56 protein-coding genes and 1 pseudogene (1 of these 57 only partly in view) are annotated in these 54201 nt (G+C 66.0%); 21 read left to right on the top strand and 36 right to left on the bottom strand.

All coding sequences use genetic code 11. The features are described from left to right. A protein-coding gene (locus HBJ55_RS07100) for a LysR family transcriptional regulator (RefSeq protein ID WP_167112502.1) crosses the window boundary here: on the bottom strand, positions 1-726 show its 5' portion. Its footprint begins 201 nt before the window's first position; 726 of the gene's 927 nt are visible here — the first part of the coding sequence; its start codon is at positions 724-726; its stop codon lies beyond the left edge, outside the window. A 146-nt stretch (positions 727-872) separates the two neighbouring features. On the opposite strand from HBJ55_RS07100, the gene HBJ55_RS07095 reads away from it, so the two are divergent. Beyond that, positions 873-1649: a ferredoxin--NADP reductase gene (locus tag HBJ55_RS07095; protein WP_167112500.1), complete on the top strand. Its 777-nt coding sequence runs from the start codon at positions 873-875 to the stop codon at positions 1647-1649. Positions 1650-1735: 86 nt separating this feature from the next. Here HBJ55_RS07095 and glnK read toward each other — a convergent pair whose 3' ends face one another. The 3 genes from glnK to HBJ55_RS07080 form a co-directional block, all read right to left on the bottom strand. Continuing rightward, entirely contained in the window at positions 1736-2074 is a 339-nt protein-coding gene (gene glnK, locus HBJ55_RS07090) for a P-II family nitrogen regulator (RefSeq protein ID WP_086509163.1), read from the bottom strand. A gap of 133 nt (positions 2075-2207) precedes the next feature. Continuing rightward, on the bottom strand, positions 2208-3533 hold the full coding sequence (locus HBJ55_RS07085) for an ammonium transporter (protein WP_167112498.1): 1326 nt from the start codon (positions 3531-3533) through the stop codon (positions 2208-2210). Between the two features lie 37 nt (positions 3534-3570). Further along, positions 3571-3909: a P-II family nitrogen regulator gene (locus HBJ55_RS07080; protein WP_163559241.1), complete on the bottom strand. Its 339-nt coding sequence runs from the start codon at positions 3907-3909 to the stop codon at positions 3571-3573. A 290-nt stretch (positions 3910-4199) separates the two neighbouring features. On the opposite strand from HBJ55_RS07080, the gene HBJ55_RS07075 reads away from it, so the two are divergent. From HBJ55_RS07075 to HBJ55_RS07065, 3 genes are all read left to right on the top strand, one after another. Continuing rightward, positions 4200-4529: an accessory factor UbiK family protein gene (locus HBJ55_RS07075; RefSeq protein WP_167112496.1), complete on the top strand. Its 330-nt coding sequence runs from the start codon at positions 4200-4202 to the stop codon at positions 4527-4529. A gap of 221 nt (positions 4530-4750) precedes the next feature. Beyond that, positions 4751-6256 (top strand): YifB family Mg chelatase-like AAA ATPase, encoded by a 1506-nt coding sequence (locus HBJ55_RS07070; RefSeq protein ID WP_167112494.1) that lies wholly within the window; start codon positions 4751-4753, stop codon positions 6254-6256. A 133-nt stretch (positions 6257-6389) separates the two neighbouring features. Then, on the top strand, positions 6390-7445 hold the full coding sequence (locus HBJ55_RS07065; RefSeq protein WP_167112492.1) for a sodium:calcium antiporter: 1056 nt from the start codon (positions 6390-6392) through the stop codon (positions 7443-7445). Positions 7446-7453: 8 nt separating this feature from the next. Here the strand turns inward: HBJ55_RS07065 and HBJ55_RS07060 are convergent, their stop codons facing one another. Both HBJ55_RS07060 and HBJ55_RS07055 read right to left on the bottom strand, forming a co-directional pair. Continuing rightward, the gene (locus tag HBJ55_RS07060; protein ID WP_167112490.1) at positions 7454-7933 is read right to left on the bottom strand and encodes a hypothetical protein; all 480 of its coding nucleotides are present in this window, start codon (positions 7931-7933) and stop codon (positions 7454-7456) included. Beyond that, a complete protein-coding gene (locus tag HBJ55_RS07055; RefSeq protein ID WP_167112488.1) occupies positions 7927-8910 on the bottom strand; it encodes an alpha/beta hydrolase in 984 nt (327 codons plus the stop codon). Before HBJ55_RS07055 ends, HBJ55_RS07060 begins: the two co-directional genes overlap by 7 nt. A gap of 305 nt (positions 8911-9215) precedes the next feature. Between HBJ55_RS07055 and HBJ55_RS07050 the strand changes: the two genes are divergently transcribed. After that, positions 9216-11390, top strand: a complete 2175-nt coding sequence (locus tag HBJ55_RS07050) for a malate synthase G (protein ID WP_167112486.1) — start codon at positions 9216-9218, stop codon at positions 11388-11390. Between the two features lie 209 nt (positions 11391-11599). Beyond that, positions 11600-12013: a PaaI family thioesterase gene (locus HBJ55_RS07045; RefSeq protein WP_167112484.1), complete on the top strand. Its 414-nt coding sequence runs from the start codon at positions 11600-11602 to the stop codon at positions 12011-12013. Here the strand turns inward: HBJ55_RS07045 and HBJ55_RS07040 are convergent. Then, positions 11989-12393: a DUF423 domain-containing protein gene (locus HBJ55_RS07040; RefSeq protein WP_167112482.1), complete on the bottom strand. Its 405-nt coding sequence runs from the start codon at positions 12391-12393 to the stop codon at positions 11989-11991. The two genes, HBJ55_RS07045 and HBJ55_RS07040, sit on opposite strands and share 25 nt — an antisense overlap. Positions 12394-12495: 102 nt before the next feature. Between HBJ55_RS07040 and thiS the strand changes: the two genes are divergently transcribed. The 3 genes from thiS to trmB are packed head-to-tail and all read left to right on the top strand — an operon-like array spanning position 12496 to position 14320. After that, entirely contained in the window at positions 12496-12696 is a 201-nt protein-coding gene (gene thiS / locus HBJ55_RS22245) for a sulfur carrier protein ThiS (RefSeq protein WP_206022300.1), read from the top strand. Between the two features lie 60 nt (positions 12697-12756). Next, the gene (locus tag HBJ55_RS07035; RefSeq protein WP_206022298.1) at positions 12757-13554 is read left to right on the top strand and encodes a thiazole synthase; all 798 of its coding nucleotides are present in this window, start codon (positions 12757-12759) and stop codon (positions 13552-13554) included. 25 nt (positions 13555-13579) lie between these two features. Continuing rightward, complete coding sequence (trmB, locus tag HBJ55_RS22375) at positions 13580-14320, top strand: tRNA (guanosine(46)-N7)-methyltransferase TrmB (RefSeq protein ID WP_240936015.1); 741 nt, start codon at positions 13580-13582, stop codon at positions 14318-14320. Between the two features lie 13 nt (positions 14321-14333). On the opposite strand, the pseudogene HBJ55_RS07030 reads toward trmB, so the two are convergent. After that, positions 14334-15185 (bottom strand): annotated as a pseudogene (locus HBJ55_RS07030) (DMT family transporter); the annotation flags it as partial. Positions 15186-15273: 88 nt separating this feature from the next. On the opposite strand from HBJ55_RS07030, the gene HBJ55_RS07025 reads away from it, so the two are divergent. Continuing rightward, entirely contained in the window at positions 15274-16182 is a 909-nt protein-coding gene (locus HBJ55_RS07025; protein ID WP_167112478.1) for a LysR substrate-binding domain-containing protein, read from the top strand. 222 nt (positions 16183-16404) lie between these two features. Here the strand turns inward: HBJ55_RS07025 and HBJ55_RS07020 are convergent, their stop codons facing one another. Next, positions 16405-17322, bottom strand: coding sequence for an AEC family transporter (locus tag HBJ55_RS07020; RefSeq protein ID WP_167112476.1), 918 nt, complete (start codon positions 17320-17322; stop codon positions 16405-16407). A 185-nt stretch (positions 17323-17507) separates the two neighbouring features. On the opposite strand from HBJ55_RS07020, the gene HBJ55_RS07015 reads away from it, so the two are divergent. Both HBJ55_RS07015 and HBJ55_RS07010 read left to right on the top strand, forming a co-directional pair. Then, positions 17508-17963 (top strand): hypothetical protein, encoded by a 456-nt coding sequence (locus HBJ55_RS07015; RefSeq protein WP_240936014.1) that lies wholly within the window; start codon positions 17508-17510, stop codon positions 17961-17963. Beyond that, the gene (locus HBJ55_RS07010; RefSeq protein ID WP_167112471.1) at positions 17960-18550 is read left to right on the top strand and encodes an SCO family protein; all 591 of its coding nucleotides are present in this window, start codon (positions 17960-17962) and stop codon (positions 18548-18550) included. The genes HBJ55_RS07015 and HBJ55_RS07010 overlap by 4 nt, the downstream gene beginning before the upstream one ends. Positions 18551-18591: 41 nt before the next feature. Here HBJ55_RS07010 and HBJ55_RS07005 read toward each other — a convergent pair whose 3' ends face one another. The 7 genes from HBJ55_RS07005 to HBJ55_RS06975 form a co-directional block, all read right to left on the bottom strand. Further along, positions 18592-19650 carry a poly(3-hydroxybutyrate) depolymerase gene (locus HBJ55_RS07005; RefSeq protein WP_240936013.1) on the bottom strand — a complete coding sequence of 353 codons (1059 nt, stop codon included), beginning with the start codon at positions 19648-19650 and terminating at the stop codon, positions 18592-18594. Next, the gene (gene bamJ, locus HBJ55_RS07000) at positions 19637-20320 is read right to left on the bottom strand and encodes a BamJ family beta-barrel-assembly machinery protein (RefSeq protein WP_167112469.1); all 684 of its coding nucleotides are present in this window, start codon (positions 20318-20320) and stop codon (positions 19637-19639) included. The genes HBJ55_RS07005 and bamJ overlap by 14 nt, the downstream gene beginning before the upstream one ends. 104 nt (positions 20321-20424) lie before the next feature. Continuing rightward, positions 20425-20868: a universal stress protein gene (locus tag HBJ55_RS06995; protein WP_167112467.1), complete on the bottom strand. Its 444-nt coding sequence runs from the start codon at positions 20866-20868 to the stop codon at positions 20425-20427. A gap of 31 nt (positions 20869-20899) precedes the next feature. Continuing rightward, entirely contained in the window at positions 20900-22183 is a 1284-nt protein-coding gene (locus HBJ55_RS06990) for a TRAP transporter large permease (RefSeq protein WP_167112465.1), read from the bottom strand. Positions 22184-22207: 24 nt separating this feature from the next. After that, a complete protein-coding gene (locus HBJ55_RS06985; protein WP_167112463.1) occupies positions 22208-22786 on the bottom strand; it encodes a TRAP transporter small permease in 579 nt (192 codons plus the stop codon). Between the two features lie 213 nt (positions 22787-22999). Then, positions 23000-24016: a TRAP transporter substrate-binding protein gene (locus HBJ55_RS06980; RefSeq protein WP_167112461.1), complete on the bottom strand. Its 1017-nt coding sequence runs from the start codon at positions 24014-24016 to the stop codon at positions 23000-23002. Between the two features lie 102 nt (positions 24017-24118). Then, entirely contained in the window at positions 24119-24643 is a 525-nt protein-coding gene (locus HBJ55_RS06975) for a TIGR02444 family protein (RefSeq protein WP_167112459.1), read from the bottom strand. Positions 24644-24723: 80 nt separating this feature from the next. Here HBJ55_RS06975 and HBJ55_RS06970 point away from each other — a divergent pair, with 80 nt between their 5' ends. Then, positions 24724-26676, top strand: a complete 1953-nt coding sequence (locus HBJ55_RS06970; RefSeq protein ID WP_167112457.1) for an ATP-binding cassette domain-containing protein — start codon at positions 24724-24726, stop codon at positions 26674-26676. A 119-nt stretch (positions 26677-26795) separates the two neighbouring features. On the opposite strand, the gene dtd is transcribed toward HBJ55_RS06970, so the two are convergent. From dtd to thiD, 3 genes are all read right to left on the bottom strand, one after another. Continuing rightward, positions 26796-27233 carry a D-aminoacyl-tRNA deacylase gene (gene dtd / locus HBJ55_RS06965; protein WP_167112455.1) on the bottom strand — a complete coding sequence of 146 codons (438 nt, stop codon included), beginning with the start codon at positions 27231-27233 and terminating at the stop codon, positions 26796-26798. A 62-nt stretch (positions 27234-27295) separates the two neighbouring features. Beyond that, positions 27296-28141 carry a universal stress protein gene (locus HBJ55_RS06960; protein WP_167112453.1) on the bottom strand — a complete coding sequence of 282 codons (846 nt, stop codon included), beginning with the start codon at positions 28139-28141 and terminating at the stop codon, positions 27296-27298. 81 nt (positions 28142-28222) lie between these two features. Further along, positions 28223-29035 carry a bifunctional hydroxymethylpyrimidine kinase/phosphomethylpyrimidine kinase gene (gene thiD, locus HBJ55_RS06955; protein ID WP_167112451.1) on the bottom strand — a complete coding sequence of 271 codons (813 nt, stop codon included), beginning with the start codon at positions 29033-29035 and terminating at the stop codon, positions 28223-28225. Positions 29036-29073: 38 nt separating this feature from the next. Here thiD and HBJ55_RS06950 point away from each other — a divergent pair, with 38 nt between their 5' ends. Then, complete coding sequence (locus HBJ55_RS06950) at positions 29074-29505, top strand: YqaA family protein (RefSeq protein WP_167112449.1); 432 nt, start codon at positions 29074-29076, stop codon at positions 29503-29505. A gap of 34 nt (positions 29506-29539) precedes the next feature. On the opposite strand, the gene HBJ55_RS06945 is transcribed toward HBJ55_RS06950, so the two are convergent. From HBJ55_RS06945 to HBJ55_RS06925, 5 genes are all read right to left on the bottom strand, one after another. Beyond that, positions 29540-30943: a TRAP transporter large permease gene (locus tag HBJ55_RS06945; protein ID WP_206022334.1), complete on the bottom strand. Its 1404-nt coding sequence runs from the start codon at positions 30941-30943 to the stop codon at positions 29540-29542. A 10-nt stretch (positions 30944-30953) separates the two neighbouring features. Continuing rightward, positions 30954-31502, bottom strand: coding sequence for a TRAP transporter small permease subunit (locus HBJ55_RS06940; protein ID WP_167112447.1), 549 nt, complete (start codon positions 31500-31502; stop codon positions 30954-30956). A gap of 113 nt (positions 31503-31615) precedes the next feature. Continuing rightward, positions 31616-32371, bottom strand: coding sequence for an endonuclease/exonuclease/phosphatase family protein (locus tag HBJ55_RS06935; RefSeq protein WP_167112660.1), 756 nt, complete (start codon positions 32369-32371; stop codon positions 31616-31618). An 83-nt stretch (positions 32372-32454) separates the two neighbouring features. Further along, positions 32455-33105 (bottom strand): thiol:disulfide interchange protein DsbA/DsbL, encoded by a 651-nt coding sequence (locus tag HBJ55_RS06930; protein ID WP_206022296.1) that lies wholly within the window; start codon positions 33103-33105, stop codon positions 32455-32457. A gap of 186 nt (positions 33106-33291) precedes the next feature. Beyond that, on the bottom strand, positions 33292-33912 hold the full coding sequence (locus HBJ55_RS06925; RefSeq protein WP_167112445.1) for a c-type cytochrome: 621 nt from the start codon (positions 33910-33912) through the stop codon (positions 33292-33294). A gap of 260 nt (positions 33913-34172) precedes the next feature. Between HBJ55_RS06925 and yihA the strand changes: the two genes are divergently transcribed. Next, entirely contained in the window at positions 34173-34790 is a 618-nt protein-coding gene (yihA, locus tag HBJ55_RS06920; RefSeq protein ID WP_167112443.1) for a ribosome biogenesis GTP-binding protein YihA/YsxC, read from the top strand. Between the two features lie 8 nt (positions 34791-34798). On the opposite strand, the gene HBJ55_RS06915 is transcribed toward yihA, so the two are convergent. From HBJ55_RS06915 to argH, 7 genes are read right to left on the bottom strand one after another with little or no spacing between them, the layout of a single operon-like run. Continuing rightward, complete coding sequence (locus HBJ55_RS06915) at positions 34799-35560, bottom strand: HAD family hydrolase (RefSeq protein ID WP_167112441.1); 762 nt, start codon at positions 35558-35560, stop codon at positions 34799-34801. Then, positions 35557-36471: a tyrosine recombinase XerC gene (locus tag HBJ55_RS06910; RefSeq protein ID WP_167112439.1), complete on the bottom strand. Its 915-nt coding sequence runs from the start codon at positions 36469-36471 to the stop codon at positions 35557-35559. The genes HBJ55_RS06915 and HBJ55_RS06910 overlap by 4 nt, the downstream gene beginning before the upstream one ends. After that, positions 36464-37201 (bottom strand): DUF484 family protein, encoded by a 738-nt coding sequence (locus tag HBJ55_RS06905; RefSeq protein WP_167112437.1) that lies wholly within the window; start codon positions 37199-37201, stop codon positions 36464-36466. The genes HBJ55_RS06910 and HBJ55_RS06905 overlap by 8 nt, the downstream gene beginning before the upstream one ends. A gap of 33 nt (positions 37202-37234) precedes the next feature. Continuing rightward, a complete protein-coding gene (gene dapF / locus HBJ55_RS06900) occupies positions 37235-38068 on the bottom strand; it encodes a diaminopimelate epimerase (RefSeq protein ID WP_167112435.1) in 834 nt (277 codons plus the stop codon). Beyond that, positions 38068-39360 carry a diaminopimelate decarboxylase gene (lysA, locus tag HBJ55_RS06895; RefSeq protein WP_167112433.1) on the bottom strand — a complete coding sequence of 431 codons (1293 nt, stop codon included), beginning with the start codon at positions 39358-39360 and terminating at the stop codon, positions 38068-38070. The genes dapF and lysA overlap by 1 nt, the downstream gene beginning before the upstream one ends. Positions 39361-39362: 2 nt before the next feature. After that, positions 39363-39530: an LPS translocon maturation chaperone LptM gene (lptM, locus tag HBJ55_RS06890; protein ID WP_167112431.1), complete on the bottom strand. Its 168-nt coding sequence runs from the start codon at positions 39528-39530 to the stop codon at positions 39363-39365. Then, the gene (gene argH, locus HBJ55_RS06885; RefSeq protein ID WP_167112429.1) at positions 39527-40945 is read right to left on the bottom strand and encodes an argininosuccinate lyase; all 1419 of its coding nucleotides are present in this window, start codon (positions 40943-40945) and stop codon (positions 39527-39529) included. The genes lptM and argH overlap by 4 nt, the downstream gene beginning before the upstream one ends. Before the next feature lie 254 nt (positions 40946-41199). Here argH and hemC point away from each other — a divergent pair, with 254 nt between their 5' ends. Genes hemC through HBJ55_RS06865 form a run of 4 tightly spaced genes read left to right on the top strand, consistent with a single transcriptional unit; the run spans position 41200 to position 45689 of the window. Next, entirely contained in the window at positions 41200-42138 is a 939-nt protein-coding gene (gene hemC / locus HBJ55_RS06880; protein WP_167112427.1) for a hydroxymethylbilane synthase, read from the top strand. Continuing rightward, the gene (locus HBJ55_RS06875; protein ID WP_167112426.1) at positions 42139-42936 is read left to right on the top strand and encodes a uroporphyrinogen-III synthase; all 798 of its coding nucleotides are present in this window, start codon (positions 42139-42141) and stop codon (positions 42934-42936) included. It abuts the gene before it with no gap. A gap of 6 nt (positions 42937-42942) precedes the next feature. Continuing rightward, positions 42943-44442: a uroporphyrinogen-III C-methyltransferase gene (locus HBJ55_RS06870; protein WP_167112424.1), complete on the top strand. Its 1500-nt coding sequence runs from the start codon at positions 42943-42945 to the stop codon at positions 44440-44442. Next, a complete protein-coding gene (locus HBJ55_RS06865; protein ID WP_167112422.1) occupies positions 44439-45689 on the top strand; it encodes a heme biosynthesis HemY N-terminal domain-containing protein in 1251 nt (416 codons plus the stop codon). Before HBJ55_RS06870 ends, HBJ55_RS06865 begins: the two co-directional genes overlap by 4 nt. 87 nt (positions 45690-45776) lie before the next feature. Here HBJ55_RS06865 and HBJ55_RS06860 read toward each other — a convergent pair whose 3' ends face one another. From HBJ55_RS06860 to ybiO, 3 genes are all read right to left on the bottom strand, one after another. Further along, complete coding sequence (locus HBJ55_RS06860) at positions 45777-47918, bottom strand: pyrroloquinoline quinone-dependent dehydrogenase (protein WP_167112420.1); 2142 nt, start codon at positions 47916-47918, stop codon at positions 45777-45779. Next, positions 47915-48316 (bottom strand): hypothetical protein, encoded by a 402-nt coding sequence (locus tag HBJ55_RS06855; protein WP_167112418.1) that lies wholly within the window; start codon positions 48314-48316, stop codon positions 47915-47917. The genes HBJ55_RS06860 and HBJ55_RS06855 overlap by 4 nt, the downstream gene beginning before the upstream one ends. Before the next feature lie 201 nt (positions 48317-48517). Continuing rightward, a complete protein-coding gene (gene ybiO / locus HBJ55_RS06850) occupies positions 48518-50836 on the bottom strand; it encodes a mechanosensitive channel protein (RefSeq protein WP_167112416.1) in 2319 nt (772 codons plus the stop codon). A gap of 276 nt (positions 50837-51112) precedes the next feature. Here ybiO and HBJ55_RS06845 point away from each other — a divergent pair, with 276 nt between their 5' ends. Together HBJ55_RS06845 and crcB are read left to right on the top strand one after the other, a co-directional pair. Then, the gene (locus tag HBJ55_RS06845) at positions 51113-51505 is read left to right on the top strand and encodes a fluoride efflux transporter FluC (RefSeq protein ID WP_167112414.1); all 393 of its coding nucleotides are present in this window, start codon (positions 51113-51115) and stop codon (positions 51503-51505) included. Then, positions 51502-51894 carry a fluoride efflux transporter CrcB gene (crcB, locus tag HBJ55_RS06840; protein ID WP_167112412.1) on the top strand — a complete coding sequence of 131 codons (393 nt, stop codon included), beginning with the start codon at positions 51502-51504 and terminating at the stop codon, positions 51892-51894. The genes HBJ55_RS06845 and crcB overlap by 4 nt, the downstream gene beginning before the upstream one ends. 20 nt (positions 51895-51914) lie before the next feature. Here crcB and pgi read toward each other — a convergent pair whose 3' ends face one another. Continuing rightward, positions 51915-53567: a glucose-6-phosphate isomerase gene (gene pgi / locus HBJ55_RS06835; protein WP_167112410.1), complete on the bottom strand. Its 1653-nt coding sequence runs from the start codon at positions 53565-53567 to the stop codon at positions 51915-51917. Between the two features lie 50 nt (positions 53568-53617). Continuing rightward, positions 53618-54106 carry a methylglyoxal synthase gene (locus HBJ55_RS06830; protein ID WP_167112408.1) on the bottom strand — a complete coding sequence of 163 codons (489 nt, stop codon included), beginning with the start codon at positions 54104-54106 and terminating at the stop codon, positions 53618-53620. Positions 54107-54201: the final 95 nt, after the last annotated feature.

The following is a 54201-nucleotide window of genomic DNA, read 5'->3' as shown; positions in this document are numbered from 1 at the left end:
CTTCGAGACGCAGCCGATGCCGAGGCCCGACTCCACCGCCCGCTTGATGCCTTCGGTGTGCTCCAGCTCCAGCAGGGTGTTGAAGCGCCCGCGCCGGTGGCGCGCGGCCTGCTCCAGGGTCATGCGCGTGCCCGAGCCCTGCTCGCGCATGATCCACGCCTCGCGCAGCAGGCGGTCGAGTTCCACCGGGCCCTGCCCGGCCAGCGGGTGGCGGGGGGAGCAGAATACCGACAGCTCATCCTCCACCCAGGGCTGGGTGATGACGTCCTCCTCCTCGCAGTGCCCCTCGATGAGCCCCAGGTCGAGCTCATGCTGGCGCACGCGATCGACGATTTCCCGCGTATTGCGTACTGCGAGCCGTACCCGGCTGCCCGGATGGCGCTGCATGAAGTCGCTGATCAGCAGGGTCGCCAGATAGTTGCCGATGGTCAGGGTGGCACCTACGTCGAGCGAGCCGATGCCCTGCTGGCCGTGGAGGATCTCCTCGATCTCCTCGGCGCGGTCGAGCAGTGCCACCGCCTTGGGCAGCAGCTGGAAGCCCAGCGCGTTGAGCCGCAGCCGCTTGCCGACGCGGTCGAGCAGTTGGCAGTCGAACTGGCGCTCGAGTTCGGCCAGGGCGGTACTGGTAGCCGACTGCGAGAGGGAGAGGGCGCGGGCGGCGCGCGAGACGCTCTCGTGCTGAGCGACGGCAACGTAGACCTCGAGTTGGCGCAGGGTGAAATGCATGAAACGGCTCAGTTTTGATCTATATCAGGAGTCTAGATAAAGGTTATCCATACAATCCAATTAACAGATAAACCTTGCGCTCTTATAATGCAAGCAAATCATTTTTCCCTTCGAGTTATTCGATATTGGAATAGATAGGAGCCGGCATGAGCAAGTTCGCCCTGGAAGACGTTCTCAGCGTTCACCACTGGAACGACACCCTGTTCAGCTTTCGCACTACCCGCGAGCGCAGCCTGCGCTTCAAGAACGGCCAGTTCGTGATGATTGGCCTGGAAGTGAACGGCAAGCCGCTGATGCGCGCCTACTCCATCGCCAGCCCCAACTATGAGGATCACCTCGAGTTCTTCAGCATCAAGGTGCCCGACGGCCCGCTTACCTCACGCCTGCAGCACCTCAAGGTGGGCGATCAGATCATGGTCAGCCGCAAGCCCACCGGCACCCTGGTCACCGACGACCTGCTGCCGGGGCGCAATCTCTATTTCCTCTCCACCGGTACCGGCTTGGCGCCGTTCATGAGCCTGATCCAGGACCCCGAGGTGTACGAGCGCTACGAGAAGGTCATCCTGGTGCACGGCGTGCGCAGCGTCAGCGAACTGGCCTATGCCGACTTCATCCAGAAGGAACTGCCGGCGCACGAGTACCTGGGCGACGAGATCCGCGACAAGCTGGTCTACTACCCCACCGTGACCCGCGAGGAGTTCCACACCATGGGGCGCCTCACCGACCATATCCGCAGCGGCAAGCTGTTCGAGGACACCGGCGTGGCGCCGATGGATCCCAAGCAGGACCGCGCCATGATCTGCGGCAGCCCGGCGATGCTCGACGAGACCAGCGCGCTGCTCGACGACCTGGGCTTCAATATCTCGCCGCGCATGGGCGAGCCGGGCGACTATGTGATCGAGCGCGCTTTCGTCGAAAAGTAAGCCTTAAGTTGTAAGATTGAAGAAAAGACCCCGGGGCAGGCCTCCGGGGTTTCTGTATAAGCTGTCTGGCTTCGAGCTTCGAGCCGTCAGACAGCATCCTTGCCGGTTTCGCCGGTGCGGATGCGGATGACCTGCTCCAGCGGGGTGATGAAGATCTTGCCGTCGCCGATCTTGCCGGTATTCGCCACTTGGGTGATGGCGTCGATGACCTGTTCCACCAGGTCGTCGTCGATGGCGATCTCGACCTTCACCTTGGGCAGGAAGTCGACCACGTACTCGGCTCCGCGGTAGAGCTCGGTATGGCCCTTCTGACGGCCGAAGCCCTTCACCTCGGTGACGGTGATGCCCTGTACCCCGATTTCCGAAAGCGACTCGCGAACGTCGTCGAGCTTGAACGGCTTGATGATGGCGGTCACCAGTTTCATGGTCTGTTTCCTCATGGTCGGACGGGGTTCATGGTGAACCCGAGCGGGTACGGATCGTTGGCCTCAAGCATACACCGCCCTCGGCAGGAAGAAAAAAGGCTCCCCGCGGGGAGCCTTGGCAAGTCGGTCGCGCTTACTCGACGTGCGGCTGGCCGATCGGCGCACCGGCACCGTAGCCACCGGACTGCGGGCGGCCGCCGCTGCCGCCATAGACCCTGGCGACGCTGAACTCGGGGTAGGCCTCCATGCCGCACTCGGCGAGGTCGACCCCTTCGTACTCCTCCTCCTCGCTGACGCGTACGCCCATGATTGCCTTGATGACCAGCCACACGGCCAGGCTGGTAGCGAAGACCCAAGCGAAGATGGCGATCGCACCGACGATTTGGGAGCCGAAGGTGGCGTCACCATTGGATAGCGGCACCGCCAGCAGGCCCCAGACGCCGACCACGCCGTGCACCGAGATGGCGCCGACCGGATCGTCGATCTTGAGCTTGTCCAGCGTCACGATGGCAGCCACCACGATGATCCCGCCCACGGCACCGATCAGCGTGGCGCCCAGCGCCGAGGGCGTCAGCGGGCCGGCGGTAATGGCTACCAGGCCGGCCAGCGCGCCGTTCAACGCCATGGTCAGGTCGGCCTTGCGGAACCACAGCTTGGCCAGGATCAGCGCAGCGATGACGCCACCCGCGGCGGCGGCATTGGTATTGACCAGCACCTGGGCCACGTTGTTGGCCGAAGCGACATCGGAGAGCTTGAGCTCGGAGCCGCCGTTGAAGCCGAACCAGCCCATCCACAGGATGAAGGTACCGACGGTGGCCAGCGGCAGGTTGGCGCCGGGGATGGCGTGGATGCTGCCATCCTTGCCGTACTTGCCCTTGCGCGGGCCAAGGACCAGCACACCGGCGAGGGCCGCGGCGGCGCCGGCCATGTGCACGATGCCGGAGCCGGCATAGTCGGAGAAGCCCAGCTCGGAGAGCCAGCCGCCGCCCCAGGTCCAGTAGCCGGATACCGGGTAGATGACCCCGGTCATGACCACGGCGAAGGCGAGGAAAGCCCACAGCTTCATGCGCTCGGCCACGGCGCCGGAGACGATCGACATGGCGGTGGCGACGAATACCACCTGGAAGAAGAAGTCGGCGCGCATGGAGTAGTAGGGGGCATCGTCGCCGCCGGCGGTGACGGCGTCGACGCCGTTCTCGCCGCCGATCAGCACGCCCAGGTTGGGCAGGATGCCACCGGCATCGCTCGAATACATGATGGCGTAGCCCACCAGCAGGTACATGGTGCAGGCGATGGCGAACAGGGCGATGTTCTTGGTCAGGATCTCGGCGGTGTTCTTGGCGCGGACCAGACCGGCCTCGAGCATCGAGAAGCCGGCTGCCATCCACATCACCAGCACGCCGCATATCAGGAAGTAGAAGGTGTCGAGCGCGTAGCTCAACTCGGCAAGTTCGTTCATGAGAGTTTCTCCATCGCTCTTGTAGTGTTGGAAGCCGTTACACGGCGTCGGCGCCGCGCTCGCCGGTACGGATGCGGATCACATCCTCCAGCGGAGTCACGAAAACCTTGCCGTCGCCGATCTTGCCGCTGTTGGCCGCACTGCAGATGGCATCGAGCACGGACTCCAGACGCGAATCGTCAACGGCGACCTCGACCTTCACCTTGGGCAGGAAGTCGACCACGTATTCGGCGCCACGATAGAGCTCGGTGTGGCCCTTCTGGCGGCCGAAGCCTTTGACTTCGGTCACGGTGATGCCCTGGACGCCGTTGTCGGCCAGCGCCTCGCGTACGTCGTCGAGCTTGAACGGCTTGATGATGGCGGTGATGAGCTTCATCGCGTCTCTCCCTGCTGAAATAAAGGCGGCGGGGGTCGCCAGCCGGCTGTATGACGCGTTATGCGCAGACCGTGCCAGACCGAACCTTTGCTTTTCATAAACAGTGGCTTGCAGGACCGGCTGCCGATGTCATGCGCTCCAATGGCGCAACGGCCACCGCCGCCTTGCACCAGGCTGGTGCTACGCGTAGTGCGGGTGCGCCATGAGGGGGCGGGAGAAGGGCATGCGTCGTGGCGGGGCCTTGCGTATGCTGTAGGGCAATATGTGCAGGCCAACAGGAGAAGCGCACCATGGCGAACCAGGATCCCATCAGCCGGCTGGCACAACAGCTGGGAGAACGTCTGCAGGGCGCGGCCCAGGCACCGGAAGAGTTCCAGAAGGGGGTGCAGCAGATCGTGCGCGGTGCCTTCGACCGCCTCGAGCTGGTATCGCGGGAGGATTTTGACATTCTGATGGACGTGTTGCAGCGCACGCGGATTCGTGTCGAAGCCCTGGAGCAGCAGGTCGCGGCCCTGGAGCAGGCGCTGGCGGCCCGCGAGACGCCGGTGACCCAGGCCACCCTTACTCCGCCCGAAAGCAACGGCACGGACGAAACCGGGCCCGGCGAAGCCGAGCGCTGAGGCAGCGTGGAGAGCCCGTTCTGGCACGGTGCTAGTATCTAGCCCTTACGCTAATGAAACATTGCTTAAATGACTGCGCGAGCGAATCGCTGCGTTGCGCGGTGCTCGGAATCCTCACATATACCCCATATGCTCCGGTTCCTGTGCTCCGTGCGTCTTGCGCTTCATCTCGCTCGCCGATTTATTCAGCGTTTCTCTAATGGACTGCGAGGGACTGCACGATGCTGGCGATCGTTGCCACACGGGCCGGCCTGGGGCTGGAAGCGCCCGAGGTACAGGTCGAGGTACACCTGGCCAATGGCCTGCCGGGGATGACGTTGGTGGGCCTGCCCGAGGCCGCCGTCAAGGAGAGCCGCGAGCGGGTGCGCAGCGCCCTCGTCAACGCCGGCTTCGATTTTCCCAACACCCGGAGAATCGTGCTCAACCTGGCGCCCGCCGACCTGCCCAAGGTCGGCGGGCGCTTCGATCTGCCCATCGCGCTGGGCATCCTGATCGCCTCCGGCCAACTGCCGGGCGAGGCCCTTGAAGAGGTCGAGAGCGTCGGCGAGCTGGCGCTGGACGGTCGCCTGCGCCCCATCAGCGGCGTATTGCCGCTGGCCCTGGCAGCCCGCCGGGCGGGGCGCAAGCTGATCGTGCCCAAGGAGAACGCCGACGAGGCGGCACTGGCCGGTGATCTTCAGGTGCTGCCGGCCGAGCACCTGCTCGACGTGATGGCCCACCTGCTGGGGCAGAAGCCGATCGCCGCGCATCGCCTCGAGGCGCCGCCCGCCACCGACAACCGCGAGGGCGACCTGGCCGAGGTACGCGGCCAGCACCAGGCCCGGCGTGCGCTGGAGATCGCCGCTGCCGGATCGCACAATCTGCTTTTCGCTGGCCCGCCCGGCACCGGCAAGACCATGCTGGCGAGCCGCCTGCCGGGCATCCTGCCGGAGCTCACGGAGGAGGAGGCGCTGGAAGTGGCCGCCATCCGTTCGGTGTGCGGCCTGCCGCTGGCCGAGCAGTGGGGGCGCCGGCCCTTTCGCGCGCCGCACCACACCGCCAGCGCCGTGGCCCTGGTCGGCGGCGGTTCCTGGCCGCGGCCTGGCGAGATCTCGCTGGCCCACCACGGCGTGCTGTTTCTCGACGAGCTGCCCGAATTCAGCCGCCACGTGCTCGAGGTGATGCGCGAGCCGATGGAGTCGGGGCGCATCCATATCGCCCGCGCCAATCATGAGCGTAAATTCCCGGCTCGCTTCCAGCTGGTGGCGGCGATGAATCCCTGCCCTTGCGGCCACCTGGGCGATCCGCGCCAGGCCTGCCAGTGCACCGCCGCGCAGATCCAGCGCTACCAGTCGCGGCTTTCGGGGCCGCTGCTCGATCGTATCGACCTGCAGGTCGAAGTGCCGGCGCTGCCGCCGGAGCAGCTCACGTCACGCGAAGTGGGCGAAAGCTCGGCGGAGGTGCGCGCCCGGGTCATGGCCGCTCGCGAGCGCCAGTATGCACGCGGTGCGCTCAACGCCCACCTCGGCGGGCGCGAGCTGGAGGCCGCCTGCGCCCTGTCGACGGCCGACCGCGCCTGGCTGGCCGGCGTGCTCGAGCGCCTGCGGCTCTCGGCGCGCGCCTACCACCGGGTGCTGCGGGTGGCGCTGACCCTGGCCGACCTCGCCGCCAAGCCGCACCCCGAGCGCGGCGAGCTGATGGAGGCGATCGGCTACCGCCAGCTCGATAGGCAGCTGCGCCAGGGTTGAGGGCCTTCGTGGGGGGCGACTACGCTTAGAAGCGGCTCGTCACGAGGGTGACGAGCCGCTTCGCCGTCCAAGGCCAGGGAGGCCCCATGCGCAACTGCCTGCCGATCCTTGCCCGCCGTCGCCGGCGCGCAGCATGTTCCTGAATCCGGCAGGCATGTCGTTGCCGCTGGCCGTTGCCCTGTTCCTGGCGACGACAGTGGTGATTGGCGTGGTAGGGACTCGGCTGGCGCGCATCGTCGATGAGCTGGCCGATCGTACGGGGCTGGGTGAGGCGATCGCCGGGGCGGTGCTGCTGGGACTCGCGACGTCGTTGTCGGGGATCGTGCTGTCGGTCTCGGCGGCCTGGGGCGGGCGCGCGGAGCTGGCGATGAGCAATGCCCTGGGTGGCATCGCCGCCCAGACCCTGTTCCTGACCGTTGCCGACATCTCCTACCGGCGTGCCAACCTCGAGCACGCCGCCGCCTCCCTCGGTAACCTGCTGCAGGGGGCATTGTTGCTCTGCCTGCTGTCCCTGCTATTGGTGGGGCGCTTCTCCCCCGAGCTGACGCTATGGCACGTCCACCCGGTCACGCCGCTGCTGTTCTTCGGTTACCTGTTCGGTCTGCGCCTGATCAACCAGGCGAAGTTCGAACCCATGTGGAGCCCTGCCCAGACCCTCGAGACGCGCTCCGACGAGCCGGATGCCGCTTCGGCGGGACGATCGCTGAGCGGGCTCTGGCTTTCGTTCGCTGTGCTCGCCGCGACGCTGGGCATGGCCGGCTGGTTGATGGAACGCAGCGCCACGGCACTCTCCGCGACCACCGGTCTCGATCAGGCGGCGATCGGTATCCTGCTCACCTCGGTCGCCACTTCCTTGCCGGAACTGGTGACCACGGTCGCAGCGGTGCGCCGCGGTGCCCTGACCCTGGCGGTGGCCGGCATCATCGGTGGTAATGCCTTCGACACGCTATTCGCCGCCGCCGCCGACCTGGCCTATCGCGAAGGTTCGATCTACCACGCCATACCGGACTCGATATCGCTGTGGATTGCGCTATCGCTGTTGATGACCGGCATCCTGCTGGTGGGGTTGATTCGTCGCGAGGAGCAGGGGCCGGGGCGAATCGGCTTCGAGAGCGTGGCCATTCTGGTTTGTTATCTGCTCGGGATCGCCATGGTGCTGATCGGCGGCGAGGGTGGGCGCGCCGGCTAGACATACCGCTACAGCGCGGTGGCGTCGAAAGCGCCCTCGATCTTGGTCTGCCACAGCGCGCTGTCGCTGTCGGAGCGATAGAGCGACAGGATGAGGCGATAGGGTAGCAGGTCGCGGTCGGTCAGCTGCAGGCGTGGCGCGCTGGCTTCCAGACGGCTCTCCAGGCGCCAGTGATGATCGTCTCCCTCGCCGCTCATGGCGGGGCGCCAGTCGAGCACCTGGGGGCCATCGCTTGCGCCCAGCAGCGCGCGAGTGAGGCTCTCCAGGAAGCGCTCGCTGCCGATCTCGAGGCTGTCGTCCACTTGCGGCGATGCCAGCAGCAGCACCTGGTCCTCGGGGGGCTGCAGGGCGTCCACGTCCATTACTCTGGCGACGGCACGGTCGCTCAGGTTCTGTAGCGCGCGGCGAATGGGATCGGGTTCCGGGGGTTGGGCGGCGCATCCGGCGAGTAGAGCAAACAGCACGAGCAGTGCGATAGGTCTCAGCATCGGAAGAGGCGCTCCTGGGCGGACGGCGCAAAGTCTCGTTCCAATTCGGCAACGAAAGAATCGAGGGTGGCGAACAGAGCGGTGCGGATGGGCTCGGCCTCGTTGACCAGATGATGGCGCGCGTCCGGATGACGCTGGATACGGGCGTTGGGAAACTTGCGCTCCAGCACCGCCAGGTTCCACTCCCAGTCGACGGTGAGGTCCTGCTCCCCTTGCAGGATCAGGGTGGGCAGATCGCAGGGGGGCAGGGCGAGCAGTTGGGGCATCCAGCGGCGCATGGCGCCGACCCAGTTGAGCGAGAGATGATCCGGCTGTAGCGGATCGCGTTCGCGCAGGAAGGCGGCAAAATCGGCATCGGTAGAGTTGGCGCGGAACTTGCGCGGCACGCTCTCGACGAAAGGACCCACCAAGGTATGCAGCCATCCCGCCTGAGGCCAGCCGAAGGGGCGCACCAGGGGAGCGAGCAGGGCCAGGCCCGACCAGTGTCCTTCGCCAGGCCGGCTCAGGGCGTCGGTGGCGAGAATGGCGGCACCGGTACTCTGGCCGATGCCGAGCCAGGGCCGCGGGGCAAGCCCCCCGGCATCCAACTGGCCCTGCAGGGCATGCAGGCATTCCCCGTAATGCGCGAAATCATCGATGCAGGCACGCTTGCCGCTGGACAGTCCATGCCCCGGCAGGTCCCAAAGCACCACCCGCCAGTGGCGTTCCAGCAGCCGCTCCAGCAGGTGACGGTAGAGTCCGAGGTGGTCGTAGTAGCCATGCACCACGAATGCCGTGCCGACCGGTTCCGCCGGGCTCCATACCTGGGTCCAGAGCTGATAGCGCTGTGCGTCCACGTAGCCGACGTAGAGCCCGACTCGTTCGGTGAGCAGCGGGGCGAGGCCGTAGTGGGCCAGGTAGCCGGCCAGCGAGGGGTCGCCATCGGCCCGGAAGGGGGCGATCGGTCCCAAGGACTGCAGGGGGGTGAAGTCGGTCATGGCGTTCTCCAGCGGGTCAAGACATTGTCCCCTCGAATCCTTTCGTCTGCAGCGGCACGCAAGCATGCAGCAAGTTTACCTACCGACCATGCTGTTGAGTGAGCTATCACTGTGATAAGCCACATTATTCTGACCAGATGGTCAATAAATCGGGCCTTAACCCTATGTCTAGTAGGGTAACCCTTCCTTCGGGTTTACATGTGGAACAGTTTTCCACAAAATTGGCGCCTTCGCAGTGGTATCACCCCCACGAATTGCGGCTGGCCGAGAGGATTCATCGGCCGCCACGCAGGAGGAGACTTCCCATGTCCGAACGAGTTACTCGCCATCGTCTCCAGGTGGCCGCTGAACTGGACCGCTTCATCAACGACCAGGCCCTTCCCGGCACCGGCCTGGATGCCGCGAGCTTCTGGGCCGGGGTCGATGCAATCTTTCATGATCTGACACCAAAAAATCGTGAATTGCTCGCCGAGCGGGAGCGCCTGCAGGAACAACTGGATTCCTGGCACCGTGAAAATCCCGGCCCGGTCCGGGACATGAGCGTCTATCGCGCCTTCCTCGAAGAGATCGGCTATCTGGTGGAGGCACCTTCCCAGGTCACGGTGTCCACCGCCAATGTCGATCGCGAGGTTTCCATTCAGGCCGGCCCGCAGCTGGTGGTGCCGGTGAGCAACGCCCGCTATGCACTGAATGCCGCCAACGCCCGCTGGGGCAGCCTCTACGATGCGCTCTACGGCACCGATGCCATCTCCGAGGAGAACGGCGCCGAGAAGGGCAGCAGCTATAACCCCAAGCGCGGCGAGAAGGTCATCGCCTATGCCCGCGGGGTGCTCGACCTGGCTGCACCGCTGGCGACCGGCTCCCATCGTGATGCCGTCAAGTACGCGCTGCGTGACGGTCAATTGACGGCGACACTCGAAGATGGCCGCGAAACCGGCCTGAAGGAGCCGGGCAAGCTGATCGGCTACCGCGGCGATGCCGCCAGCCCCGAGGCGATCCTGCTGGCCAACCACGACCTGCACCTGGAGATCCAGTTCGACCCGCAGCATCCGATCGGCAAGACCGATCCGGCCGGCGTCAAGGACCTGCTGATCGAGTCTGCGCTGACTGCCATCATGGACTGCGAAGACTCGGTGGCGGCGGTCGATGCCGAGGACAAGGTCGGCGTCTATGCCAACTGGCTGGGGCTGATGAAGGGCAACCTGGAAGAAGCCATTGCCAAGGGTGGCCAGACCTTCACCCGCCGCCTCAACGGCGACCGCGACTACACTACCGCCGACGGCGGCAGCCTGACCTTGCCGGGGCGTGCGCTGATGTTCGTGCGCAACGTCGGTCACCTGATGACCACCCCGGCGGTGCTCGACGCCGACGGCAACGAGTTGCCCGAGGGCATCCTCGACGGCATCGTGACGAGCCTGCTGGCCCTGCACGACCTCAAGAAGGGCGATAAGGATCCACGCAACTCGCGCCAGGGCTCGGTCTACATCGTCAAGCCGAAGATGCACGGGCCCAAGGAAGTCGCCTTCTCGAACGAGCTGTTCGGCCGCATCGAGGACCTGCTCGGCCTGGCCCGCGACACGCTCAAGATGGGCATCATGGACGAGGAGCGCCGCACCTCGGTCAACCTCAAGGCGTGTATCGCCGAGGCCGCCTCGCGCGTGGTGTTCATCAACACCGGCTTCCTCGACCGTACCGGCGACGAGATGCACACCGCCATGGAAGCGGGCCCGATGATCCGCAAGGGCGACATGAAGAATTCCGCCTGGATCGGCGCCTACGAGCGCAACAACGTCCAGGTCGGCCTGGCCTGCGGCCTGCGCGGCCGCGCCCAGATCGGCAAGGGCATGTGGGCCATGCCGGACCTGATGGCCGCCATGCTCGAGCAGAAGATCGGCCATCCCAAGGCCGGTGCCAACACCGCCTGGGTGCCGTCGCCCACTGCCGCGACCCTGCATGCGCTGCACTACCACCAGGTCGACGTCACCGCGATCCAGCGCGAGCTCGAGTCCCAGGGCGAACCCGACCTGCTCGACGATCTGCTCACCGTGCCGGTGGCCGAGAAGGCCGGCTGGTCCGACGAGGAGCTGCAGCAGGAGCTCGACAACAACTGCCAGGGCATCCTCGGCTACGTGGTGCGCTGGGTCGAGCACGGGGTGGGCTGTTCCAAGGTGCCCGATATCCACGACGTGGGCCTGATGGAGGATCGTGCCACGCTGCGCATCTCCAGCCAGCACATCGCCAACTGGTTGCACCACGGCGTGGTCGATGGCGAGCGTGTGCAGAAGACGCTGGAACGCATGGCCAAGGTGGTCGACGAGCAGAACGCCGGCGATCCGGCCTATACGCCGATGTCGGCCGACTATGCCAACTCCAGTGCTTTCCAGGCCGCCAGCGACCTGATCTTCAAGGGGCGCGTGCAGCCCTCCGGCTATACCGAGCCGCTGCTGCACCACTGGCGCGCCGTGCACAAGGCGAAATAATCGGCTTCGGGCTTCGAGCAGCGTAGCGTATACACTGCTATCCGTAGCTCGTAGCTCGTAGCCCGTAGCTCGTAGCTCGTAGCTCGTAGCTCGTAGCCAAGAGTGTTGCCGTTAAGCGCCCCGGGTACTCGCCCGGGGCGCTTTGGGTTATGTTGGCAGCGTTTCCGTTGCGGCCGCCCCAACCGACCAACCACCAGGAGAGCCTGCCGATGCCCGTGATGACCGCCGCCGCCATCGAGGATTTCCTCGACGAGGTCTTCCCCCAGCGTATCGGGACCATCGAGGCCGTCGACGACATGCGCGCTACCATGAGCCTGGCTATCGAGGACGAGCATCTGAGGCCCGGCGCCAGCGTCTCCGGCCCCACCTTGATGGGGCTGGCCGATGTCTGTCTCTACGTGGCCATTCTCGGTCAGATCGGCCCCGAGCCCATGGCGGTTACCAGCGACCTGCACTGTCGATTCCTGCGCCGTCCGCGGGGTGACCGCGACATCATCGCCACGGCGCGCCTGCTCAAGCTGGGCCGTCGCCTGGCGGTGGGAGAGGTGCAGTTGTTCTCCGCCGGCGACGAGCGCCCGGTGGCGCTGGTCACCGCCACCTATGCCCTGCCCGATTCCGATTGAGTCTCGGGTTTTACGCGTAACGCGCAGACGGCAAGTGCCAGCCACCCGGCGATCATCAGCACGCCGCCAAGTGGCGTGACCATGCCCAGAGCACGCACACCCAGCAGTGCCATGGCATAAAGAGAGCCGGAGAACAGCACCATTCCCGCTGTCCAAAGACCAAGCACCAGATATTGGCCGCGGATGGGCCGCGCGGCGCGCCAGGCCAGTACGCCGAGCATCGCCAGGGTATGCCAGGCCTGGTAGCGTACGCCGGTCTCGAAGGCCGCCAGCATCCGCTCGGACAACAGGCCATGCAGGGCATGGGCGGCGAAGGCGCCCGCCATTACCGTCAGCGCGCCCGAGAGTGCCGCCAGGCACCACCACCCGCGGTCGTGCATCGTGTTCTCCTCCTGCGGTTTGGGTTGCGCCTACCGTACCGCGGGGGGCGCTAAGGAGCTACAATATCGGCCCGCGACACTCGTCAACGTAGAGAGGACGCCATGCAGATCCAGCTCAACGGTGAGGCCCGAGACCTTGCCCCCGGCCTCACGGTGGCGCAATTGATCGACAGCCTTGGTCTGAGCGGACGGCGTATCGCCGTCGAGCGAAACGAGGAGATCGTGCCCAGGAGCGAGCACGACACCACCTCCCTGACCGACGGCGACCGTATCGAGATCGTCCACGCCATCGGCGGCGGCTAGAGGGGCTCCCCGTCCAACCGTTTCCCGACCCAGACCCCGCTACAGACACAGGCTCATGCGATGACAGACTTCTATCAGGACCAGCCGCTGCGGATTGCCGGCCACGCCTTCACTTCCCGCCTGCTGGTCGGTACCGGCAAGTACAAGGATTTCGACGAGACCGGCGATGCCATCGCCGCCTCGGGGGCCGAGGTGGTCACCTTCGCCGTGCGCCGCACCAACCTTGGTCAGGAGGCCGGACAACCCAACCTGCTCGACGTGGTACCGCCGGATCGTTTCACCCTGCTGCCCAATACCGCCGGCTGCTATACCGCCAAGGATGCCGTTCGTACCTGCAAGCTGGCGCGTGAACTGCTCGACGGCCACAAGCTGGTCAAGCTCGAGGTGCTGGGCGACGATGCCACGCTCTACCCCAACGTGACCGAAACCCTCAAGGCGGCTGAAGAGCTGCTTGCCGACGGTTTCGACGTCATGGTCTACACCAGCGACGACCCCATCGTGGCGCGTGAGCTGGAGCGCCTGGGCTGCTGCGCGATCATGCCGCTGGGCTCGCTGATCGGCTCCGGCCACGGCATCCAGAACCCGCACAACATCCGCCTGATCATCGAGCAGGCCGGCGTGCCGGTGCTGGTGGATGCCGGTATCGGCACCGCCTCCGATGCCGCCATGGCCATGGAGCTGGGCTGCGACGGTGTGCTGATGAACTCCGCCATCGCCCATGCGCGCCAGCCGGTGCTGATGGCCAGCGCCATGAAGAAGGCCGTCGAGGCCGGGCGCGAGGCCTTCCTCGCCGGACGCATGCCGCGCCGCCAGAGTGCCGAACCCTCCTCACCCTTTGCCGGCCGCATCAACGGCTGAACCACCCGGAGCAGCAGCTATTTCCATGAATGACCCGCAACGCGACACCGCTACTACCGGCCCGGAGGGGCCGGACGCCCCGCTGCATCGTCGCGGCATCAAGAGCTACGTGCTGCGAGCCGGGCGCATGACCCAGGCCCAGACCCGCGGGCTGGATGAGGTCTGGCCGCGGCTGGGCCTGACCCTGGCCGAGGGGCGCCAGGATCTCGACGCCCTGTTCGGGCGTGCGGCGCCGCGGGTGGTGGAGATCGGCTTCGGCATGGGGGCCTCGCTGATCGAGCAGGCCGAGACCCATCCCGACACCGACTTCATCGGCATCGAGGTGCATGCACCGGGCGTGGGCAAGTTGCTCGACGAGGCCGACAAGCGTGGCCTGAGCAATCTTCGTGTCTATCGCGAGGATGCCTTGGCGGTACTCGAGCAGTGCCTGCCGGAAGCCAGCATCGATACCCTGCAGCTGTTTTTCCCCGACCCTTGGCCGAAAAAGAAGCACCACAAGCGGCGCATCGTTCAGCCCGCCTTCGTCGAGCTGATTCGCACGCGGCTGAAGCCCGGCGGCAAGCTGCACATGGCCACCGACTGGCAGGCCTATGCCGAATGGATGGCTGAGGTGATGGCGGCTGCACCGGGCTTCATCAATACGGCGATGCCCGAGACGGCGCCCTACGTGTCGCGTCCGGCGTTTCGTCCGTTGACCAAGTTCGAGGCGCGCGGCGCGCGCCTGGGCCACGGTGTGTGGGACCTGATCTTCGCACGCTGCGAATAGCCACGCCGGCACCCACACCGGCGAGCGCCATTCCCGTCAGCCCTGCCGGGCCAAGGCGTTCGCCGAACATCGCCGCGGCCCAGACCAGGGTCACCGCCGGCGTGAGATGCACCAGGGCCGAGGTCAGCGTGACGCCCAGCCGCCGCAGGCTGGCGACGAAGAAACCGTAGCCGCCCAGGCTCGACAGCACCACCAGCCAGCCGAGCGTAGCCAGGTAGGACGGCTCGAGCATCGGCGGGCTCAACGTTCCGCCCTCGGCAATCAAGGCTGCCAGCAGGAAGATTCCCGAGGCGGCAATCAACTGGGCCAGCAGCGCGACCGGTAGAGGCATCGACGACGCCTGACGCACCGCCAGCACGCTGCCGAGCGTGACCGAGGCCACCGACAGCAGCGGCAGAAGGTAGGCCCACCACGGCGCGCCCAGCGCCCGCTGCATGTCGTCGACCACGCACAGGGATACGCCGAGGGTGGCGACCGCCATGCCCAGCCAACCGCCTGCTCCCAGGCGTTCCCCCAGCCAGCGCCCGGCCACGGAGGCCGCCAGCAGCGGCTGCAGGGCAGCGATCAATGCCGTGACGCCGGCACTGACACCTAGGTCGAGGGCGATTATCACACCCAGCAGGTAGCCGCCCATGGTCAGGCTGCCGACGATCATTTCCCGGCGCATGTCGCGGGCCGTCGGCACTGTGCCAAGCGCCAGCCGACACCATAATGCCACCAGCAGGGCCGCGAGCAGAAAGCGCCAGGCGAACAGGGTGGGCACCGGGGTATCGAGTGCGCTGGCGAGCCGGCCACCGACGAAGCCGGAGCTCCAGCACACCACGAAGCCGGTGGCGATCAGCAGCGATAGGGCTTGCGGTGGCATCGTCATGTTCCTCCATGTTTTGGCTGGCTTGAGCTTGACGGTTATTACGGCTTCAATGAAGCGATATTCCTTGCAGGCAGAGTTCAACATGGCTGAAGTCTCAACGGCGACGCTAGATCTCGAACTCCTGCGCAGCTTTCTGGCGGCAGCACAGCTCGGTTCACTGGCGGCGGCGGCCGAGCAGCGGCACCGTACCGTCAGCGCCATCAGCATGCAGATCAAGCGGCTGGAAACGCTGCTCGATGCCCGGTTGCTGGAGCGCGGCCCGCGCGGGGTCGTGCCGACCGCCACGGGGGAGGCGTTGTTGCAGGAGGCGCGTGAACTGCTGCGCATGCATGACGGGATCGTCGCCCGCTACGCCGGGCGGGGGCTGAGGGGCAAGGTGCGCTTCGGCCTGCCCGAGGACTATGCCCGGGAGCTACTCGGCGACGTGCTGCCCGAGTTCACCTCGCGCCATCCCGAGGTATTGTTGCAGGCAGTGACAACCACCAGCGGGGAATTGGCGCGCCAGTTGGGGCGCTCGCGGCTGGACCTGGCGGTGTTGTTGGACCGCCCTATTCCGATCTCCGGCGGTGAATCGCTGTGGCGCACCACGCCGGTGTGGGCCGCGCCGCGGGCCGCCAACCTGACCGAGCGGGCCAGCCTGCCGCTGGCCCTGCACGAGGTCGACTGCCCCTACCGGGCGTTGGCGACCGAGGCGCTGGAGCGGCTGGGCAGGCCCTGGCACGCGGTATTTACCAGTACCAGCATCCACGCCATCGAGCGCGCGGTGGAGCGAGGCCTGGCGGTCAGCGTACTCGATCGCGAACGCCTGACCCCGGCCATGCGCGAGCTGGGCGAGGCCGAGGGATTGCCTGCTCTCGGCCGCTGCGAGGCGCGGCTGCACTTCGCCCGGCTCATCGAGCCGGGCTCGCGCCCAGCCGCGGAGGCCCTGGCCGAGCTGCTGCGCGAGCGCTTGCGCGGGCGTGGGCCCTGGCGTGGTGCCATATCGTCTTGAGTTGAGAGATAAGAGAAAGCAGCAATGAGGGGGCCGAACCTGCAGGGCAAAAAAAGCGCCTCCATAGGAGGCGCAGGCAAGACCGTGACTAGCAATGAGGGGGAGAAACCATAGCGGGAAACTGGCGGTTCCCCTAATGGTCGTGATGCCTCATCAACACCACGTCTTCAATGTAATCCATTCTCATTATCGCTGTCAACACGAATGCGAATGTTTTTTATTTCAGCTTCCGGCCAGGTGCAGCCACACGGGAAGCGTGAGCATGGCGAGCAGCGTCTGGCCCGTAATCAGGGCGGCCATCAGCTCGGCATCGCCGCCCAATTGGCGCGCCAGGATATAGGCCGAAGTGGCGGTCGGCAGGGCGGCGAACAGCAGCGCCACGTCGCGGCTGATGGCGTCCAGCCCCAGCAGCAGAGCCACTCCGAGTACCAGGGCGGGCATCAGTACCAGCTTGACCAGATTCGCCGCCCATACGCCGCGGTCGACTCGCAGCAGCGCCTGAGGGCGCAGCGCAACGCCCACCGCGACCAGGCCCAGCGGCAGGGCGGCTCGCCCGAGTAGCTCCACGGTCGCCCCGCTCCAGCCGGGCAGGCCGATGCCGGAGAGGTTGAGGCCGATACCGACCAGGCAGGCAATGATCAGCGGGTTGCGTACCAGCGCGGCCAGGCTCTTGCCCAGGCTGGAAGGGCCGAGTGTGCCGGCGGCGATGAAGCTGGCCACGCACAGTACGTTGACCACCGGGACCATCAGCGCCACGGCAACCGCTGCCACCGTGGCACCGGACGAGCCATGCAGCGCGGCGGCGCCGGCGACCCCTACATAGGTATTGAAACGCAGCGCCCCTTGGAACACCGAGGTAAAGGCGGCGGGCTGGAGGCTCAGGCGACGCTGGAAGACCCAGAGCAAGGCGGAAAAGGCCAGCATGCCGCCGAGCAGGGCGAGTGCCAGACGAACCACGGGCACCTCGCCCACGTTGGCGGTCGCCAGGGTGGCGACCAGCATGGCGGGGAAGAGCAGGAAGTAGATGACTTTCTCGAGCTGGGCCCAGAACTCGCCGTTCGGCTGGCGCAGCCGCCCCAGCGCGGCGCCGAGCAGTATCAGCAGGAACAGCGGGCCCAAAGCATCGGCGACGCCTTGCATATCGGTTTCCTTGAGGCTGTTGGCCATTGATTGAGCGTTAAACCCTGCGACAACGGTACACGCCAGGCCGTGAAGCAAATGCTGTTAAGCTTACCCGCTCCATCCGTTAAAGTGCTGCTTTTGCTGCCATGACCTCACCCTCCCTGCCCGAGCCTGGCGAATCCCGCTTCCCGAGATTGCGCCTGATGATGCTCGCAACGCTGCTGACCCTCTGCGTGGCGCTGTGGTATCTGGCAGCACATCTGCTGCGCGGCGAGTCCGACATCGACTGGCATCTTGCCACGCTGCCCTGTGACCTTCATCGGGGCGCATGCAGTGCCAGCCTTGGCGAAGGGCGCACGCTGGCCCTGAGCGTCAACGTTCCCGGAGATATCCACGCGCTGGAGCTGCTGCCGCTGACGGTGCGCGTGGATGGCGTCGAGGTGCAGTCGGCCAGCGTCGACTTCATCGGTCGCGACATGGATATGGGCTTGCATCGCTTTCCCCTGAGCGAGCAGGATGATGGTCGTTTCGAGGGGATTGGCCAGGTGCCGATCTGCACCGATTCGGTCATGCCCTGGCAGGCGCAGGTCGTGGTGGAAACGCCTGACGGCCGGCTGGGAAGCCGATTCGATTTCACAGTGGAGCGAAGTTTGCCATGAAGCGGCAATATGTCTGGGTATTGAGCGCACTGCTCGCCGTGGTGGTTCTCGGTGGATTGTTCGGCTACCAGCAGTTCCAGCAGGACGATGACGGCAACCCGCGGGGCGGGCCGGTAGAGCTGCCCTCGACCCAAGGCGATTTCTCGCTGACCCAGCTCGAGGACGATCAACTGGCCGTGCTGTTCTTCGGTTACACCTACTGCCCGGATGTATGCCCAATGAACATGGCGGTGATGCGTCAGGTAATGCAGGGGTTGGATGAGGAGCAGCGGCGCCGTGTGGTCCCGGTGCTGGTTTCGCTGGACCCCGAACGCGACACGCTGGAGCGCCTCGGCGAGTACGTGGCCTATTTCGGCGACGACTTCATCGGCACCACCGGCAGCCAGGAGCAGCTCGAAGAGCTGGCTGGGCGCTATGGCGTCATGTGGCGCCGGGTGGAAACGCCCGATTCGGCGATGGAGTACACCATCGACCACAGCTCCTCGCTCTTTCTGGTCGACCGCAACGGCTCGATCCTGCAGCGGGTGCTCTACTCGCCGACGCCGCACCAGCTACGTGCGGCGCTGGAGCAAGAACTCGGCGGGTAGCGCATCGACGCGCCGTCTTCCGTCCATCAGGCGCCCGAAATCTACTCTTCGGGGGCTTCCTCGAGCCGCTCGATCATGGCCATCAGCGCCTTGACCTGGGTGCCTTGCCGGGTGTCATGTAGCGGGTCGAGTTGCCAAGTGCTTTCGGCAAAGCCCCACCAGTCCCAGCAGCCCTGAGGATTGCCGAGGCTGGAACTGGCCTGGGGATAGAGCACGACACGGCGATTGGCAACCGCCCATTCGTTGAGGCCGCTGTAGCGTACGAAGGCCTCGTCGATCTGCTCCTCGGTCATCCCGCAGCCATGCAGCGCCAGCGTCAGGCTGCAGCCTCCCGCCTTGCAGTCATCCGGAATCAGCACGTAGCCGGCATCGCCCAGGCCGCGGGCGTCGAAGGGGGCCTGGTCGAAGCGCAACAATTGGGCTGATGACGCCTCGACGGGGGGCTCCAGCGCGCCGTGCAGCCAGCTCAATGCCTGGCCGGCAATGTCCATGCCACAGGCCAGCATGTGAGTGCCGCCACCGCTACGACACTGGGCCAACTGGCTGGGCGGGGTCTGCCCATCGGCTTCGATGGGCCAGCCATGGCCGATACCAGGCGACTCGACCACCCTCAACTGCTCCTCGGGGGCCGTCAGCCAGCCGGTCATCTGTTCGGCCAGCGCCATGCCGAGAGAGGGATCGACCACGCTATCCGCTTCACCATGCCAGACGAAGACGCGCAGTTGGCCGATGGCCTCGGCCTCGCCCACCAGATCGCGTGCCTGATAGTCGCGCAGGCGTGCGCTCAGGGCGTCGAGATCGGGGCTACCCCGGCGTAGCGACATGCACTGGCCGAGCGCCTTGCCCAGGCCGCCCAGGGCGCAGCTCCAAGGGCCGGCGGCGAGCACGGCCAGCCCTTGGAACCGCTCGGGCCAGGCGACGGCCAGCTGCGTGGCCATGTAGCCTCCCGAGGAGACGCCGATCACGCTGGTATCGTCAGGGGCGATGGCGAGCCGGGGCAGCTCGGGCAGCCGCTCTTCGCCGCTTGCGGCAGACGCCAGCAACAGCCCGGTGACCATTACGATGCAGGCTTTCACTCGGCTGGTGTCATTCCACGACATCGAGCAGCTCGACGCGGAAGATCAGCGTCTCGTTGGGGCCGATGGGACCCTGGCCCTGGGCGCCATAGCCAAGTTCCGGGGGGACGAAGAGCATCCAGGTATCGCCCACGCTCATCAGCTGCAGCGCTTCCTGCCAGCCCTCGATCACCTGGTCCACCCGGAAGCTGAGTGGCTGGCCTCGGTCGAAGGAGCTGTCGAACACCGTACCGTCGACCAGGGTACCCTCGTAGTGCACTTCCACGTGGGAGCTCGGTCCGGGGCTCTCGCCGTCGCCGCTTTCCAGCACTTCGTACTGCAAGCCCGAATCGGTGGTGGTGACCTCTTCACGCTCGGCGTTCTCTTCCAGGAATGCCTTTCCTTTGGAGAGGTTCTGCTCGGCCATTTCTTCGGCTTCGGCCTGGCGTGCGGCCAGCGCGTCCTGCTGGAACTGGCTCAGCGTCTCGGCCATTTCATCCGCTTCCATGGCCAGATCGTTACCCTCGATGAGGTCACGGATGGCGTCGGTGAAGGCTTCGATGTCGAGTTCGGGGTATTCCTGAGCAATGCTCTGGCCGTAGGCGACACCCAGGCTGTAGCTGAGACGTTCATCCTCGGTCTCCGGCGCCGCCAGAGCGAACGGCGTCGCGGCCACCAATGCAATCATGGAGGCGGAAGTCAGCAATTTCTTCATGCAGAGTCCTATCGATTAGTCGTTGAGCGGCGTGCAACAGTATTCGGACTCTATCAGGGCGGGGCCGGTTCCGCACTTGGCGAACGGTACCGGCTCCGGCGGGCTCACACCACCAGGGTGGGGCAGTGGGCGGAGCCCGCCACACGCTGAGCCACGCTGCCCAACAGCAGGCTCTTCTCGCCATTGGTGCCCTGGGCTCCGATCACGATCAGGTCGCACTCCCGCTTGCGTGCAAAGCGCACGATAGTGCGCGAAGGGCGCCCGCCCTTGACGAAGGCGCGCAGCCGGGCCGGGTCGGCACCCAATTCGGCTGCTTCGCTCTTGGCGTGCACGGCCACCTCGGTGGCGTACTCCTTCAAGGCATCGTCGGGAATGTCGAGCCTCGCGGGGCGCACCATGGAGAGCGATGCCTCCAGCAGGCTATGGTGCTTGAACACGCATAGCACGTAGAGCTCGGCTCCGGTGAGCAGATGCAGGCCAACGGCCTTCTGCAGTGCCTTGAGGGCTCCCTTCGAACCGTCCACCGGTACCAGTATGCGATTGAACATTTCAGCGTCTCCTCAGCATCGGGGCGGTCCGCTAGCGGAAGGCCAGGTCGCGCAGGAACAGGGCGATCTGCGGGAACATGATGATCAGCGCCGCTGCCAGAATCAGCATGAACACGAAGGGCGGTGTGCCGCGTATTACCTCCCAATAGGGTCGCTTGAAGATCGCGATGGCGGTGAAGATGTCGCAGCCGAAGGGGGGCGTCGCCGAGCCGATCGCCACCTGCAGCGTGATCAGCACGCCCACCAGCACCGGGTCGAGGCCCGAGGCGGCGATCGCCGGGGCGAAGATCGGCGTGAGCACCAGAATCACCACGATCGGGTCGACGAACATGCAAGCGATGAAGAAGGCCACTGAAATGGCTATCAGCACACCGACCGGCCCCGCCTCGTTGATGCCGAACGCCCCGAGCAGCGTTTGCGGGATCTGGGCGAAGGAGATGATCCAGGAGAAGCCGTTGCCGACCGCCACCAGGATGAACACCACTGCGGTGATCAGGCCGGTGGACTTGGCGATGGTGTACATGTCCGGCAGCTTCAGCGAACGGAAGATCACGAACTCGAGCAGCACGGCATACAGGACACAGGCTGCGGCGGCCTCGGTGGGGCTGAAGATGCCGCCATAGATCCCGCCCACGATCAGTACCGGGAAGCCCAGCGGCCATAGTGCGTCGCGCACCGCCAGGGCACGCTCCCGCCAGCTCGACTTGGGCTCGGTGGGCACATGGTTGAGGATGGCGTACGCGATGCAGTAGACGGAGAACATGGCCAGTATCAACAGCCCCGGTCCGATACCGGCGATGAACAGCTCACCGATCGAAGTGCCCGAGATGACCCCGTAGATGATCATGCCGATGCTGGGCGGTATCAGGAAGGCGATGTCGCTGGAGTTGATGATCAGCGCCAGGGTGAAGGAGTCCGAGTAGCCGGCCTTGAGCATGCGCGGCCGCAGCGGCGAGCCCACCGCCACCACGGTGGCCTGGGTCGAGCCCGAGACGGCGCCGAACAGAGTGCAGGAGGCGGCGGTGCTGACGGCGAGCCCGCCCTTCACGTGGCCGACGAAGCTCATGACCATATCGATCAGGCGCCCGGCCGACTGACCCCGGGTCATGATGTCGGCGGCCAAGATGAACATCGGCACGGCAATCAGCGCGGTTGGGCGAATGCCCCCCATCATCTGCTGGATGAGGGTTTCCATCTGCCCGAGACCGCCGAAGGTCATGAAGAAGCCGACGAAGGCAGCCGTCGCCAGCGGGATCATCATCGGAAACCCCAGTAGCAGGAGCACGATCATGATGGAAACTATGATAGTTGTCATGGTGATGGTTCCTCGTGCCCTGCGTCAGACTTCCGTTTCGGTATCCTTGTAGCCATCGACCACATGGGTCGACAGATAAACGTCACGGGAGGTGAGATTCTTGATGGCGGTAAGCAGGTACTGGATGCCGGTAATGGTGAAGCCGACGGGTACCCAGAGGTAGATGATCCAGATCGGAATGCTCAGCGAAGGCAGCACGCGGCCACGACCATACAGGGTCTCGATATAGCCGATCGAGAAGTAGCAGAGCACGAACATCACCAGCGAGGTGAACAGGCAGATAGCGACCATCAGGGCGCGCCGGCCGCCAGTGGGCAGGGCATCATAGATCGCCGACATGCGAATATGGCGGCCATGGCGGGCGGCATAGCCGAGCCCGGCGAACGTGATCAGCACGATCAGGATGCGGTTGATCTCCTCGGAGAAGTGAAGGCTTTCGCCCAGGGCGAAGCGGCTGACCACGTTGGCCACGGTGTTCACCGCCATCAGGATCACGCCCAGCGCCAGAATGGCCGACTCGGCGCGGCTGATCCAGGTGTCGATCATGCCAAGCGGGCCGGGGAGCGTGGAGCGGTAGTTCTTTTCCGAATCTTCTTCTGTCATGCGACCGGTCTCCTGGAGGACTTCCCTGCAAGGGCTCCCTGCAAGATAGTTAAGCGTGTTTTCCCTCGCCAAAGGGTAACAACATGAGTCCGGCAAGAGCGCGCCGGCTTCAACGCTGATTGGCCGGGCAAACGCGCTGGCCGGAAACACGAAGGGGCAGCCGACCGGCTACCCCTTCATGCGTTTCACGGCAAGTTGCCCGTGCCTGCGGGGTTACTCGCCTGACACGGCTTCCAGGTCGGCCTTGAACTGCTCGAGCAGCTCCTGGCCGCGCTCGCCGGTCATCTCGATGAAACGCTCCTCGACCTGAGGTGCACGCTCGCGGAAGGCCTGGATCTCGTCCTCGTCGAGACGCGTCACGGTGACCTCGTCGGAGGCTTCCTGGATCTTCTCGAGCGACTCCTCGGCCAAGCCCTGGATATGCTCGATGGTATGGTCGTAGGCCGCCTCGGAGGCTTCGCGGATCAGCTCCTGGTCCTCCTCGGGCAGGCCATCGAAGAAGTCCTTGTTGGCCATCATCGCGGTGGTGAACCAGCCATGACCGGTGAAGACCAGGTGCGGAGACACCTCGTAGAGGCCGCCGGATTCGATCCAGAAGATCGGGTTCTCCTGACCCTGGATGATGCCGGTCTGCAGGCCGCCGTACACCTCACCCCAGGGCAGCGGGGTCGGGGTGGCGCCGAAGGCCCGATAGGTCTCCGAGAGCAGCGGGTTGGTCATGGTGCGGATGTTCTTGCCGCGCAGGTCATCCGGGGTGCGGATCGGCTCGTCCACGGTGACGACCATCTCGCCTTCTGGATACATCTTGAGCAGCTCGAGGCCCTGCTCGGCGTAGAGTTCCGGGAACGTTTCGTTGATGGCCTTGCTCTCGTCGAAGAATTCGAGAACGGTTTCTTCGTCGGTAGGCAGCAGGTAGGGGATGAAGAAGATCTGTGCTTCGGGAATCAGGGCACCGGTGAAGCCGGGTGACTGGTTGACGAACTGCAGGATGCCGGCCTGGGTCTGCTCCATGATGTCGTCGGACTCACCCAGCTCGCCGAAGCGATAAACCTGTACGGTATGGTCGGAGTTTTCCTCGATATGCTCCTTGAAGGCGACGGCAAAGACATCCTGAACGTCACCCTCGAATTCCTCATGCGCATAACGCCATTCAGCGGAATGAGCGGCAGCCGACATGCCGAGCAGCATTGCGCCGATACTGGCAGTGGTCAACAGCTTGGTTGCCTTCATTATTATGTTCTCCTCGCAGATTGGGCCCGTGAAAAAAAGCAACATCAACAGGCGTCGGTAGCCATAAAAGGCCACACAGCTTTTTTCAGGCTAGCGTGCCCCCTACAGAGGGTCAAGGCGGTATTTAAGGGTTTGTACTGCCAAAAGTTGCGCTTTTTTCTGTAATTTCCAGCGACTTGCCAGAGAAATTTCGAGGCTTGATGCAGCAGCGGGTAGCGGCGTCAACTCTTCGGCCCGTTCGGCGAGATGCTGGAGGCGCTCCAGGGTTTCACGTTCGGCAGCCAGTTCGGCCTGCTGGATCCTGCGACGCACCTCGGCAATGCCGGTGCTATGGGCGGCTTCGGCCTTGAGGCGACGGCGCAGGCTGCGCAGCGGCAGCGTCACCTCCCCCTGCCAGCGGCGAATGGCCGCGAGGCCGGAAGGTTCCCGTATCAAGGTCAGGCGGTGTCGATAGAGCCAGCAGTGCCACAACAGCTCGCACACGTCGACGCCCGCCTCGTCCTGCAGCAGCAGGCAGGCGGCCTCCACGCCGGGGCGGGTATAGAAGTCCAGGGCGAAATCCCACAGTGGGTGGGCGCCAAGGTCAGCCCGCAGAGCGGCGGTGGTTGCGGTAGAATCGTCACTCATGATCCGGCTGTCGTCGGCGACTGTCTCGGTAGCGAGCGGCAGACGGCGACCGTACCCCTGTATTGCCAGTTGGAGCCTGCATGATTGCACTGCGCCAGGTTGCCCTGCAACGCGGCACCCAGACCCTGCTCGAAGACGCCGAGCTGACCCTGCACGCCGGCCACAAGGCGGGCATCGTCGGTCCCAACGGCGCCGGCAAGTCCAGCCTGTTCGGTCTCTTGTTGGGCACACTCGCGCCCGACCGCGGCGATATCGAGATGAGCGGCGGTCAGCGCATCGCCCATATGGCCCAGGAGGTCGATGCGCTCGACCGCCCCATCGTCGATTATGTACTTGATGGCGACCACGAGCTGCGTCAGACCCAGGCCGCGCTGGAGGCGGCGCGCGAGCGAGGCGATGCCCACCGGGAGGCCGAGTTGCACGGTGTCATCGAGGCACTGGACGGCTACAGTGCCCCGGCCCGCGCCGCCCAGCTGCTGATCGGGCTGGGCTTCACCCAGGCCGACCTCGAGCGACCGCTGTCGGCCTTTTCCGGCGGTTGGCGCATGCGCGCCAACCTGGCGCGTACGCTGTTCATGCCCTCTGACCTGCTGCTGCTCGACGAACCGACCAACCACCTCGACCTCGACGCCCTGCTATGGCTCGAGCAGTGGTTGATGCGCTATCCCGGCACCCTGCTGCTGATTTCCCACGACCGCGACTTCCTCGACGCAGTGTGCGATCACATCGTCCACTTCGATCGGCGTCGGCTGGTGCTCTACCGCGGCAACTATTCCACTTTCGAGCGCACCCGCGCCGAGAAGCTGGCCCTGCAGCAGGCCGAGGCCGCCAAGCAACAGGCGCGCCGCGAGGAGATCGAGCAGTTCGTGGCGCGCTTCCGCTACAAGGCAACCAAGGCGCGTCAGGCCCAGAGCCGGCTGAAGATGCTCGAGCGCATGGGCGACATCGCCGTGGCCCATGCCGACTCACCGTTCCACTTCACCATTCCCGCCTCGGACAAGACCTCGCACCCTTTGCTGGTGCTCGACCGGGCCCGGCTCGGCTATCGCGATAGCGAAGGCCAGGAGACCACTCAGCTGGACGAGGTGAAACTCACCCTGCTGCCGGGCCAGCGGATCGGCCTGCTGGGACCCAACGGGGCAGGCAAGTCGACCTTGATCAAGTCGCTGACCGGCGAGCTGCCGTTGCTGGCAGGCAAGCGCATCCCGGGCGAGCACCTCGCCGTGGGCTACTTTGCCCAGCACCAGCTCGAGGGACTCGACCTGACAGCCACGCCGTTCATGCATGTGCAGCGGCTTTCCCCCACCGCCAGCGACCAGGCGATCCGTACCTTCCTCGGTGGTTTCGGCTTTCAGGGCGACGACGCCTTCGGCGAGGTGGGGCGCTTCTCCGGCGGAGAGAAGGCGCGCCTGGCGCTGGCCTTGGTAGCGTGGCGCAAACCCAACCTGCTGCTGCTCGACGAGCCCACCAACCATCTCGACCTGGAGATGCGCGAGGCGCTTACCGAGGCGCTGGCGAGTTTCGAGGGCACGGTGATCCTGGTTTCCCACGATCGCCACCTGCTGCGCGCTACGGTGGACGAGTTCTGGAAGGTGGCCGACCACCGCGTAGAACCCTTCGATGGCGACCTGGAGGACTATCGCGCCTGGCTCAAGGCGCGGCTGGAAGGTGAGCGCCGCGAGGCGCGGGCCGACAAGGCCGAGCGCCAGGCGGAGAGCACCGCGCCCAAGGAGGACCGCAAGGCGAGTCGCCGCGCCGCCGCCGAGCTGCGCGAGAAGCTGCGTCCGCTGAAGAAGGCGCGCGACCGAGCCGAGCAGGCCATGGAAAGGGTGCAGGGCGAACTCGCCGCGGTGGAAGAGGCGCTGGGCGATGCCGAACTCTACACCGACCCCTCGCGCAAGGCCGAACTCACCGAGCGGCTGGCCCGCCAGGGCGAGCTGAAGTCGCGGCTGGAAGCGCTGGAAGCCGAATGGCTGGCCGCCGAAGAGGAGCTAGAGGCGATGGAGGAAGCCGAGCTTCGTTCGGAGACATAAGACGCGGCTACGCCGCTCGAAGAGGGAAGACCGGCGCTCCGCGCCTTGAAGATGAAAAGCTAGAGCTAAAGATCGTCTTCCCTCTTCTCTCTTCTCACTTCCCTCTTCTCTCTTCCCTCTCAGCTCTCCAGCAGAAACGTTACCGGGCCGTCGTTGACCAACTCGACCTGCATATTGGCGGCGAACTCGCCGCTCTCGACCCGGGGCCAGGCGATCCGGGCATGTTCGAGCAGGTAATGGAACAGCCGCTCGCCCTCGGTCGGCGGCGCGGCGCTGGAAAAGCTCGGGCGCAGCCCCTTGCGGGTATCGGCGGCCAGGGTGAACTGCGAGACCAGTAACAGGCCGCCCTCGACCTGCTGCAGGTCGAGGTTCATCTTGCCCGCCTCGTCGCTGAACACCCGATAATGCAGCAGCTTGCGCAACAGGCGCTGGGCGGCGGCCTCGTCGTCGCCCTTCTCCACCCCCACCAGCGCCAGCAGGCCTTGATCGATGGCGCCCACCACTCGTTCATCCACCGTTACGCTGGCGCGACGCACGCGCTGTATCAGGGCCTTCATGCGGCGAGCTTTCCTTTCTGGCTATGAGTTCGCCGAAAGCGTATCACGCCCAGAAGAGGGTGTTACCAGGCGCGGCACAACATAATGTCACAGTGCGGTTCGGAGAGCAGCGCCTCGGTGATATGGCTATGGCGACCCAACTGGCCGCGGCTGCTCAGTGCCAGCAGGTCGGGCGTCTGGCGTCGCAGCTGGGTCAGCAGTACCTCGAGCGGTTCGCCCTGCTCGAGCACCAGTTCGACCTCAGGCACGCTGTCGAGCTCTCCCATCAGTTGGTCGGTCTCACGCTCGAGCTGGCAGCGCAGACGCTCGACCTCGCGGTCGCGCCAGCGGGCGTAGTCACTATCGGAGCCCAACTCGCGCTCGCCGGGAATATCCCAGGCGTGCAGCAGGGTCAGGCGCGCTTCGGGAAAGCGTTTGAGCGCCTCGCGCAGGGTGTTGCGGCTGGCCAGCGAGAAGTCCACCGGCACCAGAATCTCCTGCCAGTCGCGGTTGGCCGGTTGGGAGACCGATAGCACCGGGCAGGGCGCGCTGCGCAGTACTCGCGCCAGGGTAGTGCCGGCCACCAGGTCGGGTTGGCCGCGCTTGCGATGGGAGCCCAGTACGATCATGTCCACTTCGCGGTCGTGCGCCTCACGGATGATCTCGGCATAGGTGGCGCCGGCTACCGTCTGCAGCATCACGCTCGGCTCAGGCAATGCGTAGTCCTCGCGCACATCCGTCAGGATGGCCTGCATGTCGGCCACTACCGCCGCTTCCAGATCACGCAGCGCCCGTCGGGGCAGGTAGGGGTCGAGCACGTGGATGACGTCCAGGCGCGCACCGCTCTCGGTGGCCAGGCGAATGGCCCGAGCAAAGGCGGCGCGATTCTCGGCCGAGAGGTCGCAGGCAAACAGCAGGGTCTGAGTCATCTAAGTCTCTCCGTCACGGATGAGCCGGCAGGACAGACTTCAGCATGGGCGGCGCCCGGAAAAGGCGCAAGCGCCGTTTTGCTACCACCAGCGGTGGAAATGATGCACCGGGCCGTGCCCTTGGCCGACATCGAGCCGCCGGCTCTCGACCAATGCCGCCTCGAGCCACTGCTTGGCCGCGGCGACCGCCTGCGGCAATGTATCGCCCTGCGCCAGGCGGGCGGCAATGGCCGAGGAGAGCGAGCAGCCGGTACCGTGGAGATTCGAAGTCGCGATTCGGGCACCTGCGAGCCATGTCGCCTGGCCGCTCTCGACCAGCAGATCGGGGCAGCTCTCGTCATTCAGATGTCCGCCCTTGAGCAGCACCGACCCGGCCCCCAGCGCCGCCAGCCCTGGCGCCATGGTCAGCATCTCGTCGCGGCTGGTCGCTGCAGGAGTCGTCAACAGTACCGCCGCCTCGGGCAGGTTGGGCGTGATCAGGTCGGCGAGCGGCACCAGGACTTCGCGTACCGCGGCAATGCCGGCATCGTCGACCAGGATGTCGCCGCTCTTGGCCACCATCACCGGGTCGAGCACGATCCAGCGGGGGCGGCGCGACTGCAGGGCATCGCGGATGGTCTCGGCCACTTCGCGGCTGGCTACCATGCCGATCTTCACCGCATCGATCGTCACATCGTCGAGCAGGGTATCGAGCTGCAGGCGGATGAACTCTACCGGCACCGGGTGCACGCCGCGGACGCCGCAGGTGTTCTGCGCGGTCAGTGCGGTGATGACGCTGGTACCATAGGCGCCCAGCGCCGAGAAAGCCTTGAGGTCGGCCTGGATGCCGGCCCCGCCGCTGGGGTCTGAGCCGGCGATGGTGAGAACGTTGGGGATGGGGCGGTCGTCCATCATGGCGTCTCGTCCTGCAAATAAGTGTATGGAGGCGCTGAATGCTGAGTCTGTTCCTGGTGGCCTTCATCAGCGCCACGCTGCTGCCGGGCGGCTCGGAAGTCTGGCTGGCGCGCCAGTGGTGCCTGGGTCAGCCGCCGCTGGCAATATGGCTGGTGGCCACCGCAGGCAATACCCTGGGTAGTCTGGTCAACGTCTGGCTGGGGCGCTATGCACGTCACTTCGAGGACCGGCGCTGGTTTCCCGCCTCCCCCCAAGGCCTGGCCCGGGCCGAGCGCTGGTACGTTCGCTTCGGCGAGTGGAGCTTGCTGCTGTCCTGGGCACCACTGGTCGGCGACCCGCTCACCGTGCTCGCCGGCATCTTTCGCCTGCCCTGGTGGCGGGCCGCCCTGCTGATCGGTCTGGCCAAGGGAGCGCGCTACGCCCTGGTGTTGTATCTGGCCCAGGCGTGGCTGGCTCCCCTCTGTCAGTAGGCCGGTTGGCCGTAGACTCTGGCAGCGCTTGCCGTTACAGCAGCGACGGCAGCCAGGTGGCCAGCCCCGGGAACAGCGCCAATGCCACCAGCATGCAAAGCTGCAGAACGATGAATGGAATCACGCCGCGATAGATGGCCGAGGTCGGCACCGTCTCCGGTGTCACCCCACGCAGATAGAACAGCGCGAAGCCGAACGGTGGGGTCAGGAACGAGGTCTGCAGGTTTACCGCGATCATGATGCCCAGCCAGATCGGATCGAGGCCCATCATCAGCAGTACCGGCCCGACGATCGGCACCACCACGAAGGTGATCTCGATGAAGTCGAGAATGAAGCCGAGCAGGAAGATCACCAGCATCACCACCAGAGTGGCACCCACCACGCCTCCGGGCAGCGATTCGAACAGATGCGTGACCAGCTCCTCGCCGCCGTAGGCGCGAAATACCAGCGAGAACAGCGTGGCGCCGATCAGGATCAGGAACACCATGCTGGTGACCTTGGCCGTGGTATGGACCACCTCGCGCAGCATCGCCAGGTTCAGCCGGCGGTTGGCCAGCGCCAGCAGCAACGCACCCATGGCACCCACCGCCGAGGCTTCGGTAGGCGTGGCGAAGCCGCCGAGGATCGAGCCCAGCACGGCGACGATCAGCAGCACGGGGGGCAGCAGCCCCTTGATCAGCAGTGGCATGATAGTGCCGGTATGGCCAAGCTCCTGCTTGAGCGCTTCGCGGTCGGCGGGCGGTGCGCTTTTCGGCTTCCACCAGGCCACGGCCAGCAGGTAGAGGACGTAGGCCACCACCAGCAGCAGGCCCGGTATCAGGGCGCCGACGAACAGGCCGCCTACCGATACCGTCTTGGGGCTCCACACGCCCATGGCAAGCTGGGCGCGCTGGTAGGCGTTAGACAGCACGTCGCCCAACAGCACCAGGGCGATGGACGGCGGGATGATTTGACCCAGCGTGCCGGTGGCGCAGATGGTGCCGGTGGCAAGCGCAGGCGAGTAGCCACGTTTGAGCATCGTCGGCAGCGACAGCAGACCCATGGTGACCACCGTGGCGCCGACGATGCCGGTAGAGGCGGCCAGCAGCATGCCGACCAGAATCACCGAGATGCCAAGCCCCCCACGCAGCGAGCCGAACAGCATCGCCATGGCATCGAGCAGCGTCTCGGCGACGCGCGATTTCTCCAGCAGCACGCCCATCAGCACGAACAGCGGCACGGCCAGCAGCGTCTGGTTGGTCATGATGCCGTAGAGGCGATTGGGCATGGCACCCAGCATGCTCGCCTCAAAGGGAACCGGCATGCCCATCTGCACGAGCAGGTGGCCGAGGCCGGCGAAGATCAGGGCGGTGCCGGCCAGCGCCAGGGCGACCGGATAACCCAGCATCAGCACCGCGCAAACGGTGAAGAACAGGAACAGCGGCATGAACTCGAACAAGGCTTCCACGTCAGACCACCTCGTCGTGGTCGGGAGTGTTGCCCGGCGCCTTGCCGCGCAGAATCAGCACCTGGCGGATCACCTGCGCCACACCCTGCAGCAGCAGCAGCGCCATCATGACCAGGATCAGCGACTTGAGCAGGAAGACGCCGGGGATGCCGCCGTCCGATGAGCGCTCGAGAATCGCCCAGCTGCTGCTCACATAGCCGAAGCTCGAGATGGCGATGAACAGCGTTACCGGAAACAGCAGCAACAGCGTGCCCAGCAGATCGATCCAGGCGCGACCGCGGGCGGAGAGCTTGCGGTAGAAGATGTCGACGCGGACATGCCCGTCGTGGCGCAGCGTCCAGGCGGCCCCGAGCATGAACACCGTGGCGTGCATGTACATGACCGACTCCTGCATGACAACACTGTGCAGGCTGAAGACGTAGCGCATCACCACGATGGCGAACTGTACCGCCATCATGAGGATCACCAGCCAGGCGATGGAGCGGCCCACGACCTCGGTAAAGCCGTCGAGCCATGCGAGCAGGACCGGATCACGGTTCGCGGTTTGCATGGTGGGGTCTCGTGTCGAAGCAATTCAGGGAACGCATCATCGCCGATTACGCGGCGGGCGTCATCCCCACGCCTCAACGCTGAAAATCGGGGCTGGGCGTTGCGACGACGGAATCAGCGGCTCTGGCGTCGGTGCAACCCCTGGAGTATCTCCAGGCAGCGGGACGGCAATGCCACGTCGACGGCGATGGGCAGATGATCGGAGAACAAGTGATCGAGAACGCGTACGTCCCGGGCCTTGAGCGAACTGGAGATAAGGATGTGATCCAGCGCGCGCCGTGGCTGCCAGGAGGGGTAGCTGAGCAACGGCCGTACCGGATGCAGCGGCAGCGAGGCGCAGAAGCGCGTGTGGGTATGCAGCTGGTCCGGCGTGCAGTTGAGATCGCCCATGACGACGACGTGCTGCAGCGGTTGGATGATCTCGCTCAGGTAGTCGAGCTGGCGCACCCGGCCCCGGTGGCTCAGCGCCAGGTGGGCGACGAACAGGTGCAGTGCGTCAGGGCCGTCGCCATAGCGGGCATGGATGGCGCCGCGCCCGGGCAGGGTACCGGGCAGGCGATGCTCTTCGACCTGGGTCGGAACGAGGCGCGACAACAGCCCGTTGCTGTGCTGGGCGAAGCGTCCCAGGTTGCGGTTGAGCTGTTGGTAGTGATGCGGAAAACCGCCGCGCGTGGCCAGGTACTCGATCTGGTTGACGTGGCTGGAGCGAAAGCTGCCACCGTCGACCTCCTGCAGGCCGACGATATCGAACCGGCTCAGCACGTTGCTGACCATGTCCAGCCGACGCACCCGCTGGGGATGCGGCAGCAGGTGCTGCCAACTGCGGGTCACGTAGTGATGATAGGCCGACGTCTGGATGCCTACCTGCATGTTGAAGGTGAGCAGCTTGAGGTGCCCGCCTTCCAGGGTGGGGGTCCTGGCGTCGACCAGATGCGAATGCTCGACGGACACGATCAGTCTTCGCGCTCCTGGCGCACACGTTCGACCAGCGCGCCGGCCACCTGCGGCATGTTCTCGAGGCTGCCGGCGCTGCTCGGCGTCACCAGGTAGCGGCCGTCGACGACCAAGGCGGGCACCCCCATCAGGCGCATGGTGCGCATGCGCGCATGGGCCTTGTTGACCTGCGACTTGACACCGAAGGCGTCCAGCGCCTGGCGTACCTCCTCCTCGCTGACGTCGTACTGGCTGAGGAAGCGGGCGATGCTATCGGCGTTGTTGAGTCGCTGCCCTTCCTCATGGATGGCATGGAAGATGTCGGCATGGGCCTCCTCGCGAATGCCCAGCTCCTCGGCCGCGTAGAACATCACCGCATGCGTGTTCCAGTCGCCGCCCATGGTGGCCGGCATGCGGTTGAAGGCAACGTCGTCGGACTGCTCGGCGACCCAGGCGTTGAGCGGCTCCTCCAGGTTGTAGCAGTGCGGGCAGCCGTACCAGAACACCTCGGTCACCTCGACCTGGCCCTCCCCGGCTTGGGTCTCGATGGGCTCGGGCAGCTTCTCGTAATGCTGTCCTTCGACCAGGTTGTCGGCGGTAGCCAGCGGCGCCAGACCCAGGCCGGCGATGGCCAAGACGGCTGACTGAAGGATACGGAAGGGTTTGAACATGAACTCGGACTCCTTGAAAGATCGCCGGTATATGGCGGCTGGACCAGCTTGACGTGTGCGTCGATCACTTTGAGCGTGGATGCCGCTTACGGTTCCCGGTCGATGACGAGCGCCAAGACGGAGAAGGCGGCTCAGGGCCGCCTTCATTGCCGGCCGAGGGCCAACAATTGCCTGTCGTCGATGTGCTCAGTGCAGGCCATTGATGTAGTTGGCCACGGCCTGCATGTCGGTATCGCTCATCTTGGCGGCAATGTCGCCCATCATGTTGCCGGGGTCATTGGTGCGCTCGCCGGCGGCGAAGTCCTGCAGCGTGGAAACGATGTACTGCGGGATCTGGCCGGAAAGGGCCGGATAGACAGCGGTATGGATACCGGCGCCGCTGGGGCCGTGGCAGGCTGCACAGGCAGGGATGCCCTTGGCCATGTCGCCGGCGCGATAGAGTTCCTGGCCGCGCATCAGCGCTTCCTCGGCCGGGTCGGCCTGGCCGACGTTGGCATCCTGCTGGGCAAAGTAGGCGGCCACGTCCCAGGCATCCTGGTCGGAGAAGTCGTCGACCTGACCGACCATCTCCGGTACCAGCCGGTCGCCGTCGCGAATATCCATGATCTGCTTGGCCAGGTAGGTCATCTGCTGCCCGGCGATATGCGGGAAGGAGGGCGCGGAGCTGATGCCGTTCGGGCCATGGCAGGCCGCACAGCTTTGGGCTTTTTCGCGACCAGCGGCAGCGTCGGCGTCTGCTTCCAGGTCGGCGTGAGCGACGCCAACGGCGCCGAGGGTTATTGCCAGGCTTGCCAGTAACTTTCTCATCGCTGATTCACTATGCCGTTATGGATTATACCGTACGCATTCCCGGGAGCTGCCCAGCCTTGCTGATACCAGGCCGGCCTTGCTTTGCTGCCGGAGCACCGCTCGGGTCGGTCGCTGTCGGCAAGAGCACGATGCTACACTAGCGCGCCCCGGTCGCAGAAAAAAGACACCGCATTATAACGAAACAAGCCGGCATCGGAAATGCAGGGCATGAACCCGACGGTGCCCCCTTCGCTACCACCGGCAGGAAGTATGAGGCCATGACCCGAATGAACTACCAGAGCGCGCGCTTCCTGACCAGCGCGCCCACGCTTGCCCAGTGCCCGTCGGACGATGGCGCCGAGGTGGCCTTTGCCGGGCGTTCCAACGCCGGGAAGTCCAGCGCGATCAATACCCTGACCCGGCAGAAGGCGCTGGCACGCACTTCGCGTACACCGGGGCGCACCCAACTGATCAACTTCTTTACCTTGGGCGACGACATGACCCGCCGTTTGGTCGACCTGCCCGGTTACGGCTATGCCAAGGTGCCGGAGGCGGTCAAGCTCGAGTGGCAGCGCCACCTGGCCGAGTACCTGCACGGGCGCGGCTCCCTGCGCGGCCTGGTGTTGGTGATGGACGTACGCCATCCGCTGACCGAGTTCGACCAGACGCTGCTGGGCTGGGCCGACGACCAGGACATGCCGGTGCATATCCTGCTGACCAAGGCCGACAAGTTGAAGTCCGGTGCGGCAAAGAACGCCCTGCAGCAGGTGCGCAACCGCCTGCGCGAGTGGGAGGATCTGGTGACGATCCAGCTGTTCTCGTCGCTCAAGCGCGAGGGTGTCGACGAGGCCTGCGCCCGCCTGGACGGCTGGCTGGCCGACTCCGACGGGGCGTAGCGAACGCCTCAGCCCGGCGCCATCTGGCCCAGCCGGCGCAGTAGTTCAGGCAGTTCGCGCACATGATCGAGGCGATGGATGCCGGGCGGCAGGGGCAGCTCGTCGATGTGCGGCGAGATCCAGGCCACCTGCATGCCCAGCCGGCGCGCCGGTTCGACGTCCTCGCGCCAGGAGTCGCCAACGTGCAGGGCTCGACTCGGCGCAGTGCCCAGCCGAGCCAGTGCCGCCAGGAAGGGGCGCGCGTCGGGTTTGGGGGCGAGCAGTTCACCGGCGGCGATGGCCACCGGGAAGTGCCGGCCGAGCGCGAGGCGCTGCACGTCCACGTTGCCGTTGGTGATGCTGGCCAGGCGGTAATGGCGGCCGAGCTCCACCAGCAGTGCTTCGACCTCGGGGTGCGGTGCGACCCGGTGACGCAGCTCCATGAAGCGCGCCATTGCTCTTCGGGCCCACTGCTCCGCCATGACTGGATCGAGGCCGTGCTCGCTCAGCAGCTCTCGCAGCGCCTGCTCGCGCAGCCAGGTGAAGTCGCCGCGGCGCAGCGGATGGGCTCGGGCCAGCGCCCGGCGGCGCCCTTCGAAGCACTCCAGCGGGAACTGCTCCATAAAGCGCTGCGAGAAGGTGCGCCCGTTGCGTGACAGCCATTCGTGCAGGGCTTCGTCGAGCCAGGCGTAGTGGCCGGTCTCGGTGGCGACCATGACGCCGTGGTTGTCCCACAAGGTGTCGTCGAGGTCGAAGGTGATGGCCTCGAGGTGAAGAGTCTGGCGGGTCATGGCGTATCCGATTCGTTGCGGCGACGGCGCGCGCGAGGATGCGCCGCGTCGTAGCTGGCGGCCAGATGCTGCCAGTCGAGCTTGGTGTAGACCTGGGTGGTGGCGAGGTTGGCATGCCCCAGCAGCTCCTGCACCACGCGCAGGTCCTGGCTCGATTCCAGCAGGTGGCTGGCGAAGGAGTGGCGCAGCCGGTGCGGGTGGAGGTGCTCGGGCAGGCCGCGCCGACGGGCCACTTCGGTCATCCGCTTCTGGATGGCGCGATGGCCGAGCCGCTGGCCGCGGTTGCCGACGAACAGCGCCGTCTCGGCGGGGGTGGCCAGCGCCGAGCGACAGGCCAGCCAGGCCTCCAACGCGCGCCGCGCACTGCGTCCCACCGGCACCTGGCGTGGCTTGCCGCCCTTGCCGAGGACCCGCACGCGGCGGTTGTCGAAGTCGCCGAGGTCGAGGCCGGCCAGCTCTGCCAGGCGCAGGCCGCTGGAGTAGAACAGCTCCAGCATGGCCTGGTCGCGCATCGCCAGCGGCGAGCCGTCGTGGGGCGTGTCGAGCAGCCGGGCGAGCTGGTCGACGTCCAGCGGCTTGGGCAGGTGGGCCGGCTGGCGTGGCGTCGGTATCAGCTCGGCGGGATTATGGGTCAGGGTTTCTGCCTTCACCAGAAAGTTGCCGAAGTGTGAAATGGCCGCGCGCCGGCGGGCCAGGCTGCGTGGCGCCAGGCCGCGGCTGCGCTCGGCGCCGAGAAACCGGCGTACCAGGCCAACGTCCAGTTGGCCAGCGTCGAGGACGTCACGCGTCTCGAGGAATTCCGCCAGCGCCTCGAGATCGCGGCGGTAGGCGCTCAACGTCGCCGGGCTGGCGGTGGACGCAAGCCGCGCCAGGCACTCGGCCAGCTGCCGACGGAGCGGATTGTCAGCCATGCTTCGGCGGGGTCTCATGGGTTGGCGGAGCATGATGCAGCAGCAGACGGGCCAGCACGTCGCCGAGGTACTCGGTGAACAGTGTGTCCATGCTGGCGCGGAAGTGATCGGGGTCGGGGCTGGCCAGCACCAGGTAACCCATCGGCTCGCCCAGGGTCAGCCGCGCCAGGGCGCAGGAACCGGCCTGACGCGGCGGCCGTACGTGGGGCAGCAGGCGGCCCCAGTCGGTGGGCGTGAGCCGGGTGCAACGGCTGGTACGATTGTCGAGCAGTGCGGCCAGGCGCACGCCGGCGTGCTCATCGAGAACATGGCGCGGTGGCTGGGGCGGCAGCGGTTCATGGTCGGTGAACTGGGCCGGGCACCACAGCGCCACGGCCGGAATCTGGAAATGCTCGGCCATCTGGGTGGCCAGCGCCTGACCCAGGGCATCGGCATCCTCGGCCTCCAGCAGCGCCAGCACCAGCTCGCGGGTGCGGCGGTACTGCACCTCGTTATGACGTGCCGACTCCAGCAACTGCTCGAGCCGCCATTCGGCCTGCTCGGCGCGACGGCGCAGATCGTAGACCAGGCGCTCCAGCAGCGAAGTCGTACCATGGGCCTCGGGGTGGGGCACCTTGAGCTGCTGCAGCAGACCTTCTCGGCCAACGAAGAAGTCCGGATGGCGGGCCAGCCACTCGGCTACCCGGTCCGGATCGAGGGTCTTGCGCGGTTCGGGGACGGCTCGGGTCATGCATGACTCCTTCGGTTCGGGTGGTCCCGGCAATCAGGCCAGGGCGATGCGTCCCTCGAAGACGCGTTCGGCAGGGCCGGTCATCAGCAGCGGGGCATCGCCACCGGGCCAATCGATGCTCAGGTCGCCGCCGCGCAAGTGCACCGTGACGGGGTTTTCCAGCAGGCCTTGCCGCATGCCGCTGGCCACGGCGGCACAGGCGCCGGTGCCGCAGGCCAGGGTCTCGCCGCTGCCGCGTTCGAAGACCCGCAGGCGGATCTCGTGGGGCGAGACCACCTGCATGAAGCCGACATTGACCCGCCGCGGAAAGCGCGGGTGGTGTTCGATCATGGGGCCGAGGCGCTCGACCGGCGCCGTGTCGACACTGTCGACCCGCAGCACCGCGTGAGGGTTGCCCATCGAGACGGTGCCGATCTCCAGAGTTTCGCCGCCCACCTCGAGGCGGTGCAGGGGGCGGTCCTCGGCGGCATCGAAGGGCAGTGCCTCCGGGGCGAAGCATGGATTGCCCATGTCCACCGTTACCTGACCGTCTTCCCGCATCACCAGTGTCAACGGGCCGCCAGCGGTTTCGACATGGATTTCGCGCTTGTGGGTGAGACGCTGGTCACGCACGAAACGGGCGAAGCAGCGTGCGCCGTTACCGCAATTCTCCACCTCGCTGCCGTCGGCATTGTAGATGCGGTAGCGAAAATCCATGTCGGGGTCGCGTGGCGGCTCGACGACCAACAGCTGGTCGAAGCCGATGCCGAAGCGGCGATCGGCGAGCTGGCGGATCTGCTCATCGCGCAGCCGCGCCCGCTGAGTGACCAGGTCGACCACCATGAAGTCGTTGCCGAGGCCATGCATCTTGGTGAAGTGCAGCAGCATCAGCGCTTCTCTCCATCCTGTGCCGCCGCCGGTTCGGGCAGCAGCGATTCGCCCGCCCACAGCGACTCCACGCTCTCGCGGCGGCGCACGAGATGGAAGGTCTCGCCATCCACCATGACCTCCGCGGGGCGCGGCCGGCTGTTGTAGTTCGAGGCCATGACGAAACCGTAGGCGCCGGCGGAGCGCACTGCCAGCAGGTCGCCGGCGCCGATCGCCAGTTCGCGATCCTTGCCCAGGAAGTCGCCCGTCTCGCACACCGGGCCGACCACGTCATAGGTGGCTGTCTCGCGCACGTGCCGGGTATCCACCGGAATGATCGCCTGCCAGGCCTGATAGAGCGAGGGCCGGATCAGGTCGTTCATGCCCGCATCGACGATGGCGAAGTTCTTGGTCTCGCCGGGCTTGAGGAACTCGACCCGGGTCAGCAGCACGCCTGCATTGGCAGCGATCGAGCGGCCAGGTTCGAACAGCAGGGTCAGGCCGCTGCCGTGCTCCCACTGTGCCAGGCGCTCGAGCAGCGAGGCGGCGTAGTCGAAGGGTTGTGGCGGGCGCTCGCCGCGGTAGGGCACGCCGAGCCCGCCGCCGAGGTCCAGATGCTCGACCGTGATGCCGCGTTCGCGCAGCCGCTCGAGCAACACCAGCAGGCGATCCAGGGCGTCGAGGAAGGGGGCGAGCTCGGTGAGCTGCGAGCCGATATGGCAGTCCAGGCCGACGACCCTCACGCCCGGCAGGCGCGCGGCCAGCTCGTAGACGGCCAGCGCCTCGTCCACCGGAATGCCGAACTTGTTGTCCTTGAGCCCGGTGGAGATGTAGGGATGGGTACCGGCGTCGACGTCGGGATTGACGCGCAGCGACACCGGCGCCACCTTGCCCAGCCGCTCGGCCACGGCGCTGAGGCGTTCGAGTTCGGGGCGCGACTCGACGTTGAAGCACTTGATGCCGACCTCGAGCGCGCGGGCCATCTCGGCTTCCTGCTTGGCCACGCCGGAGAACACCACCTTGGCCGGGTCGCCGCCGGCGGCCAGCACGCGCTCGAGTTCGCCCACCGAGACGATGTCGAAACCGGCACCCAGGCGCGCCAGCAGGCCCAGCACCGCCAGGTTGGAGTTGGCCTTCACCGCGTAGCAGATCAGGTGGGGGTGGCTGCCCAGCGCTTCGGTATAGGCGCGGAAATGGCGCGTCAGGGTCGCCTTGGAGTAGACGTAGCAGGGCGTGCCGACGTCAGCGGCTACCTGCGTCAACGGGACTTCCTCACCGTAGAGAACGCCGTCGCGATATTCGAAGTGATCCATGTTCAGTCCGTGTCCTCGTCGTCGGCGTCGTTCTGCTCTTGCTGCTGGGTCGCGCTGTCGCCGTAGCGCTCCTCGGCGGCTTCGTCGCCGGGCAGGTAGAGCGGCCCCTTCTGGCCGCAGCCGGCCAGCAGCGCGAGCGTCAGCGCGGCCAGCGCCAACGCCCGGCTCATGCCTCGCGCCCCAGCGCCGTCAGCGCCTCGCGGGCGCGCTGCGCGGCGGCGCGCACCTGATCCGGCGCGGTACCGCCGATGTGGTTGCGTGCCGCCACCGAGCCCTCCAGGGTCAGCACCTCGAAGACATCGGCCTCGATGGTATCGGAGAACTGGCGCAGCTCGTCGAGGCTCATCTCGGAGAGATCCTTCTTCTCGCGGATGCCGAAGGCTACCGACTGGCCGACGATCTCGTGGGCATCGCGGAAGGCAACGCCGCGGCGCACCAGGTAGTCGGCGAGATCGGTGGCGGTGGAGAAGCCGCGGCGTGCCGCGTCATACATGCTCGCCTGGCGCGCCTCGATGGCCGGGACCATGTCGGCAAACGCCTTGAGGCAGTCGCGCACCGTGTCGAGGGTGTCGAACAGCGGCTCCTTGTCCTCCTGGTTGTCCTTGTTGTAGGCCAGCGGCTGCGACTTCATCAGCGTCAGCAGGCCCATCAGGTGACCGTAGACGCGCCCGGTCTTGCCGCGTACCAGCTCGGGCACGTCGGGGTTCTTCTTCTGCGGCATGATCGAGGAGCCGGTGCAGAAGCGGTCGGGCAGGTCGATGAAGTCGAACTGAGCGCTGGTCCACAGCACCAGTTCCTCGCTCATGCGCGACAGGTGCATCAGCAGAATGCTGGCGAAGCTGGTGAATTCGATGGCGAAGTCGCGATCGCTCACCGCGTCGAGCGAGTTCTCGGCGGGGCGCGAGAAGCCCAGCAGCTCGGCGGTAACATGACGGTCGATGGGGTAGGTGGTGCCGGCCAGCGCGGCGGCGCCTAGCGGCATCACGTTGACCCGGCGACGGCAGTCGAGCAGGCGCTCGTGGTCGCGGGCGAGCATCTCGTGCCAGGCCAGCAGATGGTGGCCGAAGGTCACCGGCTGTGCCGTCTGCAGGTGGGTGAAACCGGGCATGATGGTGTCGGCTTCGCGCTCGGCGAGTTCGATCAACCCTTCGCGCAGGCGCTTGAGCTCCGCCTCGACCACGTCGATCTCGTCGCGCAGGAACAGGCGGATGTCGGTGGCCACCTGGTCGTTGCGCGAACGCCCGGTGTGCAGCTTCTTGCCGGTGATACCGATCTTGTCGGTCAGGCGCGCCTCGATGTTCATGTGCACGTCCTCGAGCTTCACCGACCACTGAAACTCGCCGCGCTCGATCTCGCCACGGATCTCGGTGAGGCCCGCGACGATGGCGTCGCGCTCGGCGTCGGTCAGTACGCCCACCCGGGCCAACATGGTGGCATGGGCGATGGAGCCCTGGATGTCCTGCAGGGCGAGGCGCCGGTCGAAATCGACCGAGGCGGTGAAACGTTCGACGAAGGCGTCGGTGGGTTCGCTGAAGCGACCGCCCCAGGACTGGTTGGTGCCGGGGGTTGCGGAACTAGTGCTCATCGGCGTGGGCATCCTGCGTGTTGCATGCTGTGGCGTTCTCGGAAGCCGCATCGGCGGCATCATTCAGGTCTTGCAGTGTACCAGAGTCGGCGCAGGTGGCGAGGGGCGGCGGTGGCGGACGAGGCGCCCAATTTTTCCTGCTTCGCCCGGTGCTTTATGATGGTGTCAATGACCGTCTACCGGCCCGTGACGGATAATGTTGCGGCGACGACCGCTGAGCAGGGGCCGCCCGGCCCGCTGAATGGGAGAACCACGTGCGATCCAACACAACGCTGCGCATTGCCACCCGCAAGAGCCTGCTGGCCATGTGGCAGGCCGAACACGTTCGCGACCTGCTCATGGCCGAGCATCCTGGGCTCGAGGTGGAGTTGGTCGCTCTCTCCACGCGTGGCGACAAGATTCTCGATACGCCGCTGGCGAAGATCGGCGGCAAGGGCCTGTTCGTCAAGGAGCTGGAGGAGGCGATCCTGGATGGTCGTGCCGATATCGCCGTGCACTCGATGAAGGACGTGCCCATGCATTTCCCCGAGGGCCTGGGGTTGTCGGTGATCTTCGCCGGCGCCGAGCCCACCGACGCCTTCGTCTCGAACCACTATGGTGCGCTCGACGAGCTGCCCGAGGGCGCTCGCATCGGCACCTCGAGCCTGCGCCGCGGCCTGCAGATGCGCGAGCAGCGCCCCGACCTGGAGATACTCACCCTGCGCGGCAACGTCCAGACCCGCCTGGCCAAGCTCGACGCCGGCGATTTCGATGCCATCATCCTGGCCACCTCCGGGCTCAAGCGCCTGGGGCTCGGCGAGCGCATCGCCCAGGAGCTGCCCCCCGAAGTATGCCTGCCGGCCTGCGGCCAGGGCGCGCTGGGCATCGAGTGCCGCATCAGCGACCCCGAGCTGATCTCGCTACTGGCGCCGCTGGACGATCCCATCACGGCGACTCGGGTGCGCGCCGAGCGGGCCATGAACACTCGCCTGGAAGGCGGCTGCCAGGTGCCCATCGGCGGCTATGCCGTCTTCGAGAATGACGGCCAGACCCTTTGGTTGCGGGCGCTGGTAGGCAACCCCGAGGGCACCGAAGTGCTGCGCGCCGAGGGGCGCGGTTCGATCCACGAGCCGGAGGCGCTGGGCGTACGAGTGGCGGAAGAGCTGCTGGAGCAGGGCGCCGGCGAGATCCTGGCGCAGGTCTACGGCGCCTGAATGGCTGCCGGGCTTCCCGTCCTGATCTGCCGGCCGGGCGAGCGTGCTGCGCCCTTGGCGGCGGCCATCGAAGCCGCCGGCTTCCCGGTGGCGAATCTCGATGCCATGGCGCTGGAGGCATTGCCGGAGGAGCCGGCGATGCGCCAGGCTTGGCTCGACTTCGACCATTATCACAAGGTCGTTGTGGTGAGTCCCTTCGCCGCCGAGTGCCTCTACCAGGCCCTGGACCGCTACTGGCCGCAGCTGCCGCTGGGTACCGCCTGGTATGCGGTGGGGGCGGCCACGGCCGAGATCCTGCACGAGCGGCTCGGCGTGAGGGTGCATCTGCCGCCGGCCGAGGCCGGCGAGGACACTAGCGAGGCATTGCTGGAACTCGCCTCGCTGCGCTCGCTCGAGGGCCAGCGCGTGCTGCTGGTGGCCGGTGAAGGCGGACGAGCGCTGCTGGGCGATACCCTGCAGGCTCGTGGCGCGCGGGTCACGCGGCTGGCGCTCTATCGCCGGCACCTCCAGCCGCCACCCGCCGCCTTGCAGAAGTGTCTCGCGCGGGGGCAGTACCGTGCGCTGGTAGTGAGTAGCGGAGAATTACTCGAACATCTGGCAAGATGGTGCACCAAGGCCACCTTGAACCAACCGTTAATCGTGTCCAGTCGACGCTTGGCTACACTGGCCGACAACCTGGGGTTTCGCACTCCCGTGGTGGCACCGGGAGCCACACCGGCGGCGCTTGCCGGCGCCGTGGCCGCGGCCTGTAACCAGGAGGATGCCGATGTCGATCAAGATGATCTCGAAAAGGGCTAGCGACAGATGAGCAAGCAGACCAACGAGCAGGACGAACAGAAGGCGCCTTCCGCAAAGGGCCAGGACGGCAAGGACAGTGAGGGCGGGGCCATGGACAAGCCCGGCAGCGACGCCGGCAAGGGCCGTCCTCAACGTGGCAACTCATCCTCGCCGCCCGCGGCAGGCAAGGCAGGCGAGAAACCGCCAGCCCCCGCCAAAGCTCCCGTGAGTCAGGGCAAGAGCGCTACGGCAGACTCCTCTGCTCCGGCCACTGCCACGTCGGCAGATGCCTCGTCGACCTCGGACAAGGCCGACGGCAAGCCCACCGGCAGTGACAAGCCCACCGCCGCGGGGCCGGAAAATGCCAAGCCGGCCGCGACCGGCAGCAAGAGTGCCGATGCCAAGCCGGCTGCTTCCGGCAAGACCCCGGGCGGCGGCTCGGCCGGAGGCGACACGCCGGCCTCGTCCGGCACCGGGGGTAACGGCAAGGGCAGCGGTCGTGTTGCCGGCGTGCTGGCGCTGATTCTGGTGCTGTTCCTCGGTATCGGCGCGGGCCTCTTTGCCTGGAACACCTGGGAGCGCCTCGACGCCCAGCAGCAGCGGCTGGCCGACCTCGAGGAGCGTGCCGGCACCTCGTCCGATGAATTCGCCAGCCTGCGCGAGCAGCTCGATAGCGGCGAGCAGGAACGCGACGCGGCCCTTGCGCAGGCGGTAGAGTCCATGCAGGGCGAGTTCGCCAGCTACCGCAGCGAAGTCGATGAGACGCTCGACCAGGTGCTTGAGGAGCTCTCCCGCGAACAGGACACCGACGAGCGTGAATGGCTGCATGCCGAGGCAGCCTACCTGCTACGTCTGGCCAATCAGCGATTGCAGCTCGAGCGCGACGTGGAGGGGGCCAAGGCACTGCTGCGCACCGCCGATGCGCGCCTGAACGAAGCCGACAACCCGGCCCTGCTTTCGGTGCGTCGTGCCATCGCCTCGGAGCTGTCGATTCTGGACGGCGTGCCTGAGGTCGACCGCACCGGTCTCTACCTGGCGCTCAACGCCCAGCAGGATCGTCTGTCGCAGCTGCCGCTGTCGCGTGAGCTGGAGGAGATCCCGGCGCGTTCGGGCATCGAGGAGGCGCCCAGCGGCGCTTGGCAGGAGCAGCTCTCGCGCTTCGGCCAGGAGCTGAAGGATCTGGTCGTCATTCGTCACCATGACGAGACGCTAGAAGGCCTGGTTGCGCCGGAACAGGAATCCTACCTGCGCCAGAGCGCACGCCTGGTGCTTGAGCAGGCCCAACTGGCGCTGCTCGAGGAGGAGCAGGCGCTGTACGAGGCCAGCATCGACAAGGCGCTGGAGCTGGTTCGCGGTTACTACGACACCGACAACGGCGAGGTGCAGTCGGTCATCGAACGACTCGAGGAGCTCAAGGGCAAGAACATCCAGCCCGAGCTGCCCGACATCAGTGGCTCCCACGAGGCTTTGGCCGAGTTCATCGAGCGCCGTTTCGGTTCACGCAACGGCCAGGGAGATGAGGCATGAGAAAAGTGCTGCTGATCGTTCTCCTCGGCCTTGCGCTGGGGGCACTGTTCGGCCAGTTGATGGTTTCGGTGCCGGGTTACTGGCTGGTGCGGGTGGGCGACACCTCCTACCAGACCTCCTTCTGGTTCGGCCTGGTGCTGCTGCTGGCGGTGTTCCTGATCCTGCATTTCGTCCTGCGGATCTTGATGCGCCTGAGCCATCCCGTCAGTCGGCTCAAGGTGTGGAACCGGCGCACCCGTCACCGCAACGCCATGAAGCGCACCGTGCGCGGCTTGGTGGCGCTGGCCGAAGGGCGCTGGAAGCGCGCCGAGAAGTCGCTGGTCAAGGCCGCCGACGACTCCAGTACACCACTGGTCAACTACCTTTCCGCCGCGCTGGCAGCGCATTATCAGGGCCGCTACGAGCAGGCCGACACGCTGCTCAAGCGGGCCCACCTCTCCACCGAGGGAGCCGATACCGCCGTCGGGCTGATGCAGGTTCAGCTCATGTTGGATCGCCAGCAGTACGAGGAGGCGCTGGCGATCCTGACCCGCCTCGACCGCCAGTTGCCCAACCATCCCCAGGTGCTCAAGCAGCTCAAGCAGGCCTACCTCAGCGTCAATGACTGGGACGGCTTGCGCCGGCTGATGCCGCGCCTGGCGTCGCGCCAGCTGATCTCGCCCCAGGAGCGCAACCAGCTTGAGTTGCGTGCCTACAAGGAGCTGTTGGTTCACGAGGCGCGCGACCCGGGCAACATCGAGCGCATTCGCAGTCTGTGGGCGGATATGCCGGATTCGCTGCGCGGCAACGTCGAACTTGTGGTGCTCTATACCGAGGCGCTGGTGCGCGGTAACGAGGAGGGCATTGCCGAGCGCCTGCTGCGTCACTCGCTCAAGGAGCACTGGGACAGCCGCCTGGTACTGCGCTACGGGTTGCTCAGCGTCGACCCGGCGCGCCAGCTGGTGCACGCCGAAAAGTGGCTGCAGGAGCGCCCCAACGACCCCGACCTGCTGCTGACCCTGGGCCGTCTGGCGCTGCGCAATGCCTACTGGGGCAAGGCGCAGGAGTACTTCGAAGCCAGCCAGCGCCAGCGCCCCAGCGGCGTGGTGTGTGCCGAGCTGGCGCGGCTCTATGCCAACCTGGGCGAGCACAACAAGAGCCAGCTCTACTACCGCCAGAGCGTCGAGCTGCTCGACAAATCGTTGCCCTCGCTGCCACAGCCCGCCGAGCTGGAAGCGGCCGGCAAGGATGGCAAAGCGTCCTCCTGAGCGGGCCGTGGCAGCGCGGCCTGATCAAGGATGAAAGGAAAAACGGAAGGGTGCCGAAAGGCACCCTTCCGTCATGCGCTGTCAGCGTCAGTCGGGCAGCGCGAAGGAGACCACCTGATCGCTGACCTTGGGCAGCAGGATCGAGTTGCCGCCCACCGCGAAGGTGACGTACTGCTTGCCTTCGTAGGTATAGACCGCCGGCATCGACACGGCGGGGGCATCCACCAGGTGCTTCCACAGCACCTCGCCGCTCTCCAGGTCGATCGCGCGTACGCGCGAATCCATCGAAGCGCCGATGAAGATCAGCCCCGAGCGGGTGATCACCGGCGCGCCGATGGTGACCGACCCCCACGACTCGGGCATGTAGAAGCCGTGCTTCTGTACCTGGCCGAACGGTTCGTTCCACAGCCGCTCGCCGGTACTGAGATCGTAGGCGGCGAGGGTGCCGTAGGGCGGCTTCCAGCACGGCATGCCGGCCCAGTTGAGGAACGTCTCGAGCTGGAAGCCGTAGGCCGTGTCACCCTGCGCGTAGTAGCCGCCCGTCTCGCCCGACTGCTCCAACTGCTGGTATTCGTCGCGCGGGATGAGGCGATAGATCTGCACCACGCTGTTGGAGTTGATCACGAACACGCCCCGCTCCGGGTCGACGGCGCCGCCGCCCCACTGCGAGCCCCCCGTCGTGGGCGGATAGGCGAGGGTCCCCTCGACGCTCGGCGGCGTAAAACGACCCTCGTAGCGCAGCCCCTCGGCCTTGCGACTGCACTCGCCCAGGCCCACGATGTCGGCGATCCGGGAGATGCCCGGCCACTCGTCCGGAACCACCGGTTCGGGAACGTCGACGAAGGGCTGAGTCGGGGAGGCTTGTTCGCCTTCGGCATCCGAGGCCGGCACCTCGCGCTCCTCGATGGGGTAAACGGGCTCGCCCGTTTCCCGGTTCAGCACGAAGAGGAAGCCTTGCTTGGATGGCTGTACCAGGGCGGGAACGGTCTCGCCATCCTTCTCGATGTCGACCAGTGTGGGAGGTGCGACGGTATCGTAATCCCAGATATCGTGATGTACGAGCTGGCGGCTCCACACCACTTCGCCGGTCTCGGTGTTCAGCGCCGTCACCGAGGTGGCAAGGGGCAGCTCCTCGGTACGCTCGCCGCCGTAGTAGTTGGGGCTCGGCGAACTGATCGGTATGTAGAGAAGTCCGCTTTCGGGGTCCAGCGACATTGATGCCCAGACGTTGGCCGTGCCGGTCCGGTCGACCACCTCCTCGGGCAGCGCATGGAAGGTCCACTTGCGCTCGCCGGTGCGTGCGTCGAGCGCGAAGACCGTTCCCGGCGGTGCGACGGCGTCCGTCCAGTCCTTGCCGGCCCAGCCGAGGAACAGCGTATCGTTGTACACCGTGGGCGGCTGGAACAGTGAGAGTGGCCACTTGTCGTTGACGGTGTTCCACTGGTTGACGTCGACCATGCCGTTGTCGCCGAAGTCGGCACAGCGTTCCCCCGTGTCGGCATCGACGCCATAGAGCTTGGCGTCCATGGTGCCGACGTAGACCATCTTCTGGCAGGCTTCGCCCGCCTGCGGTTCATCGGCCTCCCAGTAGGCCACGCCGCGGCCCTTCATGTTGGGCTGGGTAAGGGCCTCCAGCGGAGCCTCGGGGTCGAAGATCCACTTCTCTTCGCCGCTGCCCGGGTCCAGGGCGATGATGCGGTAGAAAGGCGTGCCCAGATAGAGCGTGTCATTGACGAACAAGGGGGTTGCCGACCATACCGACATGGGCACCTCGTCGCTGCCATCCGCAACGTCACCGGTATGGTATTCCCAGGCCTGCTCGAGCTCGCCGACGTTCTCCGGCGTGATCTGGTCGGCCGGGGAGTATTTCTGTGCACGCAAGTCACCGTTGAAGGTTGCCCAGCTGTCCGCCGACTCCATCCAGGCATCCGGCCCCTGGCGCGGCGGCTCGGGTTGGTCGCCCCCACTTGGGGACTGCCCGGCAGGGCCCGTCTCGACACGGCCGCCGGGGCCGGTCGGGGTGACCGTGGAGTCTTCGCCGTCGTCCTGGTCCGTTTGCGCTTCGCCGCCGCTGGCGTCCTGCTCGGACTCGTCGTCTTGGGTCTCGGTGATCCCCTGTGGCTGGCCGCCCTCCTCTTCGGTGGAGGTGTCCTCCTGTGCCTGTACATAGCCGATGGCACCCGCCAGCAGCAGCGAGGCGAAAATGGCGATGACGTCCTGGTGTTTCATGAAGCGGCCTCCTGGCGTTGCGTCATGGGCTGGTTGCGCTTGCCCGTAGCGGGATCGGCAACCACATGGATGAGCCATGCCACGAGCCCGACCCCCATGCAGCCGAGCAGCCACTCGGCCTGCAACAGATAGGCCGCCAGGCCCGTACCCAGCAGATCGAGCAACAGCAGGAAAGTGAGCAGTCCGCCCAGCCAGCGTGGCATGCCGCGTGCAAGAGCCAGCAGCAGTGACCCGAGCAGCATCAGAGCGGTGGAGATCAGTACCAGGTAGGTGCCTGGGGTGTAGGCAATGCCATTGCCTTCATTGAACGTGGCGACTGCCGCGAGGATCAGCGAAATGGCCGAAATCGCGAGCAGCAACCAGGCGCCGTAGACAGTGCCTTGCGGTTTGCTTGTCATGGTAGTCCCATCCCTTGAACGCCTTCGAAGCATGGTCGGCCTCGTTGATGAAACGCAGGCAGCGCTTCGCCAGAGCCCAGGGACAGTATAGGCACGTCACGAGATTCTTCCTGCCGGTGCCGGCTCGATGAGTGAAGAACGAGGCGTCACGCCCCCCACCGAGCACGGTGAGGGGCGTGGCATGACGCGGGGGCGGTGTGCTTAATCCCGCTCCTCGCCGTAGTCGCCCTGGGGGGGCGGATCGGACTTGGCGCGCGGGTCGTCCTCGCTTTCGCGGCTGCTCTCGCCGGAGCGGGGTTGGCCGCCAGGTCGGCCATCGATGTCGAAGTTTTGCCGCATCAGCCGCACGTTGGCCGGCGGCGCTTCGGCTTCCTTGCCCACGCCGAAGTAGAGCGTGGTGTGGGGGAAGGGAATCTCGATGCCCCTGGCGTCGAAGTGCAGCTTGACCAGGCGGTTGTAGGCGCGGCCGACGCCCCACTGGTTACCCGGGGTGGTCTTGATGCGCACGCGGATGTTCACCGAGCTGTCGGCCAGCGCGATGACGCCGGCCACTTCCAGCGGTGCGAGGATATTCATCTTGTGATCGTCGTCGGCCGCCAGCTCGTCGAAGGCCTCGCGCAGGGCGACGATCGCCTCGTCGATGCTTTCGCGATAGGCAATGCCGTACTCGCCGACGTGATAGCCGAACTCGCGCATGAAGTTGGAGACGGTATCGACGCTGGAAAAGGGCACGATGTGATAGGTGCCGAAGAGGTCGCGGATGCCCACCGAGCGGATGCTGAGCCGTTCGGCGGTGCCGGTGATGCCGCCTACCGAGACCACGTCGCCGGTGTTCATGGCGTTCTCCACCTGGATGAAGACGCCGGTAATGATGTCCTGTACCAGCTTCTGGGAGCCGAAACCGATCGCCAGACCCAGCACACCGGCACCGGCGATCAATGGTCCGATATTGATGCCGATCTCGGACAGCACGATCATCACGGTCATGGTGATCAGGGCAATGGCGAGTGCGTTGCGGAACAGGCTCAGCAGGGTCTTGGCGCGGGCATCCGGTTCACCTGTACCGGTTTCCGGGTTGAGCTTGTGCTCGATCAGGCTGGCCAGCGCCAGCCATACGGCAATGGCGACCAGCAGGATCACGGCCACGCTGATCAGCTTTCCGATCAAACCACGGCCCGCCTCGGAGGCGTACCAGGCGGCCAGGTCGAAGGCGCCCCAGGCGTTGAGCACCAGCATGACCACCGCGACGAGGATCACGGTGCGGATGACCCGCAGCGCGTTGGGTATGTAGCTATTGAGCCGCGGCTCGAGCTGCGGCAGCTTGCGGCGCAGATCGTCGGAGAGCCGTATGCGACGGCCGATGATTTGTGTCAGCAAGCTCGACAGCAGCATGCCGACCACCACCACGACCACGGTCTTGAGCGTGGCGAAGAGCACGAACGGCAGGGCATCCACCGGACGCGTCAGAGTCAGTATCAGCACCATCAGGAAGTAGGCCAGGGCGAACAGGTGCCAGGTGCGCGCGAACAGCTGCAGCGAGATCCGAGTGGCGGTGAAGTCGGAGCGTGCTGCCATGGCGTTGAGCTCATCGCGAATGCGGGTGCGATTCTTGAGCACCACCGCCACGGCATAGAAGAAGGCGCCAAACATGATCAGCGCGCCGATACCCTGGCCCAGCGTGGGCGCCAGATAGACACTGACCAGCGGTACCACCACCAGCAGGCCGTAGCCCACCAGGCCGACCAGTCGCGCCAACCAGCGATTCCAGTAGGAAGCCTCACTTGAGCTGATCGGCAGTAGCCGGAGCCCCTCGTAGCGGGAGGCGAACAGCATGCGCAGAGCCGCCTTGATCAGCTCGATGATCATGAAGGCATTGAGGAACAGCGAGGCGCGGGTCGACAGCTCGCCGCTTTCGCCGATGGCGAAGGTGGCGATCAGGTTGCCGCCCACGTAGGCCAGCGCCACCACCAGCGCGTCGGTCAGCGCAGCGACAGCGACACACAGTATCAGGCGGATGGTCGGGTTGAGCCCGCTTTCCAGCCGCGACCACCGGCTCAGTCGCGCGAAGAGCGGTCGCGACAGATGGCGAAACCCCATGAACAGGACGAAGGTGGCCAGGATCACCAGCCCTAGGTTGATCACAGCCGTGGTGAAGTCGCCCCAGGCCAGGGCGGCGGTGTCGGTTTGCGTGGTGAACAGCCCCGCCACGATATCGAACAGGTTGCGCACCTCGCCGCCGACGTCACTGACGACGCGGCTGGTTATTTCAGCCAGCCGCCTGGGCAGCGATATCGCTTCCTCTGCCTGGCTGGTCTCGGCGGCCAGCTCAGGGGCGGCGGCCTCACGGCGCAGGTGATCGATCAGTTGCTGCCGCGTCTGCTCGTTCTCGAGCAGTTCGGCAAGGGCTTCCGGGGCGGGAACGGCGGTGTCGTCGGCAGGCTGGGCCAGGGCCGGTGCGGTGACCAGCAGGGCGAGTATCAGCCAGCCGAACAGCCAGGGGACAAACCGGTGTGCTATCACGCGTGACCTCCGTCTCGGGCGTGTCGGGCGGGAACCATATGTATTTCGGCCCGCTAATGATAGGGCGTTAGGGCTCGGGGGACGAATGATCGTCATTAATTATGCAGATATTGTACACGGATATCCTTGTGTGTCATATTTACCTGGCATCCTTCCCCAGGACGCGATTCCCTGAACGAAGCCCTATCTTGGCCATCCGCCCTCCGGATGGCTTCTTTTTTGTCCGCATGCTTCGACTCGGCTAGCATCGGCTCTTGGTGACGGTGAGGGAGCCGAATGAACGCGAACATGGGGCTGCTCCTGATGATGGCAGCGGGAGGGGCGCTGGGGGGTATGGCGAGGATGGAGCTGTCCGAGCGGCTGGCTCGGCTCGCCGGCACCGCCTTTCCCTGGGGTACGCTGGCCGTCAATCTCAGCGGCGCGCTGCTGGCAGGCGGATTGGCCGGCTGGTTCGGCATGTCTCATGAAGCGGCCATGTCGAGTGGCTGGTCGTTGCTGATGGTGGGACTGCTGGGAGGTTACACCACCGTCTCCTCGCTGAGCCTGCAGAGCCTGAGCCTGTGGCAGAGCGGACGCCGAGGTGCGGCGCTCGCCAATGTATCGGCAACGGTGATCGCCGGGCTGGTGCTGGCCGCCCTGGGCTGGTGGCTGACGGGGCGACTGGCATGAGCGGCTGGCAGCGCTATGCGGCGGTCGGTGTCGGCAGCGCCCTGGGCACGGTCATGCGCTACCTGGTGTCGCTGGCCACGCTGGCGGCACTGGGGCCGGCCTTCCCCTGGGGCACGCTGCTGGTCAACCTGCTGGGCTCCTGGCTGATCGCCGCGCTAGCTGCCCATGTCGCCTGCCGGGGCGGCGGGCGAGTGGCCCACTGGCAGCCCTTCCTGGCGGTCGGTCTCTGCGGTGGCTTCACGACGTTTTCTCTGTTCAGCCTGGAAACGCTCCACCTGCTCGAAAGTGGCCGTCCCGGCCTGGCGCTGCTCTACGCCTTGCTCAGCGTGCCGCTATGGCTGGCGGCGGCCTGGCTGGGCGACCGTTTCGTGCGGGCACGCCATGGCTGACGTGCCCGCCGCGCTTGCCTTCAGCGCTTGGCCTTTTCCGCGGCCTTTCTCTTCGCTTTGCCGGCCGTGGCGGGGACATTGGTGTCGGGGCGGAAATGCTCGCGCACCAATGCCAGCAGCCCCTGGGTCGAGGCGTCGAAATCCTGGCTGTGCTCGTCGATGCGCTCGCTGATCTCGCCGGCGATACGCTTGCCCAGCTGCACGCCCCACTGATCGAACGAGTTGATGTTCCAGATCACCCCCTGCACAAAGACCTTGTGCTCGTAGAGCGCGATCAGCGCGCCGAGGTTCTTCGGTGTCAGCTCGTCGAGCAGCAGCACGCTGGAGGGGCGATTACCGGGGCAGCTGTATGGGTCGAGCCGACTGCCGCTCTGGCTGCCCTCCATGAAGGCGTTGGCCTGGGCCAGCATATTGGTGAGCAGCGCGAAATGGTGATCCTCCACGCCCGGTTCGGGCTTCAGCGAGGCGATGAAGTCGATGGGCACGTAGCGGGTGCCCTGGTGCAGCAGCTGGAAGAAGGCGTGTTGGCCGTTGGAGCCGGTCTGTCCCCAGACGATGGGGCCGGTCTTGTAGTCGACGGGGTGGCCGAAGATGTCCACCGACTTGCCGTTGGACTCCATGTCGAGCTGCTGCAGGAACGAAGGCAACTGATGCAGCGCCTGGTCGTAGGGCACGATGGCCTGGGTCTCGGCGCCGACGAAGTTGATGTACCAGATGCCGATCAGCGCCATCAGCACCGGCATGTTCTCGCGGAAGGGGGCGGCGAGGAAGTGCTGGTCCATCTCGTAGGCGCCCTCGAGCATCTCCATGAAGCCGTCGAAGCCAATGGAGAGCGCGATGGGCAGGCCGATGGAGGACCACATCGAGTAACGCCCGCCGACCCAGGCCCAGAACTCGAAAACGTTCTCCTCGCGGATGCCGAACTCCATGGCCGCCTGCCGGTTGGTGGAGGCGGCGATGAAATGGGCGCCGACGTCGGCGTCCTCGCCGGCATTGTCGAGGAACCAGCGTCGCGCGGTCTTGGCGTTGAGCAGCGTTTCCTGGGTGGAGAAGGTCTTGGTCGAGACGATGAACAGGGTGGTGGCCGGGTCGAGTCGCTTGAGCACCTTCTGGATATGGGCGCCATCGACGTTGGAGACGAAGTGGAAGTTGAGTTCGGGGTGGCGGTACTTGAGCAGTGCCCGACTGGCCATGTTGGGGCCGAGATCCGAGCCGCCGATGCCGATGTTGACCACGTCCTTGATGCGCTCGCCGCTGTAACCCTTCCACTCACCGCTGCGCACGGCCTCGGAAAACGCCTTGATCTGCTCGCGGGTGCGCTGGATCTCGGGCATCACGTCCTGGCCGTCGACCATCAGCGGTCCCTCGCCCTGGTTGCGCAGAGCGGTATGCAGCACCGGGCGGTCCTCGGTGACGTTGATGATGTCGCCGGAGAACATCTGGGCGCGGCGCTGCACCAGCGCCGAGTGGTCGGCCAGCTCGATCAGCTTGTCAAGCACGGCACCCGAAATGGCGTGCTTGGAGTAATCGAGGAACAAGCCGCCGACGCGCAGGCTCATCTTCTCGAAGCGCTGTGGGTCGGCGGTGAAGTAGTCGCGGATTCGGTCGTCGGCGGTCTGCTCGTGCAGGCGCTTCAGGGCCTGCCAGGTGACGCTGCGGGTAAGCTGGAACATGGTTTCCTCACAAGTTCGCGGGCCTGGCCCGCCGGTCGCTTTGTTCTGGTTTACGGGGCTTGTTCGGAGCTGCGAGAGGCCATCCAGGCATCGACGTCGGGAATCGACATCTCATAAGGCTGGCCGAGCCACGGCGAGCTGACCAGGAAGTCGGCGCTGGCGGCATTGCATGCCACCGGTACGTTCCACAGCGCGGCCAGGCGCAGCAGCGCCTTGACGTCGGGGTCGTGGGGCTGGGGTGCGAAGGGGTCCCAGAAGAAGATCAGCATGTCGAGGCGCTGTTCGGTGAGCCGCGCGCCGATCTGTTGGTCACCACCCAGCGGCCCGCTCATCAATCCTTCCACTTCGAGCCCTAGACTGGTCGAGAGGCGCCCGGCGGTGGTGCCGGTACCCACCAATTCGTGCTCGATCAGGGTGTCGCGCCAGCGTTCGGCCCACTCGAGCAACTCGCTCTTCTTGCCATCGTGGGCGATCAGCGCGATGCGCTTGCGTGCCGGCAGGGTGCGGCGCACGCTGCGCCGGGGGCGGCTATCGGTCATGGCTGGCCTACCTCGAGAATCTTCAGGGTATTGGTTCCGCCGTGGGCGTTCATGTGGTCGCCCCGGGTCAGGATGACATGATCCCCGGGCTCGGC

Origin of the sequence: Billgrantia bachuensis (assembly GCF_011742165.1) — a bacterium.
Taxonomy (GTDB): Bacteria; Pseudomonadota; Gammaproteobacteria; order Pseudomonadales; family Halomonadaceae; genus Halomonas; species Halomonas bachuensis.
Note: the sequence above shows the minus strand (reverse complement) of the source record. Positions and strands in the feature narration are given on the sequence as shown.

Bases quoted from the DNA above. Each gene is read 5' to 3' on its own strand.
- HBJ55_RS07095 (WP_167112500.1), top strand. From the start codon at position 873: ATGAGCAAGTTCGCCCTGGAAGACGTTCTCAGCGTTCACCACTGGAAC.
- HBJ55_RS07085 (WP_167112498.1), bottom strand. From the start codon at position 3,533: ATGAACGAACTTGCCGAGTTGAGCTACGCGCTCGACACCTTCTACTTC.
- HBJ55_RS07020 (WP_167112476.1), bottom strand. From the start codon at position 17,322: ATGCAAGGCGTCGCCGATGCTTTGGGCCCGCTGTTCCTGCTGATACTG.
- HBJ55_RS07055 (WP_167112488.1), bottom strand. From the start codon at position 8,910: ATGACCGACTTCACCCCCCTGCAGTCCTTGGGACCGATCGCCCCCTTC.
- HBJ55_RS06910 (WP_167112439.1), bottom strand. From the start codon at position 36,471: ATGGCTGACAATCCGCTCCGTCGGCAGCTGGCCGAGTGCCTGGCGCGG.
- HBJ55_RS07040 (WP_167112482.1), bottom strand. From the start codon at position 12,393: ATGCACGACCGCGGGTGGTGGTGCCTGGCGGCACTCTCGGGCGCGCTG.
- HBJ55_RS07005 (WP_240936013.1), bottom strand. From the start codon at position 19,650: ATGTCGTGGAATGACACCAGCCGAGTGAAAGCCTGCATCGTAATGGTC.
- crcB (WP_167112412.1), top strand. From the start codon at position 51,502: ATGAGCGGCTGGCAGCGCTATGCGGCGGTCGGTGTCGGCAGCGCCCTG.
- HBJ55_RS07070 (WP_167112494.1), top strand. From the start codon at position 4,751: ATGCTGGCGATCGTTGCCACACGGGCCGGCCTGGGGCTGGAAGCGCCC.
- HBJ55_RS06990 (WP_167112465.1), bottom strand. From the start codon at position 22,183: ATGACAACTATCATAGTTTCCATCATGATCGTGCTCCTGCTACTGGGG.
- HBJ55_RS06960 (WP_167112453.1), bottom strand. From the start codon at position 28,141: ATGACTCAGACCCTGCTGTTTGCCTGCGACCTCTCGGCCGAGAATCGC.
- HBJ55_RS07080 (WP_163559241.1), bottom strand. From the start codon at position 3,909: ATGAAGCTCATCACCGCCATCATCAAGCCGTTCAAGCTCGACGACGTA.
- HBJ55_RS06855 (WP_167112418.1), bottom strand. From the start codon at position 48,316: ATGACAAGCAAACCGCAAGGCACTGTCTACGGCGCCTGGTTGCTGCTC.
- lptM (WP_167112431.1), bottom strand. From the start codon at position 39,530: ATGAGCCGGGCGTTGGCGCTGGCCGCGCTGACGCTCGCGCTGCTGGCC.
- HBJ55_RS07060 (WP_167112490.1), bottom strand. From the start codon at position 7,933: ATGCTGAGACCTATCGCACTGCTCGTGCTGTTTGCTCTACTCGCCGGA.
- dapF (WP_167112435.1), bottom strand. From the start codon at position 38,068: ATGCTGCTGCACTTCACCAAGATGCATGGCCTCGGCAACGACTTCATG.
- HBJ55_RS07050 (WP_167112486.1), top strand. From the start codon at position 9,216: ATGTCCGAACGAGTTACTCGCCATCGTCTCCAGGTGGCCGCTGAACTG.
- HBJ55_RS06970 (WP_167112457.1), top strand. From the start codon at position 24,724: ATGATTGCACTGCGCCAGGTTGCCCTGCAACGCGGCACCCAGACCCTG.
- glnK (WP_086509163.1), bottom strand. From the start codon at position 2,074: ATGAAACTGGTGACCGCCATCATCAAGCCGTTCAAGCTCGACGACGTT.
- HBJ55_RS06935 (WP_167112660.1), bottom strand. From the start codon at position 32,371: ATGCAGGTAGGCATCCAGACGTCGGCCTATCATCACTACGTGACCCGC.
- bamJ (WP_167112469.1), bottom strand. From the start codon at position 20,320: ATGAAGAAATTGCTGACTTCCGCCTCCATGATTGCATTGGTGGCCGCG.
- HBJ55_RS06995 (WP_167112467.1), bottom strand. From the start codon at position 20,868: ATGTTCAATCGCATACTGGTACCGGTGGACGGTTCGAAGGGAGCCCTC.
- HBJ55_RS07065 (WP_167112492.1), top strand. From the start codon at position 6,390: ATGTTCCTGAATCCGGCAGGCATGTCGTTGCCGCTGGCCGTTGCCCTG.
- HBJ55_RS06950 (WP_167112449.1), top strand. From the start codon at position 29,074: ATGCTGAGTCTGTTCCTGGTGGCCTTCATCAGCGCCACGCTGCTGCCG.
- HBJ55_RS06870 (WP_167112424.1), top strand. From the start codon at position 42,943: ATGAGCAAGCAGACCAACGAGCAGGACGAACAGAAGGCGCCTTCCGCA.
- lysA (WP_167112433.1), bottom strand. From the start codon at position 39,360: ATGGATCACTTCGAATATCGCGACGGCGTTCTCTACGGTGAGGAAGTC.
- HBJ55_RS06830 (WP_167112408.1), bottom strand. From the start codon at position 54,106: ATGACCGATAGCCGCCCCCGGCGCAGCGTGCGCCGCACCCTGCCGGCA.
- argH (WP_167112429.1), bottom strand. From the start codon at position 40,945: ATGAGCACTAGTTCCGCAACCCCCGGCACCAACCAGTCCTGGGGCGGT.
- HBJ55_RS07025 (WP_167112478.1), top strand. From the start codon at position 15,274: ATGGCTGAAGTCTCAACGGCGACGCTAGATCTCGAACTCCTGCGCAGC.
- HBJ55_RS06975 (WP_167112459.1), bottom strand. From the start codon at position 24,643: ATGAGTGACGATTCTACCGCAACCACCGCCGCTCTGCGGGCTGACCTT.
- HBJ55_RS06860 (WP_167112420.1), bottom strand. From the start codon at position 47,918: ATGAAACACCAGGACGTCATCGCCATTTTCGCCTCGCTGCTGCTGGCG.
- HBJ55_RS06845 (WP_167112414.1), top strand. From the start codon at position 51,113: ATGAACGCGAACATGGGGCTGCTCCTGATGATGGCAGCGGGAGGGGCG.
- HBJ55_RS06875 (WP_167112426.1), top strand. From the start codon at position 42,139: ATGGCTGCCGGGCTTCCCGTCCTGATCTGCCGGCCGGGCGAGCGTGCT.
- HBJ55_RS06915 (WP_167112441.1), bottom strand. From the start codon at position 35,560: ATGACCCGCCAGACTCTTCACCTCGAGGCCATCACCTTCGACCTCGAC.
- HBJ55_RS07015 (WP_240936014.1), top strand. From the start codon at position 17,508: ATGATGCTCGCAACGCTGCTGACCCTCTGCGTGGCGCTGTGGTATCTG.
- yihA (WP_167112443.1), top strand. From the start codon at position 34,173: ATGACCCGAATGAACTACCAGAGCGCGCGCTTCCTGACCAGCGCGCCC.
- HBJ55_RS06925 (WP_167112445.1), bottom strand. From the start codon at position 33,912: ATGAGAAAGTTACTGGCAAGCCTGGCAATAACCCTCGGCGCCGTTGGC.
- HBJ55_RS07075 (WP_167112496.1), top strand. From the start codon at position 4,200: ATGGCGAACCAGGATCCCATCAGCCGGCTGGCACAACAGCTGGGAGAA.
- pgi (WP_167112410.1), bottom strand. From the start codon at position 53,567: ATGTTCCAGCTTACCCGCAGCGTCACCTGGCAGGCCCTGAAGCGCCTG.
- HBJ55_RS06985 (WP_167112463.1), bottom strand. From the start codon at position 22,786: ATGACAGAAGAAGATTCGGAAAAGAACTACCGCTCCACGCTCCCCGGC.
- HBJ55_RS06930 (WP_206022296.1), bottom strand. From the start codon at position 33,105: ATGTTCAAACCCTTCCGTATCCTTCAGTCAGCCGTCTTGGCCATCGCC.
- HBJ55_RS07010 (WP_167112471.1), top strand. From the start codon at position 17,960: ATGAAGCGGCAATATGTCTGGGTATTGAGCGCACTGCTCGCCGTGGTG.
- HBJ55_RS07035 (WP_206022298.1), top strand. From the start codon at position 12,757: ATGACAGACTTCTATCAGGACCAGCCGCTGCGGATTGCCGGCCACGCC.
- HBJ55_RS06905 (WP_167112437.1), bottom strand. From the start codon at position 37,201: ATGACCCGAGCCGTCCCCGAACCGCGCAAGACCCTCGATCCGGACCGG.
- HBJ55_RS06940 (WP_167112447.1), bottom strand. From the start codon at position 31,502: ATGCAAACCGCGAACCGTGATCCGGTCCTGCTCGCATGGCTCGACGGC.
- thiD (WP_167112451.1), bottom strand. From the start codon at position 29,035: ATGATGGACGACCGCCCCATCCCCAACGTTCTCACCATCGCCGGCTCA.
- HBJ55_RS07045 (WP_167112484.1), top strand. From the start codon at position 11,600: ATGCCCGTGATGACCGCCGCCGCCATCGAGGATTTCCTCGACGAGGTC.
- HBJ55_RS06980 (WP_167112461.1), bottom strand. From the start codon at position 24,016: ATGAAGGCAACCAAGCTGTTGACCACTGCCAGTATCGGCGCAATGCTG.
- trmB (WP_240936015.1), top strand. From the start codon at position 13,580: ATGAATGACCCGCAACGCGACACCGCTACTACCGGCCCGGAGGGGCCG.
- thiS (WP_206022300.1), top strand. From the start codon at position 12,496: ATGCAGATCCAGCTCAACGGTGAGGCCCGAGACCTTGCCCCCGGCCTC.
- HBJ55_RS06865 (WP_167112422.1), top strand. From the start codon at position 44,439: ATGAGAAAAGTGCTGCTGATCGTTCTCCTCGGCCTTGCGCTGGGGGCA.
- dtd (WP_167112455.1), bottom strand. From the start codon at position 27,233: ATGAAGGCCCTGATACAGCGCGTGCGTCGCGCCAGCGTAACGGTGGAT.